Consider the following 57,671-nt stretch of genomic DNA (forward strand, 5'->3'; position numbering starts at 1 on the left):
CTGGCGGTTATAACTGGCAGCTTGGCGCGACTGTTGTTGGGGTTGAGACGCAGCTTTCCTTCGCAGGTTTGTCCGAAAGCTATGACAATTCCTATGGCACCTTAGAGACCGGCATTGAGCAGACGGCGAGCATTCGCGCCCGTGCAGGTATGGCCGTCGGTGATACCATGCTTTATGTTCTGGGTGGGGTTACCGCTGCAGATGTTGAAAACCTCAATTATGCGGATACAAGCGGCACGTACACTGGGCTTACCGTTGGTGCTGGGGTTGAACAGTTCGTTACAGATCGTATTTCGTGGACCGCTGAGGGGACTTATACGCTCTTTGATGGGCAAGATGACAGCGATTCAACCGATGATGGGCTCTATGGTACTGCTGATTTGACCACGGTTTCTGCAGGGGTGAACTATTACTTTGGCGAAGGCGGGCGCAATACGGGGGCTGGTGCTATGGCACCGTCACATGATTGGTCAGGTGGCTACTATGGGGCTGATCTGATTGCGTTGGCAAATGAAGGCAGCGTGCAAGATCCGGATTACTATGAAAGTGGCGGGTCGTTTGATGTTGTGTCGCTTGGCGCCGGGGTTGGCGGTCACGTCGGCTATAACTGGCAAAATGGGGCATTTGTCTATGGTGCAGTGGCGGATATTGCAGCTTATTCAAACGATGAAGCGCAAACCGCTACCGGATACCGTGAAGTTTCATCAGCGATCACAGCGATGGCGACCCTGCGTGGCCGTGCGGGTATCGCATCTGGCAATACGCTATTTTACACAACGGCAGGCTTGGGCTTCGTTCAATCTGAATTGGAACACGCCTACCTTCCATCACCAAACACTAGCAGCTTCGACCTGAGCGATACACGCGTGGGTGCGGTTGTTGGGCTTGGGGTAGAGCACGCGCTGTCAGATACCATGAGCGTGAAACTCGAAACGCTCTACTTTACTTCTGCTGAGGGTGATTATGCGCAAGATCCTGTTCAGGGTTGTGGCGGTCCATCGGGCTTTGATGGCGGAGATTGCGAAATGGTCGGAACCGATTCCAATCTGGCGATTAAGGCTGGGCTGTCGTTCGCATTCTAATTTCGTCACATAAGACATAATTGCCTGCGCGGGTATTCTCGCGCGGGCTTTTTTATGCGCTTTGCGTCACCATTAATCGCTCTAGCCCGTGAAAATGAAACACGTCGCCGTATTGTGGGACTGTGGCCAGTTGCAGATCTGGGCAACGTTCAAACAGCACCTCAAGCGCGATCTTTAATTCAAGCCGCGCCAGCGGTGCGCCGACACAAAAATGAATGCCGCCCCCAAAGCTGGTATTTTGCGGGCCCTTACGGTTCGGATCAAAGGTGTTGGGATTGTCGTAAGCTTCTGGGTCACGGTTTCCGGCACCTAAAAGACATGCAATCTGATCGCCACGTTTGAACGTTTGATCGCCAATTGTGACATCGTCATAAACCCAGCGGGTAAACATGTGCAGCGGTGGGTCAAAACGGATGATTTCCTCGACGCAAGGCTCTGATATATTACGGATTTTACGCTCAAGTAGCGTTTTTACGCCATTGCCGAGCGTGTGGACCGTCGCCTCATGGCCCGCATTGAGCAAGAGAATGCAAGTGGTAATCAATTCGTCTTCGGACAGTTTTTCACCGTCTTCCTCTGCCGCGATAAGGGTAGAGATCAGGTCATCTCTCGGGCTTTGGCGTCTGAGTGCGATATAGCTGCGCATAAACGCAGTGAAATCATTGGTGGCGGCGATGGCCGCGGCTTCGATCTCGGGGGTGCGGCGGGCCTGGTACATAGAAACCATCGCGTTCGACCAGCGTAGCAAATCATCTGCGCGGTTTTCAGGAACACCCAGCAAGCGTGAAATCACAACGACCGGCACGGGCTGCGCATAGGCGGTCAGGAGGTCGAACGGCCCGTTTGGGAATTGATCGATTAAGTCATGGCATAATTGCCGGATATCAGGACCAAGTGCGGCTATTGTGCGACTGGTGAAAGCCCGCAAAACCAACGCGCGCAAGCGCTTATGCTTTTCGCCTTCCAACTCGAGCATGGAGTGTGCTTCGACGTCGTAAAACGGCTGCAAAGCGGCGGGGATATCGGGCGCAAGTTCTGCCGGGCATTCGCGCCCCATTTTGCGATTGCGCAACACCGCATGCACTGCGCTATGTGACACCGCGCAAGCCATGTCATAGTCTTCCCACCAAAAAAAGTCGCCACCCGCGCGGGTTTGATCATAAAACGGGTAGGGGTCTTGGACAAAAGCGGGGTCTGTCGGGGATTGAGAAAAGCGTTGCATAGCGAAGGTTTGACCCGCCTGTCTGGCCTTTGCAAGAGGGTCTGGATAAGTTGCCAGTCATGAAATTCGCTCGCCGCCCCCATATTGTCGTTGTTGCTGCCTATTTGGCGGCGGTGTTTGGCTTTGCGGGCGGGGTTTGGTGGTACGGTTATGGCGCGGCCCTTGGGTCGCTTGAACAGCGCGCAAGGGCCGATTTGGCGCTGGCTTCTGACAGTTTGACCGGGGAATTGCGCCGTTTTCGCGAACTGGCAGTGCTGACCTCTGATCATCCGCAGGTCCGCGCGGCTTTGACGGGCGATACCCATGCCGACGATGTTCAGCAGGTGTTGCAAGAAATCGCGGATAAGACCGGGGCACTTGATATCATGCTGATTGGTCCAACCGGTGAAAACCTGCTGGCGACACAAGGGGCCCCGGCTGGCGGGCATCGTGCCACGGATTACTTTGAGCGGGCGATGGATGGCGCGATCGGATTCAGTTTTTCCTATAGCCAAAGCTATGCCCGCCGGACGTTCATTTTTGCGACCCCAGTCTTTTCGGATGCCGGGCCGGTGGTGGGGGTGCTTTTGGTCTATGCGGATGCCAATGCTGTCGAATCTGTCTGGCGCGGTGCGCGTCCAGCTTTGTTCTTTACCGATGACCAAGGCGTGGTCTTCTTATCAAACCGATCAGAGCTGATTTTTCGGGTGCAAGGCGCGCTGCCCAATCTACGCGAACGCTATCCACAACTCTCTGAATTTGTGGGGTACCAGTCGCAAATGATCGGCGGAGTCGAGGTTTGGCAGGTCGATGGTGGGCGCTATCTGCCGCAAAACGCCCTACATTTGACTTTGGACTTACCGATCATCGGGATGACGGGCGAAGTGTTGGTTGATGTCGCCCCGGCGCGCCAGCTCGCGGCGCTTCAGGCGGCGGTGGTGGCGGTGGTGTGTTTGGCCTTTGGATTGCTGCTATTTTTTGCGACCTTACGGCGGAGGACCTTGGCAGCGCTGAACGTGCGGTTGGAGCGGCGGGTGCGCGACCGCACAGCAGAGTTACGCGCCGTGAACGCGAATTTGCGCAATGAAATTATTGAACGCACCGCGACCGAAACCCGGTTAAAAAAAGCGCAAGATGATCTGGTGCAGGCCGGCAAGCTTGCCGCGTTGGGGCAAATGTCTGCAGGGATCAGCCATGAGTTGAACCAACCGCTGACAGCGATCCGGTCGTTTGCAGAGAATGCGCAAGGGTTTCTTGACCGTGGGAAAACCGATGTCGCAGAGCAAAATTTGGGGCGTATTTCCGAACTTGCACGCCGGATGGGCCGGATTATCAGCAATCTGCGCGCTTTTGCCCGCCAAGAGGTCGAACCGCCCAAAGATGTTGATATCGTAGCGGTGGTTGATGCGGTGCTTGAAATCGTCACGCCGCGTGCAAGCCAAGACCAGATTGCGGTGAATTGGACGCGTCCGGGCAATCGTATGATTGTGCGCGGCGGGGAAGTCCGCTTGCAACAGGTGATCTTGAATCTTGTTTCAAATGGAATGGACGCGATGGAAGACAGCCCGCAAAAGGCAATCACCATTGCGATTGAGGCGACAGATAACCGGACCAAAGTATCGGTGCGCGATACCGGACCGGGGATTACAGAGCCTGAAAGGATTTTCGATCCGTTTTATACCACCAAGGCCGTTGGCGCCGCAGAAGGTATGGGGTTGGGCTTGTCGATTTCATACGGGCTTGTCCAAAGCTTTGGGGGCATGATCCGGGGCCGCAACCACCCGCAGGGCGGTGCCGTGTTTACCGTTGAACTTGATAGTGTCCCGCAAAAGGAGACCCGATGACTAAACGTGTGCTACTTGTCGATGATGACCGCGATATCCGCGAAGCATTGGGCCAGACGCTTGAGCTTGCGGATTTGGATCCGACGCTTGCTGGGTCATTCGTCGAAGCCAAAGACAAACTGACACGCAGCTTTGCTGGGGTGATTGTGTCCGATATCCGGATGCCGGGACGCGATGGGTTTCACCTGTTGGACTATGTGCGTGAAATCGATCCTGAACTGCCCGTGATTTTGCTGACTGGAGAGGCCGATATCCCGATGGCCGTGCGCGCAATGTCGGCGGGCGCTTATGATTTCTTAGAAAAACCCTGTGCTCCACAAGATTTTGTCGCGGTGGTTGCGCGGGCGCAAATGGCGCGCGCGCTGGTGTTGGAAAACCGTAGGCTCAAGTCAGAGCTAGAAGCAGGCGACGCTGCTTCGCGCATGTTGGTTGGGCGCTCGCAGCTATCAGATGACTTGCGCAACCAAGCGCGCGCAGCGGCCCGTGCGGGCACAGAGGTTTTGATAATCGGAGAGCCCGGTTCAGGGACGCCAAAGATGGCCGAGGTCATTCACCTTTTGTCGAAAGCGGCGGCGCGGCCCTTTATCAAACGGGCGGCCGCTTCGCTTGATGCTGTCGGGCTGGACGCGGCGATCGCCGAGGCCGGGCAGGGGACGCTTTACCTTGATGAAATCATGAGCCTGAGCCCGGCGCTGCAACTGGCCTTGTTGGACCGATTAGAAGAGGGCGGTATCGCGCGGATCGTTGCAGGCACAACGCGCAGCCTGTCCGACGCAATGGCAGCAGGGCAGTTTAACCCAGAACTGTTCTATCGGTTGGATTTGATGCGGGTGCGGGTCCCGTCCTTGCGCGAACGCCCCGAGGATATCCCCGTGTTGTTTCAGCACTATGTGTCACTGGCTTGCGAGCAGGCCAATCTTGAACCGCGTGAAATCACTGCCGAGACAACCGCGCGCCTCGTGGCACAAGACTGGCCGGGGAATGCGCGCGCATTGATGAACGCAGCCATGCGATTTGCGCTTGGTCTTGACGATGAGGAGGACGAGATCACTGGTGGGCTATCTGCGCAAATGGCGCAGGTCGAACGCTCGCTGTTGATCGCAGCGCTGCAACGGCATCATGGGCGCGTCACAGATGTGGTCAAAGAGCTGAAATTGCCGCGTAAAACGTTTTACGATAAGCTCACCAAACATAAGCTGCGCGCCGAAGATTATCGCGGTTCTTAGAATCTCTACCCAGCGGCATGAATGTGTGTGGTTTTTCGCACTTAGTTGCGAAATTTTTGTGTGAAAAACCGCTCGCGGAAACGTGAGTTGTTTTAATGTTGCATAAAAATTGTTCAATTTCAAATTACTACGCTTCATATTTAATTTATTTAAAACATGCTTGTGGGGCGGGGAATGACGGGGTCTGTTACCTTAATCGCTTTGAATCTGCTAAGCGACGGATATTCTCTAGGGAGGAGAAACAATGACATTTTTGAAATCCGCAGCCGTTATGGCTGCGATGTCTGTTATCGCGACATCTGCATCTGCTGACCCAATGGGCTGTGATGATGGCGAAATCGTTGTGAAATTCAGCCACGTGACCAATACCGACCGCCACCCCAAAGGCATCGCTGCGACGCTTTTGGCTGAGCGTGTGAATGCTGAGATGGACGGCACGATGTGTATGGAAGTGTTCCCGAACTCGACCTTGTACAACGATGACCAAGTTCTTGAAGCAATGCTTCAGGGCGATGTTCAGCTTGCTGCACCGTCACTGTCCAAGTTCGAAACGTTCACTAAGCAATTCCGCATTTTTGATCTGCCATTCATGTTTGTGAACATGGAAGCGGTTGACGCGTTCCAATCATCTGAAACTGGTGTTGCAATGCTGGATTCAATGCAGCGTCGCGGTCTGCAAGGGCTTGGTTTCTGGCACAACGGCCTGAAGCAGTTCTCAGCGAACGTTCCATTGCTTGACCCATCCGACGCGGAAGGCCTGAAATTCCGCGTACAGACATCTGACGTGTTGGTTGCACAGGTCGAAGCTCTGGGTGCGTCACCACAGCCGATGGCATTCTCTGAAGTTTACGGTGCGCTGCAAACTGGCGTTGTCGATGGTCAAGAAAACACTTGGTCTAACGTCTACGGCCAGAAGTTTTTTGAAGTTCAAGACGGCGTGACTGAAACCAATCACGGTTTGTTGGACTATATGGTTGTGGCCTCCGTTGATTGGCTTGATAGCCTCGACGCAGATACACGTGATCAGTTCATGACGATTTTCACCGAAGTAACTGCGACGCGTAACGCAGCCATCGGCGAAGTTGACGCTGACAACCGTCAAGCTGTTTTGGATGCAGGCGGCGTGATCCGCGAACTGACACCAGAGCAGCGCGCAGCATGGGTCGCCGTGATGGAGCCAGTATGGGCGCAGTTCTTGGATGACGTTGGCCAAGAAAATATTGATGCAGCTCAGGCGATTAACGCAGAGTTCTCACAATAAACGATGTTGCGTTTCGGGATCGTATTGATCCTTTGAAACCAGACGGCGGGCGTCACTGCGCCCGCCGTATTCATACCTAGCAACGAAATAGGGGGACCAGATGTCTGCCAAGTACACGCCTTCGGGGCCAATCTCGCGCGCTATCCACGAACTTGAAGAAACTGTTATTGCGCTGCTTTTGGGGCTTATGACGCTGGTGACCTTCGCCAATGTTGTGTTGCGCTATGCATTTAGTTCGCAGCTGATCTGGGGGCTCGAATTGACGCTCATTCTATTTGCATGGCTTGTGATCTTTGGGATTTCCTACGGATTCAAGGTCACGATGCATTTGGGCGTTGACGCCGTGCTCGCACTGGTAAGCAAACCAGCCCAACTTGCGATGGCATTGATCGGCGCGGCGGTGACATTGGTCTATCTGCTCTTGCTGCTCAAAGGTGCTTGGGATTATTGGGCGCCATTCGCCGGGTTCAACGCCACGTCAGGTCATTGGTTCCCGACAGGGTTCGCCGATAGCCGCGACCAAGGCTGGTATGAAACCGAACAAATCCCCATTCCATTCCTGCAAGGGTGGCTCGAAGCGACATTTAACATGGGTGAGGCCTATGAAAAAATGCCACGGTTTGTGCCGTATTTTATTCTGCCTTTTGGGGTGCTGTTGATGGTCATTCGCGTGATCGAAGCCACCTTGCGGATATACCGCGCGGGCGAGGGATCATTGATCGTCAGTCACGAAGCCGAAGACGCCGTTGAACAAGTGGCCGCTATGAATAAGGAAGACTAAGTCATGGAAGTCGCACTTCTTTTTATTATGATCATCGGCTTGCTGATGCTGGGTGTGCCGATTGCTGTCGCACTTGGTTTCTCGTCGATCATGTTCCAATTGCTGTTCTCTGATACCTCGCTCGCGCAGGTCGCGCAGACGATGTATCAGGCGATGGCCGGGCACTACACGCTGCTAGCGATCCCGTTTTTTATTCTGGCTTCGTCGTTTATGTCGACGGGCGGGGTGGCCAAACGGATCATCCGTTTTGCAATTGCCTGTGTCGGCCATTTACAGGGCGGTTTGGCGATTGCGGGCGTTCTGGCTTGTATGATGTTTGCCGCGCTGTCGGGGTCGTCGCCTGCGACTGTTGTGGCCATTGGGTCCATCGTGATCGCCGCGATGCGTCAGGTTGGCTACACCAAAGAATTCGCGGCTGGTGTGATCTGTAACGCGGGTACCTTGGGTATTCTGATCCCCCCTTCCATCGTGATGGTTGTCTATGCATCCGCCACTGATGTGTCCGTCGGCCGCATGTTCTTGGCCGGCGTTATTCCAGGCATCATGGCTGGTGTCATGTTGATGATCACCATCTACATCATGGCGCGCATCAAAAATATGCCAAAGGGCGAATGGCGTGGCTGGGGCGAAATTTGGGTCAGCTTCCGTGACGCCGCTTGGGGCTTGTTGCTGATCTTGATCATCATGGGCGGCATTTATGGTCACCCTTGGATCCAGTTCGCAGAAGGTGAAAGCCTGTTTTATTGGCAAGGTGGCGCATTCACCCCGACAGAGGCCGCTGCGGTGGCTGCAGTCTATGCCTTTATCGTCGCATCGTTCATCTACCGCGATATGGGGCCGCTGGCGGCGCATGAGCCTGACGGAACATTGCCCGTTGGGGAACCGTCTGATCAGGCCAGCGCGCGTAGCAGCCTGTTCAAAAAGCCTTGGACCCTGATCACGGCGTTCTTCCATAAGGACACTCGCGATACGGTGTTTGAAGGCGGTAAACTGACCATCACCTTGATGTTCATCATCGCCAACGCGTTGTTGCTGAAACACGTGCTAACAGATGAACAAATTCCGCAGCATATCGCAGATGCGATGCTGAGCGCGGGCATGGGGCCGATTACCTTCTTGATCATGGTCAACGTGATCCTGCTGATCGGCGGGCAGTTCATGGAACCATCAGGGCTTATCGTGATTGTGGCACCACTGGTGTTCCCGATCGCCATTCAGCTTGGCATTGATCCGATCCATCTGGGCATCATCATGGTGGTCAACATGGAGATCGGGATGATCACGCCGCCAGTCGGGTTGAACCTGTTCGTGACGTCCGGCGTCGCTGGCATGCCTGTCATGGCCGTTGTGCGCGCGGCACTGCCATTCCTGGCCGTTTTGTTCGTGTTCTTGATCATGGTGACCTACATCCCGGCGATATCCACCTATCTGCCGACCCTGTTTATGGGGCCAGAGATCATCGTGAACTAGCCATGCAAGGTATGAAAAACAAGAAAGCCGCCGGAGGAGATATCCTTCGGCGGTTTTTTGTATACTTCATTAAGAGGTATACGCAAAATACGTGAAGAGCTTCGTTTCGAAGCCGAACCACGGACTTGTTTTGGAGGAAGTGTGCGTAGATTCTTTTGGTGGCTGACAAAAGCTACGCGACTTCAGCGAGATAAAGACAGCGGTGCTCGGCCAGTTAATGCTGGTGAAAGCGCATTTAAAGTTCTGCTTGTTCCTGACGACTATCACCTTCAAGACGTCGGATACACGGCTCAGGGCAATGGGTTTTGGATTACACAGCACCTTGTGTCAGAGATTGGTGGCACCCGCGATTTTGTCGGCGCATACATCTTTGATAGCGAAGGGGAACTACTTTCTAGCGAAGTCGTTGATCAAGGTCTTCGGAGTGAGCCCGACTATATTGCGCCGGCTGACGTAGTTACTCGGTTGCGTCGAAAAATTGATGCATCGTGTTCTGAGCAAATTTGGGTCAAACCGTTTTCGGTACAGTTTTATGGCCATGATTTTGGGCTCGTCGTACGTGACGAGGACGTAGATGACCAAGGCCCTGATGACATTGTCGTCGACCTGTTGCCAGGTTGTACGCTGATGTTCTACGGGCCTTGGGATAGTTGCAATTACGACACTTAGGGGCGTGGTGGTCGCGCTGATGCGTCGCAGGTCTGATCGGCGTTTTCAGAGGCGCAACCTGCTTCGGCCTTCAGGCATCCGACGATCGCGTTCGATCCGGGTGCGCCTGCGTGGTAGTGATACCCATCCGGGCCGATGTGACCGTTGCAGCTATCAAGATCTTCGGGCGCTGAACTATCAAGCAGCAAGTGGCTATAGATGCCGTAGCCATCCATCGCGATACCAATTTGTACAGCGTCTGATCCTTCGGCTTGCGTGCCTTCAATACAATCGGTTGCGACGTGGTAGTGGTAACCGACATGCGTGTTCACGTGGCCGCCGCAATCATCGAATGGGGCAATGGTGTGGGCCGCAAGAATGGCATCAACCGGGGCTGGTCCATCTAGCCGCACGCCGTTCGCCGCAATCCCAGATCCCGCAAAATTGGTCGGGTTGTTACGTGTGCTGACATGGGGTGTCAGCGGGATCACATAGGTCATGGATGCTTCTTCATCCATATATTCAGGCAGACATTGCACACAATAATTCTGATACTCTTCCGCTACATCGGGGCGGGCGGCGGCTTCGCACGCATCTTGGGTGTCGGTCACGCGCACGGCACCTGTTGCCTCATCATAAAGCTGCCAGGTGTCGTCACCATATAGCGTCGATAGATCGGTGATGAATGCACCGTCAACATCATGCACAGTGCCGTCCTTTAGCCAAATACCGCCGGCCTCGGCAGTATCGTTAATGGATGTTGGGCACCAAGGGCCGGGGGTAGAGTCTTGCGGATCAGGCTTGACGGTGATTGAAAAACAGCTTGTCTCGGTCCCGCCTGATAACGTGCAATCGACGATAGTTGGGCCGCTGATGACGGTGGCGTTTTCAAAGAATTGCGCGATCTCTGCGAGCCTTTCAGCATCTGTTTCAGCAAAGGCAGGGCTGCAAAGCAGCAATGTCGCGCGCAGGGCGGTATGAAGACGCATTTTGGTTCCGATCTTTTGAATGAATCAGCAAATGGCTAATTGCGATATTAAACGCAATCAGCCCGTATTTCCGTCGCTTGCCATGAAAATCATTTGCTGTTTTCAAGTGCTGTGATGATTTCGCTGAAATCGTCTGCCTTGAGGCTCGCACCCCCAACCAAGGCCCCATCGACATGCGGTACGCCAAAGATATCGGGCGCATTGCTGCCTTTGACAGACCCACCGTACAAGATCCGCATCTTTGCGCCTTCGCTAAAGCGCGCGACCAGACGGGAACGGATATGTGCGTGGACTTCTGCGATTTGATCAAGCGTCGGCACCTTTCCGGTACCAATGGCCCAGACGGGTTCATAAGCGATAACCGTGTTGTGCGCAGCCGCTGTGTCGGGAACAGATCCTGCCAATTGCGTGTCGATGACAGACAGGGTGGTGCCAGCTTCGCGTTCTTCCAGTGTTTCGCCCAAACAGATCACGGCGGTCAGCCCCGTGGCATAGGCGGCTTCGGATTTCGCCGCGACGATTGCATCGGTTTCACCGTGATCCGCGCGGCGTTCAGAATGGCCGATGATCACATAGGTTGCCCCAACATCGGCAAGCATTTGCGCACTGATATCACCCGTATGCGCCCCAGATACGGCGGCATGGCAATCTTGGCCGCCTATCTCAAGCAAGGTCCCTTGGCAGGAAGCGATCAAAGGGGCGGGCGGGCAGATCAGGATATCGACCTGCGAATCCGCGTGCCGTTCGGCCAGGGTTTCGATCTCTGTCAGATTGGCACGAAGCCCGTTCATCTTCCAGTTTCCAGCGGCAAGTTTACGCGGCATATACACATCCTTTTGTCTGCGGTTGGTTCTTGCTATCAAGCGGCGGCGTAGATCGGAAGGGGTCCCATGTCTGATATCGAAATTCCACGGATTGACGCGGCTGCACTTTTGGCCGGAGATCCGGCAGCATGTGACGCTGTGCGCGATGCCGCAACTGGGGTTGGCTTTATGACGGTGTATAACACGCCTATCAGTTCTGAAAAAATGCAGGCAGTTCTTGCCGACTATCAAGATTTTTTTGAATTACCGATGGCCGCTAAGACCCCGTTTGATATGGCGAAAACAGGATCAAACCGGGGGTGGGGGGCGCCGGGCTCTGAACAGGTCGATCCTGATGCGAACCCTGATTACAAACAGGTGTTTGATTGCGGGCTTGAATTGCCTGCAGGCGATCCGCTGACACAGTTGTCATGTTATGCGCCAAATCTTTGGCCAAAGATGCCTGCGGGCTTTGCGCAAACCTTACGTGACTACTATAGCCGAGCGACAGATTTCGCGTTGGATTTGCTTTGCGCTATTGCAGATGCTTCGGGCGAAGACGGTACGTATTTTCGTCCGCTGTTTGACAGGCCAATGGCGCTTTTGCGGGGGAACTATTACCCAGAGCGCCCCGATTGGGCGGGAGAGAATGATTTTGGCATCGCCACGCATACAGATTACGGCTGTCTGACCTTGCTTGCCACGGATGGGTCACCCGGGCTGGAAGTTCGGCGCAGGGGCGGTGGCTGGATTCCTGTCAGCGCTGCACCGGGCGAATTCGTGATTAACTTTGGTGAGATGCTTGAGATGTGGACAAATGGTCGGATCAAAGCCACCCCGCACCGCGTGATTGGGCCAGATCATGCGCGTATTTCTGTGCCGCTGTTCTTTAACCCGAACCACGATGCCAATGTGGCACCTATTGGATCAGGTGAGGTGACGCGCGCGCGCGAACATCTCGATAAACGGTATAGTGAAACCTATGTTCACCTGAACAAAGCTTAGGTCTTAGCAGAAAGCGCGTCGTCAAATTTGATCGATTCACCGCAGCCGCAGGCATCCACCACATTGGGATTGCGGAACTTGAACCCAGATTCAAGCAGCGAGGTTTCATAGTCGATCTCGGTGCCGAAAAGGAACATTTGTGCCATCGGCGCGATCATCACGCGCGCGCCGTCAAGTTCAACCACCTCATCAAGCGGGTCGACTTCGGTGACATAATCCATCGTATATTCCATACCCGCGCAACCGCCTTTTTTGACGCCAATCCGCAGCCCTTGATGGCCATCTTTTTCCATCAGAGCCGCAATTTTCGCCGCAGCCTTTGGGGTCACGTTGACCGCTTGTTTGCCTGGAATGTTGAACATGTCTGTTCTCCTTTGCGGCTAACTTAATTGCTGTTGGGCATGATCTCAAGAAGCGGCGCGCCGTTTAACCCATTGTTGATCGCAAGTGTCAGGATTGAAATCGCAATCGCCCAGCTAAATGACGCCAGTGTGCCGATGATGACATATTCGGCCTTGGCGTTTTTTGACACCGCATCAAATCGCAAAATCGACTTGGCCGCGATCAAAAAACCGATCCCAGCGGGAAGCCCCGCGATGAACATTAAATAGATCAACCCGCGTTCCAACTGCCCAATCATCATGCCGCCAGCCGGCAGGCTTTCTGCAGGGGCACCAGCCGCGAAAGGGCCCATTAGCTTTCCCACGGCGAAACCGCCCGCGCGGGTGGTATAGATTGCCCCGGCGATCAGCAGCATGGCCTGTGGGCCCCAACCTGTTGTTTTTGCAGCCCAGATCCCGTTTTCCCAAAGGTCCGGGGCGCTGGCGGCAATCACCCCAATCGTGATCAGATGCGCGCATTGGTCAATAAGATGCGGCTTTACCCCGTCATCGTGATTTTTGACCCATAGTGTTTTGCCGATATCGATCAGCAAATGAATGGCTGCCAAAACGGCAATCCACCAGTCAAGCGACCCAAGCGCGAGACCCGCAGTGACATAGACGGCGGCTGTATGCGTCAAGAGCGTGAACGGGCGGTCTTTGGTCATAACCATGCGTTCGGTTTGCAGCACGTAATCCGCAAGGATATGTGCAAAAAACAAAGCAGCAAGTGTTTCAAACATTAAGCAAAATCGCTTTCTAATGTAGTCAAAGCATGGGCGAGCACATGATAGCCCGCAGCGTCGAGTGATTTTGTCACGACCTGGCGTGACTTCCCTAAATTCTGGGCAATTTGCGTATATGAAATAGATGTATTCGGTGTAATCTTTTGCAGTATGGCGGCTGCTTGCGCCTGCGTCCAGTCTTGTGACAAATGATCGGCAAGAATTGCCACTGCACCGATCGCGCCTGCTTCCGCATGGCCAATCGCGCTTTTGGATTTGGGCTTTTTCAATTGGTCCAGCAATTGCCCTGATGCGATGAAGGCTGCGCTGCTTTCTGTGTTTAAATCGTTTGATAGATTGGCGGGGGTCGTCCCGGTTGCAATGGCAATGTAGCTATCGAATTGGGGGGCACATGCCCGTAAGGCTGCGCGAAATGTGAGCGCTGAGCGCAATGCGTATTTGGGATTATTTAGGGCAACTTGCCATCCGTCTCCGCGATGACGTGTAAACCTGAGCGGCCCGCCAACCCAAACGGCCTGCGCGTCGGCGCAGGATTCGAGCGTTGCAAAGATAGTGTCGAGCTGCGCCGCACCCAGCGCAGTAGAGCTGATTATATCGCCCGTGAGGACTGCAATCTGGTTTTGGGCAGTAATCATGCACCTATTATAGGGTGCGATTTCCATTATGCAACAAATATAGGGTGCGCTTGTTGCTTTGCATCCTTAATTGGGTGCGATATTGTGGTGATTACATAAAACCTAGCTCAAGCCGGGCTTCATCAGACATCATTTCCATGCCCCACTGCGGTTCAAACGTCATTTCAACGTCAACATGTTTGATGCCGGGCAGCGGCTCAATTGCATCGGCGACCCAGCCGGGCATTTCACCCGCAACCGGACAGCCCGGCGCGGTCAGCGTCATAGTCACAAGAACAGCGTTATCTTCTTTGATATCAATCGTGTAGATCAGCCCAAGATCATAAATATTCACTGGAATTTCAGGGTCATATACGGACCGGCACGCTTGCACGATATCTTCATACAGTGGATGATCTGTTGTCGATGGCGCGATCATTGGCGCACCTTCAAGCGGGGCAGTGGTGTCAGTCATGACGTCGTTTCCTTGCAAACCTGAGCAAACATATAGGGATTGGTGCGAATAAGGTAAAGACCGTGGTCGGCTTCAAAAGCGCTTGTGCGCAGAGGCATAACGCCGCGATGAATTGAGCAAGCCCCCTTGGCAATCGCCGCAAGATCGGTGAAAGACAGGGCATGACAAAACCATTTTCATTTTCGCTCAATGCCACGGATGGCAAGGCTCGCACCGGGGTGATTTCGACCCCGCGTGGCGAAATTCGCACGCCTGCCTTTATGCCCGTTGGAACCGCCGCCACCGTCAAAGCCATGATGCCAGAAAGCGTCGCGGCGACGGGTGCTGATATCTTGCTGGGCAACACCTATCACCTCATGTTGCGCCCCACCGCAGAACGCATCGCCAATCTTGGCGGGCTGCACAAGTTCATGAATTGGGACAAGCCGATCCTTACCGATAGCGGCGGGTTTCAGGTGATGTCTCTGTCCGATCTGCGTAAAATGTCCGAAAAAGGGGTCACCTTTCGGTCCCATATTGATGGGTCCAAACACGAACTGACTCCAGAGCGGTCAATGGAAATTCAAAAGCTGCTCGGTTCTGATATTGTGATGTGCTTCGATGAATGCCCCGCGCTACCGGCGGATCGCAAGCGGATCAATGAAAGCATGCAAATGTCGATGCGGTGGGCGCAGCGGTCGCGCGATGCCTTTGGGGATCGCCCCGGATATGCGCTGTTTGGTATTCAGCAAGGCGGGCTTGAAGAAGACCTGCGTGCTGAAAGCGCCGCGGCCCTGCGCGACATTGAATTTGATGGTTACGCGGTTGGCGGGCTTGCCGTTGGTGAAGGCCAAGAGGCTATGTTCAATGTGTTGAATTTCGCGCCAGATCAATTGCCCACAGATAAACCGCGCTATCTGATGGGTGTTGGCAAGCCAGATGATATTGTTGGCGCGGTGAAACGGGGCATCGATATGATGGATTGCGTGCTACCCAGCCGGTCTGGCCGTACCGGTCAAATCTTTACCCGACGTGGGGTGTTGAACATCAAAAACGCGCGCCACGCAGATGACCCGCGACCTTTGGATGAAAACTGCACGTGCCCCGCATGCCGGAATTACTCGCGTGCTTATCTGCACCACGTGTTCCGCGCCCAAGAAATGATCAGCGGCATGCTGCTGACATGGCACAACCTGCATTACTTCCAAGACATCATGCAGGGTATGCGCGATGCCATTGCCGCTGGTACGTTTGCCGCATGGGAGGCCGATTTTCACGCAGGACGGGCGCAAGGCGATATTGAACCGCTATAGTATTGGGGCAAGCTTACGTTGGGACTTTCAGGTTTCGCCGAAGATCGGATCAGCCTCTATTTGGGTGGTGTTGCCGAAAAGATCGCAGCTGACGCGGTTCCCGCAGACGAAAGCATCAACATCGGTGCGTTAGAACGCGAAATTGATGTGTGCGAAAGGGCGAAACATGTTTATCCAGACGGGATAGGGCAGAGGTACGGTTGCTATTATCGCCAAGCCCAACTTTATTTTGCGATGTCAGCACCGTTCGCGCAATGCCGTATACTTGCGAAAGACAATGATCAGCGGATACAGGTTCCAACAATCATAAAATCGCGGGCTGTTTGCGATCGTGGCGATCATGGTGTGGTCTTGCCGCTCAACTGGATGCGCCATTGGTCAAGCGTTGGGAACTTGGCCGCCAACGACCGTCCGTTTGAACAAAAAGACGACCGTTTGCTGTGGCGCGGTGTCACCACAGGTTGCTTTGATGCGACCGACCAAAACAATCCACTTTCACCGCGCTATTATTTGGCCCATTTGCCAGAACTGGCCGATGGGATTGATGCAAAGTTTACAAAACTCACCCAACACACAGACGCAAACAGATCATTCCCTTTGGCCGCCGTGCAGGCGCGTATGGGCGCACGGCTCACGATGGCCGAACAGCTTGAATCCAAGTTTCTGTTATGTCTTGAGGGCAATGACGTGGCGACCGGGCTCAAGTGGATGTTGGGGTCACAATCGACGATCATCATGCCTAAACCTCGCTGCGAAACTTGGCTTTTGGAAGGTGAATTGAAAGCGTGGGAGCACTACGTTCCTGTAAACACAGACCTGTCAGATTTGAACGATATTTACGATTGGTGTCGCAGCAACCCTCAAAAATGCAAAGAAATTGCGCAAAACGGGCGGGCCTATGTCGCCCGGTTCTTGGACATCAAGACCGAATTCGCAATTATACGCGCAGTGGTGCGTGGGTATCTTAATCATGCGGACGCCCCGCTTACGTTCAGCGCTAGGCAGAGAATCACGCAATTGCCGCAAGTGCACGCATTATGGGCGGATTACGGGCGATTCAAATGGCGCATACGCGCCAACAAGCGTGGGTTTGGGACCGGGTAAGAGGACATAATACTAGAAATCCGTGAAAAGACGTGTTGGAATGACCTTATTTATATAAAGGATTTTACGATGCTCTCTTTACGTTCTTTCTTGGCTCTTACTGTCGCCGTCGCCTGGGGTGGTCAGCTTTATGCCGAGGATATTGATCTCACCGATTATCCCGAAATCGATGCGATGACCGAAGAAGAATGGGGTGCTACGGAAGACTCGCTGCTCGACAAAATGGATGCTGTTGAAGAGAGCGGTGGTGGCTACAGCGATCTCATAGATGTGCTGACAAAAAATGAATATGATATGATGGTGTTATTGCATGACCCTCTTCCCGAGGGGGAAGAAGACTTGGAATCGGCCTGCAAGATCGGTGCCGATGGGCGGCAATTGCTTTTAGGTGATCAATTGGCTGGGGACGACTGGTCGTTGACGTTCACCGGTAATTATACTGTCGTCAATGGAAAGTTGGTGCCGCATACGGATCCGTTACCGCCGATTTTACCGGCGCGACTCGTCTCTGTAAGCGGCGGGTACGACGTTTATGTAGCGTCACGTCAGGTTCCGGAACAAACGCGCTGGCAAATTCCTGTCCGGGGTGAATTGGACTTTACGCTTGCTGATGTGATGACGGCAGCGCCGGAATTTGAAACGCAGGTCGAAGAGGTGTTCGGCTGCCCATTTGAAGAATACGCGCGGATTGTTTCCTACCGCGAACAAGATGGTGGTTACGATCAAATGGTGATGATTCCAATTGACCATGATTTTATCGTGGGCCTCATGCAATCGGCGCGCGGCCCGGCAACAAGTTCGTATATGTTGATGCTCGAACGGTAGACGTTGGGGGTATTGTAACTGTTTTACTCTATTATTGTGGCTATCGCGCTATTGTGACCTTGCAGCGTCGTGCGAGGGCAGGCAATCTGCGCGAAACAAATGTGTGGCTGGTTGAAAACGCCGGATATCACCCCACATATTTATACCAATAGGAGACACCCATTGCTGCCGTGTAACGGGGCCGGGCGTCTTGCCAATAAAGGAAGTGACTATGCAAGAACCGTTGAGTTCATCCTACCCCGTGCTGCCGCTGCGCGATATCGTGGTGTTCCCACATATGATTGTGCCGCTGTTCGTCGGGCGCGAAAAATCTGTCCGCGCGCTTGAAGAGGTGATGCAGGACGATAAGCAAATCCTATTGTCGAGCCAGATTGACGCCGGTGAAGATGATCCTGCACAGGATGGCATCTACAAATCAGGCGTGTTGGCCAATGTGCTGCAACTGCTGAAACTTCCCGATGGCACCGTGAAAGTGCTTGTCGAGGGGCGCAGCCGTGTGCGCATCACTGGCTTTATCGACAACCCAGAATTTTTTGAGGCATCCGCCGAATATCTTGATGAAACCACGGGCGATCCGGCTGAAGAAGAAGCGCTCGTGCGGAATGTCGCAGCTGAATTTGAACGCTATGCCAAAATCAAGAAAAACATCCCCGAAGAGGCCATGGCCGCCGTCGGCGAAGCAACTGAGCCTGCGAAACTCGCGGATCTGGTTGCCGGGCACCTTGGGATTGAGATTGATCAAAAGCAGGGGCTGCTGGAAACCCTGTCTGTGACCGAACGGCTTGAAAAAGTCTTTGGGCTGATGCAGGGCGAAATGTCGGTGTTGCAGGTCGAGAAAAAGATCAAGACGCGCGTCAAAACCCAAATGGAACGCACCCAGCGCGAATATTATTTGAATGAGCAAATGAAAGCCATTCAGAAGGAACTTGGCGATGGCGAAGAAGGCCAGAACGAAGTCGCTGAGCTTGAAGCGAAAATCGCGGAAACCAAACTGTCCAAAGAAGCCCGCGAAAAGGTGGACGCAGAGCTGAAGAAGCTCAAGAATATGTCACCCATGTCCGCCGAGGCCACAGTCGTGCGCAACTATCTTGATTGGATCTTGGCTGTTCCATGGGGCAATAAATCACGTACCAAAAAGGACCTTGGGCACGCGCAAAAGGTGCTCGACAACGATCACCACGGACTTGAGAAAGTCAAAGAACGTATCGTTGAATATCTCGCAGTGCAGCAACGTTCGCGCAAGCTCAAAGGCCCGATTATGTGTTTGGTTGGCCCGCCCGGCGTCGGGAAAACCAGCTTGGGTAAATCTGTGGCCAAGGCAACCGGGCGCGAATTCATTCGTATCTCATTGGGTGGGGTGCGTGACGAATCTGAAATCCGCGGCCACCGTCGGACTTACATCGGCTCAATGCCGGGTAAGATCATTCAGGCGTTGAAAAAGGCGAAAACAACCAATCCGCTGATCTTGCTCGATGAAATCGATAAGATGGGACAGGATTTCCGGGGTGATCCGGCGTCAGCGATGCTAGAGGTTCTGGACCCAGAGCAAAACGGCTCTTTCGTGGATCACTACTTGGAGGTCGAATATGACCTGTCGAACGTAATGTTCCTAACCACAGCCAACAGCTATAACATGCCAGGGCCACTGCTTGACCGGATGGAAATTATTTCGCTTTCGGGCTATACCGAAGACGAAAAAGTCGAAATCTCAAAGCAGCACTTGTTGCCTAAAGTGATGAAAAATCACGGGCTGAAACCGGCCGAATTCAGCGTGTCTGATGATGCGCTGCTATCGATGGTGCGTGTCTATACCCGCGAGGCGGGCGTGCGGAACCTAGAGCGTGAACTTGCCAAAGTGGCGCGTAAAGCTGTGACCAAGATCGTCAAAAAAGAAGCGACTAATATCACCGTCACCGCTGAAAACCTGAATGATTTCTTGGGTGTTGAACGGCACCGCTATGGGCTGGCCGAAGAAAACGATCAAGTTGGCGTCGTAACTGGGCTTGCCTGGACCAGTGTTGGCGGCGAACTGTTGAACATCGAAGCTTTGCGCCTGCCGGGTAAAGGTCGGATGAAAACGACCGGGAAACTGGGTGATGTAATGAAGGAATCGATTGATGCGGCGTCCAGCTATGTGCGTTCGATCGCGCCTGAAATTGGGGTGAAGCCGCCGCAATTTGACAAAATCGACATCCACGTACACGTGCCAGACGGCGCGACACCCAAGGATGGCCCGTCAGCAGGTCTGGCGATGGTGACATCAATTGTGTCGGTGCTAACCAAGATTCCCGTGCGCAAAGACGTTGCCATGACCGGCGAGGTTTCTTTGCGTGGGAACGCGATGCCGATTGGTGGGCTGAAAGAAAAACTATTGGCCGCATTACGCGGCGGCATCAAAACCGTGTTGATCCCGCAAGAAAACGCCAAAGACCTGCCGGACATCCCTGATAACGTCAAAGAGGGGCTGACAATCATCCCGGTGCGCCACGTGTCAGAGGTGCTGGAACATGCGCTGGTCAGCGCCCCGGATCCGATCATTTGGGATGAAGCCGCCGAAGAGGCCGCTGCCGCGGCGCTCAAGGCAGGCGAAGCCGCACAAGGTGCGCGGGCGCATTAATCGCGGTTAAAGGAAAATGAAAGGCGCGCCCTTTGTGGCGCGCTTTTTTATATGCATAGGCGCTGGCTAGGCGCGCGTTTTGCCACTTGGCACACGTATTCCGAGGGTTCTTAGTGCGCTCTTGCCTTGCAAGTGGTGACGTCTTTGCTAAAAAGGCAGTAACATAAGCGTGAACATGGCCAGTGCCAATTTCTACGGAAATCTGCCTAATCGCCAATAGTCTTAGTTTATATATTTGAGGAAATTTCTATGCGTCATATTTCAAAATCGGCTTTCCTGGCCATCTTACTTACCGCAGGGTGCATGACTGGCGTTGTTGTCGAAGGATTGGGCGATAACTCATCCGAGTACGCGAACGACAACGAATGTGACGATCCGAGATTTAAGGGCGAGGGTATGGCGTCGGTGCTGAGCCAAGAAAACACTGGTCGCGATGCGAGTGACTGTGGTCGCATGCTCACAGCGGGTCTTATATCGCAGGTGCGCTCTAAAGAGCAAAGCAGCCCTTCAGAATGTTCTGAAATTGACTTCGGTTTGAACCGAAATGACTGGGCGCGAAATGGGGTTTGTGACGATCCACGTTTTACCGGTCCCGGCGTGGATGATATCTTAAGGCAAGAGGAACTTTTGCGTGACGCTTCAGATTGTCGGAGGCTTTGTAGTGCCGGCAGAGTTTGGCTTAAGTAGGTAATAGTGCTGCAGCCGACTAGCTTAAAGTACCTTTGCGCACGATATATCAACGTACGCTTTTTCATTTGCCTGCTGGGTGTGTCGCGCGAAGCAGATAGGATGGGTGGGCTTATAACGCAAAGATGATGGGTCAGGTGTTCGGCCGCAGCTAGACAATTGTCAGCTAGACCGCGCTGGTAAGTGCCGCACCACCTGTTAATGTGGCGCAAAGCAAAAGGAAAACACCATGACCACGCCCGAAACCCCACAGACAGACGAGGCGCTTGAGGCGCCGACCGTTTTGAAAAAGCCACAACTTTTCAATGAGGTTGTTGCGCGGACCGGCCTGAAAAAACGGGATGTGAAGCCAGCCGTTGAGGCTGCACTTGCGGTGATCGGCGAAGCGCTGGCGCGCGGGGAAGAGCTGGTTTTACCACCCATGGGCAAGACCAGGATCATCAAATCCAAAGAACTGAACAACGGCGCATCGTTGCTGACGATGAAATTTCGCACGGCAAAAGTTGATAGTGTCGCGCGACCTGCGGATGACGATGCCTAAGCGATACAAATGGCATACCCGGAAATCTATATTTTGCGCCATGGTCAAACGACATGGAACCTCGAAGGGCGTATGCAAGGCGAGCTGAACTCGCCTCTGACCGCGCAGGGCCGCGACGAGGCCGCACGCCAAGGGGAGATTCTTGCTGAACGTGACCTCCGCGAATTCGCATTTATCAGCAGCCCACAGGGCAGGGCGGTGCAAACGGCGGGAATCGCCTGCGCGCCACTGGCGGAATTGGTGCGTACAGATGATCGATTGCGTGAAATTGGGGTCGGTGACTGGTCCGGTGCGCTGCGTGACACGCTACCGCTCCCGGACGCCTCTGATCCCTATATGGCGCAATATGAGGTTGCCCCAAATGGCGAAGGTCTGGCGGCTGTAAAAGCCCGCTGCAACGCATTTTTGCAAGATTTAAAGGGGCCTGCGGTGCTGGTGACGCACGGGGTGACAGGGCGCACATTGCGCGAAATTCTTGCGGGGCCTGAAGCAATTGAGGGCACCACGATCCATGGCGGACAGGGCTGCGTCTATCATTTGAAAAATGGTTCACAAAACTTGCTCACTTAGGCTTGCGCCCGCCCGCAACATGCCCTAAATCAGCCCTCATCGGGTGATTAGCTCAGTTGGTAGAGCGCTTCCTTTACACGGAAGATGTCGGGAGTTCGAGCCTCTCATCACCCACCATCCCCTCTATTGTTCATTTGTATCGTGTCGATGAATTGAGATTTGGTGCTGGGTCGTTGTGCTTTGCTGATAGCCGTTTTGTCATGTCGCATAAAAAACGCTCCGCGAATAGATTCGCGGAGCGCAGTCATGGAAATCGTTCGCAGCGGGGTTGCACCCAACCGTCAGGCTTAGTTGTGTAGTTCTGCGAACATATTCGTTTCGCTGATCAACGAGGGCGCGCCGATATGGCCTGCTGCACGGGCTGACCCTGCGTTCCCAAAGGTGTACCGCACGCCAAGTGCAATTTCGGTCGAGCGCATTGAATCATCGTCGCTACCAGCAATAGGCGTGGATCCGAAAAACGCGACGTCATAAGTCACTGCAAATTGTGACCCGCGTAGCACCGTTTCACCACCAAGCGACAGGTTGTGGAATTCATAATCTTCTCCATCATCTTCATAGTCGCTTGCGGTTGCCCACTGTACATCAGCATAGAGCGTGGTGTTTTGAAGTCCCCCATATGTGCCGCCTAGACGTACAAGCGTCGCGTCTTGGGTGCCATTTGGGCTGCTTGCATCGCGTGATGCTTCAAACTGGGCGATTTGGCCGTAGGCGGTGAAGTTTGCGTTGATCAGATAGTGGGCTTCGATCCCGTAGCCTGACAACGCGAACTGGGGATCTTCGTCGCCCGTATCGGCCCAGCCGGCCGCGGCAAACAGGCCGAGATCAATTGTTTCGCGAACTCCATAAAGGGCGTGGAGCGCGTAAAGCGAACTTGATGGGTCCCCGTCAAGGGTCTCAACCTCGTTGGTGTCGAATTCGATCAAGCGTGCACGGCCGTCCGCAATAAACCGGAAATCGCCGTATTCTTTGCCAATCGATCCTTCGATTTGTGCTGTGCTACCGTTGTATTCATCGTCATTGTCAATGTTCGAACCGCTCAACCCGCCGATGCTCACGCCGACAAAACCGTCTTGGGCTGATGCGCTGGTGCATGCCAATGTCGTTAGAAAGGTTGTTAATGCTAATTTGTGTACATTTTTCATAATTGTTCCAATTGTTAAAATACTTCTGTGTTTGCACAATAGACGATTTTCAGGTTTAAGGCGATGTCTTTTAAGTTTGAAACAAATTGCGCCGAAACACTGACGCTATGATGCAACAAAAACTGCGGCTCGATCGGTTGTACATTTGGCCCCACTCCGGCCCCAAATCTCGGGTGCTTTTGGGACACAATTCGAAAACCTGTCCTAGAAGCCATTTTTTGCGAAACCACCGCTTGACGAGGGGCGGGCGCAGACATAGAAGCACCCCACGTTCGGTCACAGACCGGAAAGAAAATGCGCGGTTGTAGCTCAGCTGGTTAGAGTGCCGGCCTGTCACGCCGGAGGTCGCGGGTTCGAGCCCCGTCAACCGCGCCACTTTCTTTCTTTCGTGATCTAGCGCTGCGCGGTTGTAGCTCAGCTGGTTAGAGTGCCGGCCTGTCACGCCGGAGGTCGCGGGTTCGAGCCCCGTCAACCGCGCCACTTATCCCCCACATATCATAGTGCCTTGCGGCGACAGCAGGGTGGATCGAGATCCACCCTACGCCATATCATTTGGTCATTTCGTGCAGGATGCGCGCCCACGACCGGATGCCTTTATGGAAAGACGACAGGTCATATTTTTCATTGGGCGAATGGATCGCGTCGTCGTCTTTGCCAAAGCCGATCAACATTGCGTCCATGTTCAGGATGTCCTTGAAATGCCCGGCAATGGGGATCGACCCGCCGCAGCCCACATAGGCCGCCGCATTGGGCCATTCGTCGGAGAGCGCTTTGCGCGCTTGGTCAAAGGCCGGGTGCGTCGTTGTCATTTGGCCCGCAGCACTAGCCCCGTGGTCGCTAAACGTCACTGTGCAATCGGCGGGCAGCATGTCTTGCACCATTTTGCGAAAATTTTCGCGAATTTTCAGCGGATCTTGCGTTCCGACCAGCCGGAAGCTGATCTTGGCGTGGGCTTCGGATGGCAGCACGGTTTTGAACCCGTCGCCAGTGTACCCGGACCAGATGCCGTTGACCTCGCAAGTCGGACGTGACCAGATCATCTCGAGTGGGCGGCGCCCGCGTTCTCCGGCTGGTTCAGATAGGCCGACTTCGCCTAGAAACGCCTTCTCGTCGAACTTCAGATCATCCCAAGCTGCGGCCAATTCATTCGATAGCTCGGGCACCCCATCATAGAAGCCCGGCACGGTGATCCGCCCGTCGTCATCATGCAAGGCCGCGATGATGCGTGCGAGAACGCGCGCAGGGTTCATCGCAAGGCCACCATACATGCCGGAATGCAGGTCTTTGTCAGGGCCGGTGATGGTCAACTCTTCGCCTAACAGCCCACGCAGCTGGGTGATGATCGCAGGCGTGCTGTCACCATAAAGCCCGGTATCGCAGATCAGCGCCACATCGGCGGTCAGTTCTTCGGCGTTCTCGCGCATGAAAGGTGTCAGCGATGGCGACCCGGATTCTTCTTCACCTTCAAAGAACAAGGTGATGTTGCCGGGCAGGGTGCCGTGGACCTTTTTCCACGCACGGCAGGCCTCAACGAATGTCATCAACTGGCCTTTATCATCTGACGATCCGCGCCCGCGGATGACCGGGCCTTTGGCCGTGTCTTCGATCTGCGGGTCAAACGGGTCGCGGTCCCAAAGGTCAAGCGGGTCAACAGGTTGCACGTCGTAATGCCCGTAAAACAGCACATGTGGTCCCGTGCCCCCCGAATGCGCGACAACCATCGGATGCCCCGGTGTTGTGCGCTTTGAAGCCGTGAAGCCAATGCTTTGCAAATCGGCGACGAGCCAATCAGCGGCGGTGTCACAATCGCCTTTATAGGCGGGGTCAGTTGAAATAGACGGAATGCGCAGCAGTTCAAGTAGCCGGTCAGTTGCCGCGTTCAGGTCGTTGTCGATACGCGCTAAGACGGGATCAAGGGTCATGGTGGGGTCCTGTGTTATGGTCGCCGCAAGGGTGGCACGATTGGCGCTGAGGTCAATCGATTTTGAGGCAAAAGTGTTGCCTTAATGCGAGCCTAATTAAAATAATGCAGCTAGAAATTGAGTGCCTCTATTGCAGTTGGTAGCGTCTGTTAACCTTTCGCTCCTACGTAATAGCCTTCGCATTTATGCTATTCTGGATTGATTGGTGGCAAATGTCTGGTAGGCACTTACCGGATCACATTATTATGTCGCATATGCGAATACTTAAGGAAAAGACGATGTTCAAACGCCTCCCATTTATCGTTGTCGGTTTGGCGCTCACTGCTGCATGTGCAGAGCCGGGTGCTCCAATCGAAACTGCTCCGGTCACGCCGCGCTATACTGCGGCATCATCGCAGTTGACGGCAAATGCCATTCAGCCGATTCCGGTGCGCGCTTACCAAGCCAAAACTGATACAACTGCGCGGCAAGAATTGGTTGGCGTTTCTTGCGAAGTGAACACGGCTTTTTACAGTGCAGACGTTGTGACACCGGCTATCGTACAATTGCCAAGTTTCGCTCGTCAAACGCCGGCGGTATCGCTTGTATGTACCCATGATGGGCAAACTCGTACCGAGATTATTGAGCCGTTTAACAAAACTGTTTCTGAGCGTACGGCGTCTGCGGGTGGTGGTTTGCTGGCGTATGCTTTGGTTGCTGCAGCAACAAACGCTGACAACAGCGTGTATTCTTACCGCACCTTGTCAGTAGATTTTTGATCCAAGCGCAAGTTTCCTTTTCAGGCCGCAATCCTGTTGCGGCCTGAATGTTAGCTATACGATCGCTAATACGATTGATCTGTGAGCTGAAAAGTTTTGGGTAAAATTTACGTGGACGCAGCAATCTGGACCAGCAAATGTTTACATATTTTCAAGACCTCGTCACAACGGCCTTTGATTTTGAAGCCACAGATCGGAACGCCCGCAAATTTGCGTTTGCGCAGCTCATGATTGCTGGGGTGATCGTGATTGGCGTCCCGTTCAAAGTCTTGATGATGATCGGTGATGTGGTGCGAAACCGGCGTGCAAAAGCGTCGATTTATGCCGACGTGAAAAAGGATCTTCCAGAGGGCGCATCGCGAGAATTGGTCCGCGAAGCGGCGATACGCGCAGAGCTGGAACGCCGCCAAGCCTATGCCGCGCCGCTTGCGCCGCCAATTGATCTTGCGGCCGAACCTGTTGATGGATCTTATTTTGTGTCTTTGCGCGCATTCGCTGAGGAAAAACAGAAATCCGGCGCTGCGATGAATGCGTATGAACGCGAGGCGGCTGGGCCTCTGGCGTTTTTATATGATTCATTTGGGCCCAAAGGGTTTGGGCATTTTGATGCGCTATATAGCACCCCGCCATATCGCAGTCATGAATTGCGCGCGTTGTTAGAGACCTTGAATTTACCTGATCTCACAAGCGCGGTCGAATCCGCGATGGGGCTGCACTTGCAACGCTACCAACTGTATCGGGACTTTGCAGCAACCGGGATGCCCGCAGAACAGGCCAGGGCCCATCCGGATATGCCATCCTATGACGCGTTGAATAATACCGTGAATGTTGCAGGTGGGCAGGCCCGATTTTTGCGTGCTGCGGATCAATATCTTCAGGCGGCTTACCCTTGGGTGCCCGACAGCGGGTTCTAACGCAACCCCTACACGATATAGCGCTTATCTGGCCGCATCTGCCCCAAGCGTAGCGCTGTGGGGAGTATTTGATCTAGGTCAACGTGCGGAAAGTGTTTGGCTGGCAATAGGGATAGGGGCGACAGTTTGTAGCGTATTGCTTGGACGCGTTTGCCCATATATGACGTTTAGAACGATTCAAGTTTTGGTTCGCCAAAACCTGTGCCGCAAGACAAAGGATACCACCCGTGGATTACACTGCCCAACTGGATGCCGCGATTAGCCGTTTGCATGACGAAGGCCGTTACCGGACTTTTATTGATATTGAACGCAAGCGCGGCCAGTTTCCACACGCCACATGGCGCAAGGATGATGGCACCGACACTCCGGTGACCGTTTGGTGTGGGAATGACTATCTGGGGATGGGGCAACATCCTGCTGTCTTGGCCGCGATGCACGAGGCCGTGGACGCGACAGGCGCTGGATCCGGCGGGACACGTAATATTTCTGGCACGACAGTCTATCACAAGCGGCTTGAGGCCGAATTGGCCAGCCTGCACCAAAAAGAGGCGGCGCTTCTTTTTACCTCTGCTTATATCGCCAATGACGCGACGCTGAGCACTTTGCCAAAGCTGTTTCCGGGTCTGATTATATATTCGGATGCGTTGAACCATGCCTCTATGATCGAAGGCGTGCGCCGCAATGGTGGCGCAAAACGCATCTTCCGCCACAATGATCTTGATCATCTGCGGGCTTTGCTTGCAGCCGATGACCCGGCAGCCCCAAAGCTGATTGCGTTTGAATCGATCTATTCAATGGATGGCGACTTTGCCCCTATCGAGGCGATTTGTGATCTCGCGGACGAATTTGGTGCGCTGACCTATATCGATGAAGTTCACGCCGTTGGCATGTACGGTCCGCAAGGGGCGGGCGTTGCTGCGCGCGATGGGTTGATGGGCCGGATTGATATTATCAATGGTACCTTGGCCAAAGCTTACGGTGTGATGGGCGGCTATATCGCTGCCTCTGAAAAAATGTGTGATGCGACCCGGTCCTATGCGCCAGGGTTCATCTTTACCACCAGCTTACCGCCTGCGGTCGCTGCGGGGGCTGCGGCCAGTGTTGCACTTTTGAAAACCGACGATGGGCTGCGTTTGCAGCACCAAACCCAAGCGAAAATCCTCAAGCTGCGGCTAAAGGGGATGGGATTGCCGATCATTGATCACGGCAGTCACATTGTACCGCTGATCGTGGGCGATCCGGTCCATACTAAAAAGCTGTCGGATATGCTTTTGTCTGAGTTCGGAATCTATGTGCAGCCGATCAATTTCCCGACCGTTCCGCGCGGCACAGAGCGGTTGCGGTTTACGCCGTCACCGGTTCACGGACCGCGCGAAATGGATGCACTTGTCAGCGCTTTGGACAATCTTTGGTCGCATTGCGCGCTGAATCGCGCCGAGTTGGCTGGTTAACTCTTTTTCAACGTATGCATGGCAACCGCTAATATGTTAGCGTGTTTGTAGGTACTCTTGTGAACGCGATTCGCGTTCCTTGGGCACTTAGGGGCATTAAGCGACGGGACAGTCGATGATTGGCAAGACCTTCAAGCGGTCAGACGCAGCGCAGGACGCTCAAACCAAGGGGTTTGACGACTTCGAGTTACGCTTGGGTGATTTGATGCGCGGTGAACGTGCGACAATGGGCAAAAGCCTATTGGATGTTCAGCGTGAGCTGAAAATCAAAGCCGCCTATATTGCCGCGATCGAAAACGCAGACCCCTCCGCATTTGATACCCCCGGATTTATTGCAGGCTATGTGCGCTCATATGCGCGGTATCTGCGGATGGACCCGGATTACGCATTTGACACATTTTGCACCGAAAGCGGTTTTGCGACTGCCCACGGCATGTCCGCAGAGGCATCATCGTTGCAAGGCAAGATCGGTGAACCTGTCGTGGCACCGCTTGGCAAAGATATCTTCTCAGCCTCTGCGACGCCATTTGTGCCTGCGGCTGACCGGGTTATGGCCGGGTTTGAACCGCGCGCTATCGGGTCAGTACTTGTACTGATCGCAATGATTGGCGGGCTTGGTTTTGGTGGTTGGACGGTGTTGCAAGAAGTACAAAAAGTACAATTCGCCCCGGTTGAGCAAGCGCCGGTTGTCGTCGCTGATCTTGATCCACTTTCGGGCGTAACAAATAGCCTGGATCAAACACAAGATTTGGCTGGTTTCGTTGCGCCGTCATCTGATGCTTTGGATCGGTTGTATCGCCCACAGGCGCTTGATGTGCCCGTGCTGACCGCACGCGATGCGCCAATCTCAACCCTGAATCCGGGCTCTTTTGGTTCGGTTCTACCCGCTCAGATCAACCCAGATGTTGTTGTAGCCGACGCCGATGTAGCCTCGCCGCATCCACCGGCCATCCAAGTTGTCGGCCCAGATGTGCCAGAATTGCAATTGGTTGCCGTTCGCCCCGCATGGGTGCGCGTGCGGGCGGCCAACGGTACTGTCATTTTCGAGGGTGTGATGTCACCCGGCGAGAATTTCGAAGTTCCCGCAACCGAAGAACCCGCGACGTTGCGCGTAGGTGAAAGCGGCGCGGTCTATTTCGCGGTGAATGGCGTGCACTATGGGCCTGCTGGCCAAACGGGCGTTGTGACGTCCAATGTCGCGCTAAATGCCGACAGCCTGCTTGATAGCTATAGCGTCGCAGATTTGACCGCTGATGATGACCTCGCCGAGGTCGTGCGCGTGGCCGAAAATAGCGCAGGCGAATAACCCGCCAAGCGGTTGCTGCACGCGGGTTTGATGCTTAGATTGCCGGTAACCGCGATTGCCTGAAAGCAGCCCTATGTCCCTCAATTCAATCCGCCCATGGCGCCACATCGAACGCCGCAAATCCCGTCAAATTATGGTGGGCAATGTGCCTGTTGGGGGCGATGCTCCGATTTCCGTGCAGACGATGACCAATACGCTGACGACGGACGTCAAAGGCACCATTGCCCAAATCCAAGCTGCCGCTGATGCAGGCGCGGATATCGTGCGGGTTTCTGTCCCGGATGAGGCTTCGAGTAAGGCGCTCAAGCAGATCGTGCCCGAAGTATCTGTGCCGATCGTCGCGGATATCCATTTCCACTATAAACGCGGGATCGAAGCCGCCGAAGCAGGGGCCGCCTGTTTGCGGATCAACCCCGGTAATATTGGCGATGAAAAACGCGTGCGCGAGGTGATTAAAGCCGCACGCGACCACAATTGCTCAATTCGGATCGGCGTGAACGCAGGATCGTTGGAAAAGCACCTGTTGGACAAATATGGTGAACCATGCCCCGATGCGATGGTCGAAAGCGGGATGGATCATATCAAAATCCTGCAAGACAATGATTTCCACGAATTTAAGATCAGTTGTAAGGCGTCCGATGTCTTTATGGCGGCGGCTGCTTATCAACAGTTGGCCGATGTAACGGATGCGCCGATCCACCTTGGGATCACCGAAGCCGGCGGGATGATCAGCGGCACAGTTAAATCGGCGATTGGTATGGGTAATCTGCTGTGGGCGGGGATTGGCGACACGATCCGTGTATCGTTGTCTGCGGACCCGGTCGAAGAGGTGAAAATGGGGTTCGAAATCCTCAAATCACTCGGCCTGCGCCACCGTGGGGTAAATATCATTTCATGCCCATCCTGTGCGCGGCAAGGGTTTGACGTGATCAAAACCGTTGAAGCGTTGGAACAGCGGCTCGAGCATATCAAAACCCCGATGAGCCTCAGCATCATCGGCTGTGTCGTTAACGGCCCCGGAGAGGCGCTGATGACAGACGTCGGCTTTACTGGTGGCGGAGCAGGGTCAGGGATGGTCTACTTGGCGGGCAAGCAAAGCCACAAACAATCCAACGCAGATATGATCGCACATATCGTGGAGCAGGTTGAAAAAAAGGCTGAAGAACTGGAAGCAGCACGCGCGGCTGAGTAGGTGCGAAGCTAGCATACGATGCGCGCGATTTTTGTGCGGGCATGCAGATGGCGCTTAACGCGAAACTGTCGCGATCAGCGGTTTCTTATTTTTACAATGCCGACGGACAAGTTGTTTTTGCTGAGCGTTTGGCGGAATCGTCGGCGCTGGAATCGGGGTGAATGCCAGATCCGCGACCGCCGGGAATAGCGTGGTGATTTCTTCCCAAGCCTCTGTGGGGACAGTTTTGCGGGTTTCCGGCCCCAAAAAGAAACTCTCGGATGGGGTGCCTTCGGCATAGATCACTTCGTGGTTGTCAAACAAAAGATGGAAATAGTCGACCTGCGTTACGGCGTGATCGACCTCAATTCGCGGCATTTCTGTCAGCTTGATCGCCGCAACCAGTACCGTTGCTGCACCAAACATCCGTTCGCCAATCCGCGATTTGACGGCCATGCGGTGTTGGCGTGACACGCGCAAATCGCGTTTGGGTAGCCCCGCACCCATGCTGCCCGCCGCGATGCGAACCGGCAAGAGCTTTGGATTTGCGCGCAATGCATCAAGGCCAATAGTGCGACACAGTGAGAGTTGCAGGGGCTGATAGCCGCGATCAAGCGTCAGCACCCGGTCACCGGGTACAAGCGTTTCAACGGGGACATCCCCACGCTCTGTCGTGATCAAAGTGCCTTTTGTAAAACAGGTGACGCCGGTTTGTTCTTCGATTTCAGAGGCGGTTTTACCGATGAAGCCCGTCAGCCCGGGAATGGAACCATCAATCGCGGTGTTATCTGAATAGTCGCTGCCGTCTGATTGGTTCAGAACGCCGTCATCGGCAAGATCGGCCAGCATCTCTGTCGTGTTTGTATAGAACGATGTGAGGTCGATGTAGTCGTTATTGCCGGCGTCGCCATCATTGGTATCGGTCGACCCGGCGCCAAAATCGGTGATCGTATCATCGCCGTCGCCTGCGTTATAGACAAATGTGTCATTGCCTGCGCCACCGGTAATAACGTCGTTGCCTTCGCCTGCGGTGATCGTGTCATGGCCGCCCGCGCCATCAATAACGTCATCGTTGCGGTCAACGCCGGTCCCATCATTATTATCGACCCAATCGTTTTCCGGGTCTTCATCATAGGTAACATCGATAATGTCATCGCCCGTGGTCCCATCGACGACGCCGTCGATGTCAAAATGGTGCCCGAACTGTCGAGATCCATTTCCTAGGTCCCATCCGGGTCACCGTTGCCAAAATCAGTTGTGTCAAAATCGATCAGGGCGGCGTCATCATCAGTGCCGGGAAGCTCAACGAAGGTTGGCGGCGCGCCACCGTCCGTAATTCGACCGATGCCGACCCAAAACCACCGTTAGTCCATTCGATATCGCCGTAAATGAACTCGACCGATAGATCGTCACCACCCGTGTCGCTTAGAATGACCTGAAACGAGTTCCTATCGGTACCATTGTTACCGTAGGAAGCGACGTCCAACCATGTGATTGTGACTTTCCCGGTTGTGGCGTCAACATCCCAATAGATATCGCCATCGGTCGTGCCGCGAATGTCAACATCGCTCCAGAAAGGGGCGATTGCGGGCACCGTTATGCTGTCGATGCCCGTTGGGGTATATGAGGTAACGGGCGCGCCAAATGTAATGAGCCCGTTGGTATTAATGTAAATTTCAGTATAAGTCTGGCCAAAGTAAGTAATCGGCCCGCCGCCGAATGCGGCGGTAATATCAATGGCAATACTACCGTCATCCATGTTGCTGGCGTCTAGATCGCTAACGCCGGTTCCCTTGAACGAGTCTGCGCCTTATCCGCCACTAACTGTTTCCAATGTCGCCATTGCTTCGTTCCAAACCAATCACACAATAACGCGCATAACATACGGCCCCGCGCGTTAAGGGCCATCGGAACACTGTATGTTTTGCTTTAGGTTTCGCTGGCAACGATTTCGCGGACCTCAACTGTTGGCTGGGGGGAATATGCATTGGACATGGTTGCAAAGCTGCCTGCGCCTATTCTTCGCGCAATTCAGCAATTATGGCGACCATCGCGTCTGCTGGTACATAGCCCCGTAGCATTTGGTCTTCGATTACAAATGTTGGGGTGCCCGAGATTTCCATTTGATCGCCCAATGCGCGGTTCGCTGCGATGATATTGGTGACTTCGCTTGAATCCATCTGCGCAATGATCGCTTCGGCGTCCAATTCAAGAATTTCAGCCAGCCGTGTCATGCTCGCTTGGGTGATGTCGCCCCGAAATTCCATCAATGTGTCATGCACAGCTTTATAGGCGTCGTCGCCAGCGACAAGCTGGGTCGCGACGGCAAAGCGCGAGGCAAGCACCGATTGTTCGCCCAAGATGGGGTATTCTTTGACGATAAAGCGAATATTGGCATCTGCGGCCAATAGGGCTTCGACCTCTGTGTAGGCGCGTTTACAATAACCGCACCGGTAATCCATGAACTCAACGATGGTGATGTCACCCGCCGGATTGCCGCCAACATAGGAATGGCGATCGTTAAACAACTCATCCGCATAGGTTACTGCAAGCAACTGATCGTTGGCGATTTCGGCCAGACGCTCACGTTCTAGCAAAACGCCGATCGCCTCTTGCAAGACCTCAGGATCTTCGAGCAGATAGGCCCGTACCTCTGCGCGAAATGCAGCGCGCTCCGCATCGGTCATCGCCTCAAGTTCAAGGGCGGCCACCGGGCTGGTCAGGGCGAAAAGAAAGGGCAGGGCATAGCGCAGGGACATCTGGATCATCTCGTTAACATATATTCGCTTGTGACAGACCATATTTACCGGGGAATGCCAAGGTCCATTGACCTCACATAGCGGTGACAGGCACATAGGGCGCAAAGAAGAAGGGCAGCGAAATGCGACATTCAAACCGGGGCGACGTCGACCCATTCATCGTCATGGACGTTATGGAAGCCGCCCGCCAAGCCGAGGCAGCCGGGCGGCATATTATTCACATGGAGGTAGGCCAACCCAGCACGGGCGCGCCGACGCAAGCCCGCGAAAAACTGATCACCGATCTTGCGGATCCGTTGGGCTATACGGTTGGGCTTGGCCTGCCAGAGTTGCGCGCGCGCATCGCGCGCCATTACGGCGATTGGTATGATGTTGATCTGGACCCTGCGCGCGTCGTCGTAACAAGCGGCGCGTCTGGCGCGTTTTTACTCGCGTTTTCGGCGCTGTTTGATAATGGCGAACGGGTGGGGCTGGGGACGCCATGCTACCCGTCCTACCGCCAAATCCTAAAGGCGGTGGGGCTGACCCCGGTTGATATCCCAACGACGCTTGATCAACGGTTTCAGCCGCAGCCCGCGCATGTATCGGAATATGATTTGGCCGGGCTGATCGTGGCGTCCCCTGCGAACCCGACAGGCACAATGCTGGACGCGGGCGCGCTTGCAGCTTTGTCCGAGGCCTGCAACGCAGCGGATGCGGCGTTTATTTCGGACGAAATATATCACGGCATTGACTATGATATTGCACCTGTTTCAGCGCTCCAGGTCACGGATGACGCCTATGTGGTGAATTCGTTTTCAAAATATTTTTCGATGACGGGCTGGCGGGTCGGTTGGATGGTTGTCCCCGAAGATCATGTGCGCCGCGTTGAACGATTGGCGCAAAACATGTTCATCTGCGCGCCCCATGCGGCGCAACGATTGGCATTGCACGCAATGGATTGCCCGGACGAGCTGGACCAGAACAAGGCCGTGTACGCCGCTAACCGCGCCCTGATGATCGACGGGTTGCGCGCGGCCGGGTTGACCCATTTTGCGCCGCCTGATGGGGCGTTTTATATATATGTGGATGTCTCTGAATACACCGATGACGCTCGCGCATTTGCGGCGCAAATTTTGGCGCAGGCCGGGGTGGCCATGACGCCGGGGCTCGATTTTGATGCGGGTCGTGGGCATCACTGGCTGCGGTTCTCTTATGCGCGCAATACGCAAGATATCCGCGAAGGCTTAGATCGGATCGCGAAATTCATGCAGGCTTACCGCAGGTGATACGGCTGATTTGTTTCTTTTGCTGTCTTTGCACAGCGATGTCGGCGCAAGTGACCGTTGATCCCAACCGTACAGCGGTGGGTGACGGTTGGTGGCGGCTTGAAATTAACGTAGGGCTTTCAGAAGTGACGCCTTACCGATTGTTTACATTGGATAATCCGCGCAGACTTGTCGTGGACTTTCAAGATACGGTTTGGCCGGATGTTTCGCCCGATCTCTTGCTATCGGGTGATCGTGCTACGGCGCTACGTTATGGTGCGCTTGGCCCGGATTGGTCGCGTATGGTTGTGGATTTAGCGGGGCCGCTTGAGGTCACGCAAGCGGCAATGCAAACCACCGATGCGGGCGCTGATCTGTCAATAATCTTGAAACGCACGGACGCGCGCAGTTTTTCGGCCAATACAGGTGCGCCAAGTGATTTGAATCTTGGGCAACCCGTTTCCCTGCCGCCAGCGACATCTGGCGGGTTTCACGTCGTTATCGATCCCGGCCATGGGGGCATCGATCCCGGCGCATTGCGTGACGGTGTGAGTGAAGCGGATCTCATGCTGCAATTAGGGCAAGAGGTGGCAACGGCGGTGGACGCAATTGACGGTGTGCAGGCGAGCCTCACGCGTGATGCAGATGTCTTTGTGCCGCTGTATACGCGCGTCAGTTCCGCGAGGGCGGCGGGGGCGGATTTGTTCATCTCGTTGCATGCTGACGCACTTGAAGAAGATGCTGCAAGTGGCGCATCTGTATACACTTTATCGCGTGATGGTGGGGCGCTTGCAGCGCGCCGCATGATCGCTCGGCATGAAAGCGGTGATCTTTTGGCTGGCGTTGATTTAGACGCGCAAGGGGATCAAATCGCGACACTTTTGATGGATTTGGCGCGTGATCAGACCGGGCCACAGGGGGGTGAATTTGCGGATATGCTGATTACGCAGATGGAAAATGCCGGGGTGCGGGTCAATACCAATCCACGCCGTTTTGGCCAGCTTGCCGTGCTATCTGCTGCAGATTTTCCAAGTGTTCTGGTCGAGGTCGGCTTTCTATCGAATGCGCAAGACCGCGCAGCGCTAGAAGACCCCGAAAGTCGCGCAACCATCGTGGCAGCTATTGCTGCCGCCGTTAACCAATTTGCACGCTAAATCGTGATCATATACCAGCGCGTTGCGCATATGGCCTTTTGACCATCAGGTGACAGGGGCGTATAAGAATGTTTGAAACCATAGGACTTTGATCACCCGTGCTGCGCTTTATTTTCTCTTTCTTTGGTGGAATTTTGACCATGCTGACCATGGGTTTGATCATGGGGGCGCTGACGCTTGGCGGTGTGCTATACATGTATGGCCGGGATTTGCCGACATATGAGACACTTGCGCGTTATCAGCCAAAGACGATTAGCCGGATTTATTCAGGCGAAGGTGAAATTATTGATGAATTTGCCGTTGAGCGGCGGTTGTTTACACCGGCATCCGAGATTCCTGATCTTGTGAAACAAGCCTTTATCTCTGCTGAGGATAAGAATTTCTACACCCACACCGGCTATGATCCGCGTGGTATTTTGGCAGCAATTGTCGAAGCCGTGACATCGCGCGGTGAAAACCTGCGTGGGGCGTCGACGATTACCCAGCAGGTGATGAAGAACTTCCTTTTGGATGGTTCAACCACATTGGAACGTAAGATCAAGGAAATCATCCTAGCCACGCGAATCGAAGGCGCGATGAGTAAAGAACAGATCCTTGAACTATACCTGACCGAGATTGACCTCGGGGTGCGTTCGTTTGGTGTGACGGCGGCGGCACGGTCCTATTTCAACAAACCCCTGTCTGAATTATCGCCAGCAGAGGCGGCGTTTTTGGCGGTCCACCCCAAAGCGCCCTATAGCTACCACCCCGTGCATAACCGCGAGGCGGCCATTGCGCGCCGTAATTTCATTCTGCGCGAGATGTTTGAAAACGGCTATCTGACCCAAGAAGAATTGACCGTCGCGCTGAACGATCCACTGCGCACGGTGCAAAATGGCGATTTCCCAAGCTATCAAGAAAGCCTGCCGCCGCGCGATTACTTTACCGATGAAATCCGCCGTCAGCTTTCGCAAAACTTCGGCGAAGATGAATTTTTCTCAGGCGGGTTGTCCATTCGGGCGACGGTTGATCCTGATCTGCAAGTGACGGCTGCGCATTCGCTACAACGTGCGCTTGAAGAATATGACCGTGGTTTGGGCGAATGGCGGGGCACTGGGCTGACAATTCCGGAAGACCAACTTGGCTCAGAAGAGCTGTGGCGCGCTGCTTTGGCTGATCTTACCGTGCCACGCGACATTACTTATGTGGCACCTTGGTATCCGGCCGTGGTGCTCGCGGTGGAAGAAAATCAACTGCGCATAGGCGTGGAAGGGATTGTTGAAACCGAGGCGGAACCTTTTGTTGTGCCGCGTCGCGACATTGAATGGATGCGCGGCAACTTCTTTGACAATTACACCGTTGGCGATGTGGTGCATGTGCGCCGTATGACGGCCGATAGTGACGGGGCGTTTATCCGATGGTCGCTGCGCCAAATCCCCGAAGCCCAAGGCGGCTTTATGGCGATGGACGTGAACACGGGCCGTGTCATCGCGATGCAAGGTGGCTTTAGCTACCAAGATTCGGTGTTTAACCGCGCCACCCAAGCCCAACGTCAGCCGGGCTCGTCTTTTAAACCCTTTGTTTATGCGGCCGCACTTGATAGCGGTTATTCCCCGGCGACAATTGTTGTGGATGCGCCGATCACCATCAACACGCCGCAAGGCGTCTGGCGCCCTAAAAACGCATCAAACCAGTTTTACGGCCCAACGCCGTTGCGCACGGGGATTGAACGGTCACGGAACTTGATGACCATTCGTCTCGCGCAGGAAATTGGGATGGATACGGTCGCCGCCTATGCGGAACGCTTTGGCGTGTATGACCGCATGAACCAAGGGTTGGCTGCGTCACTTGGCGCGGATGAGACCACATTGTTCAAAATGATTTCCGCCTATGCGATGTTTGCGAACGGTGGCGAACGGGTGGAACCTACCTTGGTTGACCGGGTGCAGGACCGCTACGGTAACACCGTATATCGCCACGACCAGCGCATTTGTGTTGATTGTGACGATGCGATCATCGCCGAAGGGTTCGGGCCGCGGATTGAATCGAACCGCGACCGTGTGATGAATGAAATCACCGCCTATCAGTTGACTTCGATGATGCGCGGCGTTGTGCAGCGCGGGACCGCAAGCGGCGCGATCAACTTGCCGGTTCCCATCGCGGGTAAGACCGGGACAACCAATGACGCGAAGGATGTTTGGTTCATTGGGTTTTCTTCTAACATCGTTGCTGGCTGCTATATCGGTTATGACACGCCGCGATCCTTGGGGCGCGGTGCGTCGGGCGGCGGGTTCTGTGGCCCTGTGTTCAACCGCTTTATGCGTGAAGCGATCGACGTTTACGGCGCAGGCGCATTTGACGTTCCCGAAAGCTGCCAGTTCATTAACATCGACCGCTACAGCGGCGCGCGTTTGCCGGACGGCGTGTCAGGCGAAAATGTGATCGCCGAATGCTTCCGCCCCGGCGAAGAGCCACTGTTTGGGATCATGTTCGATGGTGGGTTCGCCATGGCAGGGGATCTCCCATTGTTTGATGAGGTGCAGGCGACAGGGCGCGAGGTCACGACATCCACGGGTGAAACCGCGACCGTCGGGCCAAAGGCCACATTCGGGACGCTTTCGACAGGTGGTCTTTACTGACCACCTGCTTGTCGGCGCGCGGCCCGCGCTGTAAGACCCTTTGACAAATCATTGACCTCACATAGGTGCCTTCTCATGCGCGCAGAAATTCAAACCTCCGCCGATGCGATCGAAAAATCGCTTGAATTGCTTGCGCAGCGGATGGACCGCGAAACCGCACCGCACCGGCTCGAAGAATTCAACGCGCGTGTCGAGGATCCGACCCTTTGGGATGATCCCGAAGCCGCGCAAAAACTGATGCGGGACCGGCAGATGTTGGTGGATGCGATGGCGACATATGACAGTATCGCGCAAGAGCTGGCCGACAATGTCGAATTGATCGAAATGGGCGAAATGGAAGACGACGCTGAAATCGTCGGTGACGCCGAGGGCGCAATCACAGCGCTGCGCGAAAAGGCCGCGAAGAAAGAGCTTGAGGCGCTTCTGGACGGTGAGGCTGATGCGAACGACACCTTCCTTGAAATCAACGCGGGGGCTGGCGGTACGGAAAGCTGCGACTGGGCAAATATGCTGGCGCGGATGTATGTCCGCTGGGCCGAGAAAAAAGGCTATAAAGTCGAACTGCAATCCGAACAGTCCGGCGATGAAGCCGGGATCAAGTCAGCATCTTATAAGATTTCTGGCCACAACGCTTATGGGTGGCTAAAATCCGAAAGCGGCGTGCACCGTTTGGTGCGTATTTCGCCGTTCGATAGCGCGGCCAAGCGCCACACCTCGTTTACATCGGTTAAGGTTTACCCGGTTGTGGATGACAATATCGAGATTGAAGTGAACCCATCCGATATTCGTCTTGATACCTACCGGTCATCAGGCGCTGGTGGGCAGCACGTCAACACCACCGATTCTGCGGTGCGGATTACCCACTTCCCAACGGGGATCGTTGTGACCAGTTCGGAAAAATCCCAACACCAAAACCGCGACATCGCGATGAAAGCATTGAAGTCGCGGCTGTATCAGATGGAATTGGATAAGCGATCGACGCTTGTGAACGAGGCCCATGAAAACGCGGGCGACGCGGGCTGGGGCAACCAAATCCGGTCCTATGTGTTGCAGCCCTACCAGATGGTCAAAGACCTGCGCACCAGTTTCGAAACCTCAGACACCAAAGGCGTGTTGGATGGCGATCTTGACGGGTTCATGGGGGCCACCTTGGCGATGGATGTCTCTGGCAAAAGCCGGGCAGAGGCGAACGCAGAATAATCTTTCGTAGACGCGCAGGGATTTGCTTTCTATCCTTTGAAAACGGCCATTTGGCCGCGAGGGGGAATTCTCATGACGCAGGCGACACGGCCCATAGTACAACCATTAGCACCGGCAGATTTGCGCGCGATACTGCGTGCAGGCGTTGCCGATTTTCGCAAAGCGCCACAATTTGGGCTGTTCTTTAGTGCGGTCTATGTGCTGGGCGGGTTCCTGATGATTTGGTTGGGGGCAGGGCATGTCAGTTGGATTCTGGCAACTTCGCTTGGTTTTCCACTGGTCGCCCCGTTTGCCGCCGCGGGCTTATATGAGGTCAGCCGCCGGATGGAGCAAGATAAACCGCTCAAATGGCCAGAGATCCTGAGCATTGTCTGGCACGAACGCACCCGTCAAATGCCGTGGCTGGGCGCGATTATTGTGATCTACTTTTTGTTCTGGACGTTTCTCGCCCATATGATTTTTGCGCTGTTCATGGGGCTGTCGACGATGACGAATGTCTCCGATAGCTTTGAAGTCTTTTTGACCACCAATGGGTTGATGATGATCGCAGTCGAATTGGGTGTCGGGGCGATCTTGGCATTTTTACTGTTTTCACTGACGGTTGTCAGCCTGCCGCTTGTGCTGGATCGCGAGGTGGATTTTGTCACAGCGATGCTATTGAGCCTGCAGGTCGTCAAACGCAATCCGGTGGTGATGATCGCTTGGGCCGTGACGATTGCGGTCATGTCACTCGCAGCGCTAGTCCCATGGTTTTTGGGGTTGATGGTGGTGCTGCCGGTCTTGGGGCATGCGACATGGCATTTATATCGGCGTGCAATTAAGTGATCCGAATAGGCAAAAAAGGGGCGCCACTGACACCCCTTTTGGTCGCGTTTACTACGCGTGTTATTGCGTTTGGGCGCGGTGCGCCGACAGGTGTCGGTTTACGATTTCAAACCACTGACCGTCCGATTTAATCGCAGCAATCCCGCTATTCATCATCGCCAGTAACTCTTCACGATGCGGGTTCGATTTCGCGATGACGGGGCTGAGGTTAAGCACTTTGGTGAGCTGTTCGTTCAGCATGATATCATCCTGCGCACCCAGTTCCAGTACGGCCCCTTGGCCCGGATCAACAGCAATCACAACGACATCATATGTGCCGTCAAGCAACCCGGCCATACAGCCGGTGATCAGCCCTTCTTGGCCAAACGAAATCGCAGGTTCCACAAGCCCATCTTCTTCGAGAACAAATGTTTCGTACCCATCTGGTCGGCAGATGCTTTTGCCGACCAGCTCTGCGTGGGTTGCTGGTAGCGGCTCACCGGTGCGACCAAAGTACCCTAGCAGAATTTCGAACATGGGATCGGACCATTCGAAGTTGTTACACCGGAATTTGGCATCATCGCCAAGCTGGTCGATCAATTCGCATGGTGGCTCGTACCATGCCGTCGCAAAGTCGTAAGCGTGATCGGTCAAAAGCGGTTGCAGATGAGACCCCCAATCATTGATAAAGTCGATCTTATATGCGGGGCTCCCTGTAGCTGACGCCAGTGCGACGTTTGTCAGCTCCGTCACCATGCCGCCTTGCGCTTGGCTTTCATCAAAATACGGCGCCCAATCGGTGGCCGTAACGACGCGCACAGCAACATCGGTGGGGCCGTCAAGTTGCTCGGTGGTTGTGATTTTGCGAATGAGGGTGTCGTTGGCTTGTGACGTGGTACTGCCATCGCGGCAGGGGATATAGATCACTTGCCCACGCGAAATGAGGCCGGGGTTCGGGCCGATGGTATCGACGTTGGCACTGTAAATTAACTGAAAGGCCGAGGCCGATCCATATACATCGGCGGCAATACCCGACAGAGAGTCGCCCGCAGCGATTGTATAGTTTTCACCGCAGCTGATGCTTTGGGCCGTGGCAGATTGCGCGGATAGTGAGAGGCCCGCAGATGCGATACCAAAGCACAGGCAGCGTAGGGAAGGCGCGAATAAGGTCAAAAGGTTGCTCCATGTTGCGTTATTTTATTTTGATTGACTGGTGAATCAATAAAATATCATGCTCTGGAATAAGTGTCCGAATTCCGTCAAAATTATGGCATTTACTTGGTAGGCAGGATGGGCAAGCGCGCAGAACGTTTTGACGCACAACGAAAAAGGGCACCCCATCGGGTGCCCTTTGCAAAATTCAATTGTGCCGAGGAATTAGGACTTTGGCGTGTCCGCAGCGGCGGCTGTTGGCATCTTTTTGGTGCCGAGTGCCAGCGGGTCGTCTTGACGCTGAACAGAACCCTCAAAGTGGGCGCCGCTCTCTATTGCGATTGTCTTGTGGATGATATCACCCTCAACACGTGCAGAAGAAGAAAGACGGACCTTGAGGCCACGCACACGGCCAACAACACGGCCGTTGACAACCACATCATCAGCGACAACTTCGCCTTTGATTGTGGCGCCTTCGCCAACTGTTAGCAGGTGCGCACGAATATCGCCATCAACCTGACCTTCGACTTGGATGTCGCCGGCGGTTTTAATGTTGCCTGTGATCAGCAGATCAGAAGACAAAACTGACGGTGCGGGCTTGGGGCCAGATGCTTTGTAATCTGAACCAGCACCTTTTTTCGCGTCTGCGCCTTTTTTTGTTTCGGTATCGGACGGTTTGGGTCCGGGTTCATTGATTTTCGATTTAGAAAACATCTTGTCCAGCTCTTATATAGATCATCGGGTTAACGGGCTCGCCTCCGACGCGAACCTCGTAGTGAAGGTGTGGTCCTGTTGAGCGACCTGAATTGCCCATATCACCAATTCGTTCACCACGCGAGACTCTTTGCCCAACAGAGACGTGCATTGCGTTCAAGTGTGCGTATCTTGTCTCAATTCCGAAGTCGTGCTGGATTTTTATCAAACGGCCATAACCCGACGACCACCCAGCATTTGTGACCACTCCGTCAGCAGTTGCGTAGATTGGCGTGCCGACAGGGCCTGCAAAATCCGTGCCCGCATGCAAGCGGCCCCAACGCTGGCCGAAACCAGATGTGAACCGAAAATTTGCCTTAACCGGGATGTCGAATGGGGCCTTTTCAGCGGCGATTCGATAGAGGTTGATTCGGTCCATTGACGCCAGAATTGCATTGGCGCGGAGCGCATCTGGATCAGGTTCGCCGCCTCGTGTTGAAAACTGTACGGGTGTCAGGGGGCCGCCCTGGCCAGAATACCCGCGTCTGACTTGCGCCAACATGCTGTCAGGGCTCATGCCCGCAGCACGGAACATATCGTCAAGCGGTTCGACCGACACCAACATGGCCTCTTCAAGCTGACGGAAAATCTGATCGTTGCGTTCTTGCAAAAGCCGCAGTTCCAGTTCCAATTCTTGGGCGTGGCCAATTGCGAACTCTGCGTCGGCTGAAATCATGTCGCGTTCGGTCGCGGTCTGGGCCAATGCGTTTGACAAAAGATCGACCGTGCTGACGGTATCTTGGGTCATGGCCGCAGCGTCGCCGCTTTCCGTTTCGTCAGAAAGCGCGGCAACTTGGTCGCGGGCGTCTTCACGGTCTCGCATCGTATCGCGCAACGTGGCCTGCACCACGTCCAGCCCGGTTTCCAATTCGCGACGCTTTTCTTCGGTCGCGAGCAATTCGGATTGCATGATTGAAATCTGGCGCAAGGCGGTGCTGAACCGGTCTTGTGCGGCGGCGGCTTCTTGTGCGCGCAGGTCACGTTCGGACGAAAGCGCGTTCAGCCGTTGTTCATATGTCATCTGGTCGCGTTGGGCCTGCGCGCGAAAGTTCCCGGCGCCAATGCTATCCATCAGCAAAATCGCGGTGGCAACAATTGTCCACGCGACAACAACCGTGCAGCCAACCCACGCCACAAGCTGCGCTTCAGAGCTGAGCCGGATAAACCGGGTCTCCGTGTCGGATCTTAAAAACAGTCTGCGTTCAGGGAACCAGCGTTCCAACACATTGTGAATTGTCTTTGTCAGTCGTGATCGCACGATAATTCCCTGTGTCGTCCCGGTCAGTCACTGGTCCCGCACCAGCGTTGCCTGACTGTGTAAGCAGCCCGCAGCCCTGCTGCAAGAATTTTACGCCTAGGGCGCGGATTCGCGCCGTCTTTGGGATTAGGCTTTTTGCTTTGCCGCAAGTGGCCAATAAAAATCCGGAGGGATGCCGGCCTCGGCGCGTTTTTCTTCGTTAAACGGGGGCTTTAGATCCGAATGGAAATATTTGCGCACGCGTTCATGGAAAACGCCTGTTGGGTCGAGATCATGACGACCGCACAAAAAGTTGAACCACTTTGAGCCATAGGACACATGGTGGACCTCTTCGGCGTAGATAGTTTCGAGCGCCGCGACGGCTGATTTGTTCTTCGCTTGTTTAAAGATGTTGATCATCCCCGGTGTCACATCTAGCCCGCGGGCCTCAAGCACCATTGGGACCACGGCGAGCCGCCCCATCAGATCATCAACCGTATCTTCGGCTGCACGCCACATGCCAGCATGCGCGGGCAAGGCCCCATAGAAACTGCCCAATTCCTCAAGGCAATCGCACATCAGCTGGAAATGTTTAGATTCTTCATCCGCAGATTTCACCCAATCATCGTAATACCCAAGCGGCAGTTTGATATGGGCAAAGCGCGGGATGATATCCCAGTGCAAATCAATCGCGTTCAGCTCAATATGGGCGACCGCGTGTAGTAGCGCGATCCGCCCTTCGGGGGTGCCGGGCTTGCGCAAAGGGACGTCGCGCGGGTTCAAAAGCGCGGGTTTTGGGGGCCGGGCCGGAAATGATGGTGGCGTTGCTTGACCAACTTTAATGGCAGGGCCATCTGCGCGTGACGCACGCCAATCGGCCGCGAATTTGCGCGAAAGCGCTGCTTTTTCGCGTCCATCAGCCGTAGTCAGCACAGCGACCGCCATCTCTGACAGGGTCATCATCCGCGCAACGTCTCAAGCACGGCATCAACATGGCCGGGGACGCGGACCTTGCGCCAAGCTTGTTTAATCACGCCGTCAGGGCCGATCAAAAACGTCGCGCGTTCAATGCCCATATAGGTTTTGCCGTACATATTCTTTTCGACCCAAACGCCGTAACGTTCACAGACATCACCGTCTTCATCAGACAATAGCGCGATTTTCAGATCGTGTTTGGCGACGAACTTGTCGTGTTTTTTGATGGGGTCTTTGGACACGCCCAAAACAATGGTGTTCAGCGCGTCAAAGTCAGCGACGCTTTCGGTAAACCCAATGGCTTCTTTGGTGCAGCCCGGCGTGTCATCGCGCGGGTAGAAATACAGGACGACATTTTTTCCGGCAAAATCGGCCATGTTCACAATTTCGCCGCCGTCGCGGGGCAGGGTCACGGTTGGGGCAATGTCGCCTACAGCAAGAAGGGTCATGATACGTCCTTTTGTACGTTGCGCTTTTGTTTTAACCCGGCACAAGCAAAGATAAAGGTCCAAACCGAAAAGTGGCGGAGACAAATTGACCGAAACGGAAATTCAGCAAGACCCTGAACCGGTCAAAAAACCACGCAGCCATCTGCGCGGCTGGTTGTTCTGGTTGCGTGCTGTTTTGGTGGTTTGCCTGACGCCAGTGATTTTCGTAGCCGTTGCGGGCGTGATGATGATCAATCGCGAAATCACAGCGCCCACATGGATGATCGAGCAGATTGAAGCCCGCACAGCGCAGGCGCTGAATGGGGCGCAATTGGAATTTGGAACCATTACAGCGCGTATTGGTCGTGATTTGCACCCACACGTGCGATTGGTTGATACTAAGCTGTTTGACCGTGACGGCGTTATGCTGACCCGCGTGCGCGTCGCCGAAGGCCAGATGTCACCGCGCGGATTGCTGTTTGATCACGACGTGCTGATGCAAAATGTCCGGCTTGTTGGTGCCCAAGTGAACCTGCGCCGCGCGCGTGACGGGACCGTTGCGGTTGCTTTGGCGTCAGGTGCTGCCGAGGTGGGGCAAGCTCGGTCGGTACCGCAACTCTTGGATCAATTGGACCAGGTATTTGAACACCCGCAGCTTGCGGCGCTTGAAACGGTGACCGCTGAAGGTGTGATCGTGAACTTTGACGATGCGCGTGCGCAGCGTAGTTGGGTCGTGGACGGTGGCGCATTTGCGCTGGACTTGCGGGGCGGGGAAACGGCGTTGCGCGGAAACCTAAGCCTATTGTCCGGCCGAGCAGGTGTTACAACGGTGAACCTGTCCTACAGCAGCCCACGTGGGTCTAAGGCGGCGCAACTGGCGGTGAATATCGATGATGCCATCGCCAGTGATATCGCCGCACAATCGCCTGCGCTGACGTGGTTGCGTGACGTTGAAGCCCCGATTTCAGCCGCGTTACGCACGCAGCTGGATGAAGAAGGGGCGCTTGGCCCACTCAGCGCAACATTGGAAATTGGCCAAGGGGCTTTGCAACCCAATGAAGCGACCGCCCCGGTACAATTTAACACGGCCAAAGCCTATCTGACCTATGACCCCGTGCGTGACAGCATCGCCTTTTCCGAGGTCGTACTGGATACCGATTGGGGGAGGTTGCGCGCCGATGGCACGGCCTATTTGCGTGAAATCAGCGATGGGTTGCCGGGGGCTTTGCTGGGGCAGTTTCAGTTCCGCGATGTAGCGCTCAACCCGATGGGGTTTTATGAAACCGCGCCGACAATTGAAGATGCTGCGGTTGATTTTCGGCTGCGGTTTGACCCGTTTCAGGTCGAATTGGGGCAAATGGTCGTCTCAGACGGGGATTTGCGCGTGTTGTCACAAGGGAGGCTGATCGCACAAGCCGATGGTTGGCACGGGGCTTTCGACGCAAACGTAAACGAAATTGACCCGGCGCAACTGCTGACGTTCTGGCCACCCGAGGTGAAGCCCAAGACCCGCAACTGGATCGCTGAAAACATATCCCAAGGGCGGCTCATCAATGGTAATGTCGGGCTGCGCGTATCCCCTGATCAGCCGCGTGACTTTGCGTTGGGGTTTGAGTTCGCAGAGGCAGAGATCCGTTTCATGCGTCAAATGCCGCTGATCACGGATGGGGCGGGTGTCGCATCTATCATTGACCGCAAATTTGTAGTGACGCTGGACCAAGGGCAAATCGTGCCGCCCGAAGGTGGCGTTCTTGATGTGACAGGTACGAGCTTTACGGTCCTTGATACGCGCCAAAAACCTGCTGACGGGCAGGTGGATTTGATGGCGGATGGGGCGATCACGTCGGTCCTATCGTTGCTCAACCAGCCGCCTTTGTCATTTATGGACAAGGCGAACCGTCCTGTAACATTGGCTGATGGGCAGGCGCATGTGTCTGGGCAAATCGCGCTGCCGCTGGTGCGCGGGGTGCAATTGGATGCGATTGATTTGGACCTCGTGGCTAAATTGCGCGCTGTGCAGTCGGATCAATTGGTACCGGGGCGTAGCCTGCGCGCCGGGCGGCTTGATGTGGTGGCCAATAGTGCCGGGCTCACGATTGAAGGGCCGGTGCAGCTGGGTGCTGCGCGCGCGGTTGGGCAATGGCAGCAGCAGTTTGGTGCCGCGCATCGGGGGCAAAGCCAGGTCACCGCTAATGTCGCGCTAACGCAAAGCTTCTTGGACGAATTCAATATTGCCTTGCCCACAGGCATGGTGACGGGTGGTGGGCGCGCGGATATCACAATTGATCTGACCGCGGGGGCTGCGCCTGCCTTTACGTTAACGTCAGACTTGCGCGGATTGCAATTGGCACTGCCCGCAATCGGGTGGTCGAAATCGGGCTCTCAGGATGGGGCATTGCTGGTGAGGGGCAGTTTGGGGCCGGTCTCACAGATAGACCAATTGCAGATCAGTGGCGGCGGGTTGCAGGCGCAGGGGCGCATTGACCTCTCCCAAAGCGGCAGATTTGAGGCCGCAACATTTAGCCAAGTTGCAATCGGGAATTGGTTTAACGCGCCCGTGACGCTGAGCGGACGCGGGGCCGGGCAGCCCGTGCGGGTCACGATCAACGGTGGCAGTCTTGACTTGCGCCGTGCCCGCTTTGGCGGGGGCAGCGGTGAGGGGGGACCAATGCAAATCGCACTGGACCGTTTGCAGATCACCGAAGGGATCGCCCTGACAGGGTTTCGGGGCGATTTTAATGGTGCGGGTGGGTTTTCAGGCCAGTTCAGTGGGCAGTTGAACGGGGCTGCTGCGGTTGCGGGAATCGTGGCGCCGCGCGATGGGCGCACGGCTGTGCGTGTCACCAGCGATGATGCGGGCGCCGTGTTGCGCGCGTCCGGTTTTCTTGAAAACGCCGTCGGGGGCAGTCTGAACCTGACATTGTTACCTGCAGGTGGCGAAGGCACCTTTGACGGGGCCTTAATTGTGAATGACATCCGTGTGCGCGACGCACCTGCGATTGCCGCACTTTTGGATGCGATCAGCGTGGTTGGGCTTTTGCAGCAGCTTGACGGGCAAGGGTTGAGTTTTGAAGATGTGGATGCGCGGTTCCGACTGACCCCGGACCAAGTGATCGTCACGCAGGCCAGCGCCGTTGGGCCCGGGCTTGGCATTTCCATTGATGGCATTTACACGCTGGCGACAAAGCAGCTTGACCTGCAAGGTGTTGTCTCACCGCTGTATTTTTTGAACGGGATTGGTTCTGTTTTGACTCGCCGGGGCGAGGGGCTGATTGGGTTCAACTTTAATATTCGTGGCGCGACGTCTGCACCGCAGGTCAGCGTAAACCCACTATCGGCGCTCACCCCCGGCATGTTCCGGGAATTGTTCCGCCGTCCGCCACCGGAAGTAACTGAATGAAACTGAGCGATTTTGATTTTGACCTGCCAGAGCAGTTGATTGCGACTCGGCCTGCGCGCCCGCGTACATCGGCAAAGCTCTTGCTTGCAAATGACGCAGGGCTTGCCGATCACCATGTGTCGGACTTGGTAACGCTGTTGCAACCGGGAGATCGTTTAATATTGAACGATACCAAAGTTATTCCCGCGCGTCTGACCGGGCTGCGTCACCGTGACGGTGAGGCCGGGCCGACCAGCGCCAAGATTGAGATCACATTACTAGAGCCGCGCGCCACAGGCGACTGGGCGGCCTTGGTGAAACCATTGCGCAAAATCCGTGACGGTGAAGTGATCGTATTTTCAGATGATCTGTCAGCGACATTGACAGCGCGGGCGGATGGTCAGGCCTATCTGCAATTTAACCTGACAGGTGATGATTTTGACGCAGCCTTGGCCGCTGTTGGGGCGATGCCCTTGCCGCCATATATCGCGGCCAAACGCCCGGCGGATGAAGCCGACAAAGATGACTATCAAACCTATTGGGCGCGCCACGCCGGGGCCGTCGCGGCACCGACGGCATCGCTGCATTTTGATGGGGAACTGCTTGAGGCATTGCGCGCGCACGGCGTCGCATTCACCCATGTGACATTGCATGTCGGGGCGGGCACGTTTTTGCCTGTGAAAGTTGATGATGTGCGCGACCACAAAATGCATGCGGAATGGGGTGAGGTTACGCAGAATGCGGTTGATGAAATTATGGCGACCAAAGCGGCAGGCGGGCGCGTGATCCCCGTCGGCACGACGGCGCTACGTCTGATCGAAACCGCCGCCAAAGATGGCGCGTTAAAACCTTGGGTTGGCCCCACGGATATTTTCATCACACCGGGGTTCACGTTCCAAGTGACCGACGGATTGATGACAAATTTCCACCTGCCCAAGTCCACGTTGATGATGTTGGTGTCGGCCTTGATGGGGGTTGAACGGATCAAAGATATCTATTCTCATGCAATCACAACGGGTTACCGTTTCTTTAGTTACGGCGATTCCTCGCTCTTGTTGCCGCCGCGAACAAAGGCGACGTGAACAGACAAGACAGCGTCGCTTTTATGTAGTGAAGTTGAACAAGAATCATCCATAGGGGCAACTCTGTCGGAGTGGAGGAACGCACGATGCTACAGGTTTTCACGGGCTCTTGGGCCTTGTTCATAGGCATGTTCATGTTGATGGTTGGTAACGGCCTTCAGGGGACGTTGTTGGGTCTGCGCGGTGATCAAGAAGGGTTCAGTACTTTGGCCCTTTCTGTCGTGATGTCGGCCTATTTTATTGGATTTTTGTTTTCCTCTCGTTATACGCCAGAGCTTATCCGCCGTGTTGGCCATGTGCGGGTCTTTGCGGCCTTAGGGTCACTGATTTCTGCGGTATTGATCTGCTATCCGGTTTTGCTTGAACCCTGGGCATGGACGATCGGCCGGGTGGTGATCGGGTTTTGCTTTTGTGGCGTGTATATCACGGCCGAAAGCTGGCTGAACGACGCGTCATCCAATGAAACGCGCGGCAAGGCGCTTTCGGTCTATATGATCGTGCAAATGGCTGGGATCGTGTTTGCGCAATGGATCGTCAGTCAGGGTGATGTCACCGGGTATACGCCATTCATTATTTCGTCCGTATTGGTGTCGCTCGCGTTCGCGCCGGTCTTACTGTCTGCGCGGCCTATGCCCGCATTTGAAACATCCAAACGTATGAAAATCAAAGACTTGATCGACGCATCGCCGCTTGCGTGTTTTGGTATGTTTATGTTGGGTGGCGTCTTTGCCACGCAGTTCGGAATGTCGGCGGTTTATGGAAGCCGGATCGGGCTTACGGTTGGTGAAATTTCCTTCTTCGTCTCGGGGATCTACGTTGGCGCGCTAGTTTTACAATACCCAATCGGCTGGCTGTCCGACCGGGTTGACCGCCGTTTCTTGATTGTTGGCGTGGCTTTAGCCGGTGGGCTTGGGTCGCTGGCCGCATTTTTTGTTCCCGACAACTTTGCCATTATCGTCTTTTCGGGTGCGATTGTCGGCGGCGCGTCAAACCCGCTTTACGCTTTGCTTTTAGCTTATGCGAATGACTATCTCGAAAAAGACGACATGGCATCGGCATCGGGCGGTTTTCTGTTCGTGAACGGTATGGGGGCGATCGCAGGTCCGGTCATCGTGGGGCAGATGATGGATGTCATCGGCACCAGTGGTTATTGGTTGTTTACAGCCGTGCTGATGCTAGCGATTGGCGTCTACGGCTTGTACCGGATGACACAGCGCAGCCGGAGCGATCTGGATACCGAGGCAGTGCCATATGTTCCTGTCACCGCGGCATCAACTGCGGTCGCAACCGAGGTCGCGCTGGAGGTCTATATCGAGGCTGGCGACGAGGAGGGGAATGCGGAATAATGTCACGCTGAATAGATGCATTAATATGCTTTGCGTCAAAATCATCTTGTCAGGATAGGTTTTGTCTGTTTGGCTTGCCCTAACGACAGGCAGGTTAAGGAGTAGAGCCATGGTTACCCCCGAAGAGGTACTGGCGTTTTGGTTGGACGATTGTGCGCCCGCGGATTGGTATAAGGCAGATCCTGCGTTGGATGCGCAAATCCGCGATAAGTTTTTAGAGACATGGCAAGAAGCGAGCGAAGGCGCGCTTGGGCTATGGCTCACCTATGCGACAGGGACTTTGGCCTATATTATCCTGACCGATCAGTTTCCGCGCAATATGTTCCGGGATCAAGGCGATGCATTTTCAACCGACACCGTGGCCCGCGCGGCGGCAAAAATGGCGATTGATCGGAATTGGGATTTGAAGATTGACGAACCCGCGCGGCAGTTTTTCTATCTTCCTTTGATGCATTCAGAGTGTTTGACGGATCAAGATCGCGCTGTGCGCTTGATCCACGACCGGATGCCTCTGCATGGGTCCAATAACATCGATCACGCTTGCGCGCACCGTACGGTGATCCGTGATTTTGGACGGTTTCCCTATAGAAACAATGCATTAGGGCGCGAAACGACCCCGTCAGAGCAGCGGTTTCTAGATGCTGGTGGATATGGTGCGGCCTATCAAACGCAGATCAGCTCGAACGCTTAAACCACCATGCATGCATCAAATGCCCGATATGCCCCAAGGTCACTAGAGGTCCTTGAGGAAATAGTTTAGTGTTGAACTAATTTCGGAATTGGAGGACCTGGCATGGCCGCGAAGAACTTTGACATGATCGTAATTGGCGCGGGGCCGGGTGGCTATGTTGCCGCTATCCGCGGTGCGCAGCTTGGGCTGAACGTCGCTGTGATTGAGCGTGAAAATCTTGGTGGGATTTGTCTGAACTGGGGATGTATTCCGACCAAGGCGCTATTGCGGTCGTCCGAAGTGTTCCATCTGATGCACCGCGCCAAAGAATTTGGTCTGTCCGCCGAAGGTATCGGTTATGATCTTGATGCGGTCGTGAAACGCTCGCGCGGGGTGTCCAAGCAGATGGAAGGCGGCGTAAAGCACCTTCTGAAGAAAAACAAAGTCACCGTCATCATGGGCGAGGCAACAATCCCGGCCAAAGGCAAGGTCACGGTAAAAACCGACAAAGGCACCGAAGAGCTGACCGGCAAAAACATCGTGCTGGCCACAGGCGCACGCGCGCGCAATCTGCCGGGGCTAGAGGCCGATGGCGACCGCGTTTGGTCCTACCGCCACGCGCTTGTCCCGCCGCATCAGCCAAAGAAACTGTTGGTTATTGGGTCTGGTGCCATCGGCATTGAATTCGCAAGTTTCTATAATACGCTTGGCGCTGACACGACCGTTGTTGAGGTTATGGACCGCGTGCTGCCTGTTGAAGACGCCGATATCAGCGCCTTTGCGAAAAAGCAGTTTGTGAAGCAAGGCATGAAAATCCTTGAAAAATCTGTGGTCAAACAGCTTGATCGTAGCAAAGCCAAGGTTGTCGCCCATATCGAAACCGGTGGCAAAGTCGAGAAGCAAGAGTTTGATACGGTGATTTCCGCCGTTGGGATTGTCGGCAATGTCGAAGGTTTGGGCCTAGAGGCATTGGGGGTGAAAATTGACAGGACCCATGTTGTTACCGATGAATTCTGCCGCACGGGGATCGATGGGCTTTATGCGATTGGCGACATCGCGGGCGCACCTTGGTTGGCACATAAAGCGAGCCACGAAGGTGTCATGGTCGCTGATCTGATCGGTGGCAAACATGCGCATCCGGTTAAGCCAGAAAGCATCGCAGGCTGCACCTACTGCCACCCGCAGGTCGCGAGTGTCGGATACACCGAAGCGAAGGCAAAGGAATTGGGATATACCGTAAAGGTCGGCAAATTCCCCTTCATCGGCAACGGTAAAGCCGTCGCACTTGGTGAACCGGAAGGCATGATTAAGACCGTGTTTGATGCCAAGACAGGTGAATTGCTTGGTGCACATATGGTTGGTGCCGAAGTGACCGAGCTGATCCAAGGTTATGTGATCGGCCGCCAGCTTGAAACCACCGAGGAAGATTTGATGAACACCGTCTTCCCGCATCCGACCCTGTCAGAAATGATGCATGAAAGCGTGCTGGATGCTTATGACCGCGTTATTCACATGTGATTTGTGACCTGATCTATTTGATTTGGTCGTAAAAAAGCCCCCCGCAATGATGATTGCGGGGGGCTTTTATTTTGGGTTTATTCCACCGTCAGCGGGATGGCGGCAATTGGCACGCGGTCTTGCTGGATGAAATATTTGATCAGGTAATCACCGGGCTCTTCGGGCACGCGTACGGTGACTGGGTTGCCATCTTGGGTGTATGCATATGTTTCCCATTGATCACCGCCTGTGGCGCCTGCGCGCCCAATTGCGATGTAGTCATTCTCATAGTCAGGTCCATCCCAGCCGACGGTAATCTCGGTACCCGCCGTTGCGGTGGCATCTGCCACCAATTGGGCTTTCACGTCAGTAACCGTAATCATGGTGGATGCCAGCATGGTCCGATCTTGCTGTGCAAAATAGCGGATCATATAGTCACCCGGTTCCGCAGGAATGAGCAAAGATGCGGGGCTGCCATCTTGGGTGTATGCATAGTTCTGCCATTGATTGCCGCCAGTTTCCCCGAGCTTGCCAATCCCGATATAGTCGTCATCGTAATCGGGGCCCGTCCAATCGACGGCAATGGTTGACCCCATCGGGGCTGTTTCAGGGGCGGTTACACCGGCCTCAACCTTGGTCAAGGTAATTGTCGTGCTGGCGACAACCACCCGGTCTTGTTGCAAGAAATAGCTGATGACATATTCGCCCGGCTCGATGGGCATTTGCAGCGTGCCTTCGCTATCGGCTTGGACATAGATGTAGTTTTCCCATGCCTCGCCTCCCGACGCCCCCACTTTTCCGATACCGATATAGTCGTTGTCATAGCCTGGGCCATTCCACGACACTTGAATATCTGCGCCCGCAATCGCTTCTGCTGGGGCGGTCACTGACGCTTCGGCTTCTGTCAACGTAATCGTTGTTGTTGCCAGTGGCACCCGGTCTTGAGAGACAAAATATGTGATGACATATTCCCCGGGTTCAGCGGGGACTGTAAGCGTCGCTGGGCTGCCTTCGCGTGTGTACGTGTAGCTTTCCCAAGCATTGCCGCCCGTAGCGCCCACTTTGCCAATGCCGATATAATCATCGTCATAATCAGGTCCTGACCATGTGACTTCGATACCAGAACCGACAATCGCCTCTGCAGGGGCTGAAACCTCTGCCAAAACATCCGTAACCGTGATCGGAACCGTCGCCATTTTTGTGCGATCTTGGCTAAGGAAATAGCTGATTTCGTAGTCGCCGGGTAGCGGTGGTACACGCAGCGTCAGCGGGTCACCGTCACGAGTATAGCTGTAGTTTTCCCACGCGTTGCCGCCTTCTGCCCCAACAAGCCCAATGCCAAGGTAGTCGTCACTATAGTCCGGCCCAACCCAAGCGATAGTGGTATCTTCACCAGCAATTGCTTCCGTAGGGGCTGTGATTGTGACATCAACAGGGGTCAATGTGATCGGAGAAGCCCCCAGCATTTCGCGCGTTTCACCATCAAAGTAGCCGATCAGGTAATCACCAGATTCGGGCGGCATAAGCAGCGATATCGGATTACCATCGCGCGTGTAGGCATAGTTGTCCCAAGCGTCGCCGCCTTCTGCGCCGACTTTTCCGATGCCAATATAGTCGTCATCGTTATCGGGGCCATCCCAGCCCACTTGGATTGTTGCGCCAAGCGGGGCCTCTTCTGGTCCGATAATCGTTACGGGCACTGGCGTGACCTCAATTTGTTTGGTGGCAAGGATCGTGTTGCCCTGCTGCATCCGGTAGCGGATTTCATACATGCCGGGCGTGATCGGCAGTGTCAGTGTCGCGGGATTGCCGCGACTGGTTGGGACGGGGCTAATGGTGCTGGACCCGCCGTCTTGCGCCATCAAAATCATGTCGCCTTGGTAATCGGGACCAGTCCATTCCACAGCGATTTCGCTGCCAATCGCGCCTGTATCTGGTGCATTCAGCGTCGCAGTCGCAGGTGTCACAAGGATTGTAGTGCTTGCCAAGAATTCGTTTGAACCGTCGCGCAGAAGATAGTGAATGTCATAAGTGCCTTCGACCGGGGGCATCCGCAAATTCGCAGGTGTGCCAGTGTCGGTTTGCGCGAAGGTCAATGTCCGCGTTTCCCCCGGCGCTGTGATGATGATTTGATCATTCTCGTTGTCCGGCCCGGTCCAATCAACCGGGATGGTTGATCCTGCCACGGCAGTTTCTGGCGCGCTGACTGTCGCGGTTGGCGCGATTTCAGGGAAAATAACGGTGACAGCCACATCATTGGCACCGGTCACATCGACCGTTGCCGAGGCTTCGAGCTCGTCAATGATCCGGTAGGCAGCGGCCGTTGTTGCCCCTGCAAACAGATCAACAGTGAATGGGTTGCCTTGTGCGCCTTCGACAATCACCCCGTCTTCGTTGCGGATGTCCCAAATGATCGGATCTGGAACCAAGAGCCCGGCATTATCGCCAATCCGGGCCTCAAAAACGCCAGTGATTGCGACCGGGGCGGGCTCCATCACCATAGATGCCATCGCGAGGTCCAGCTCATCTGCGGTATCAGCAGTTAGAAACTGCCCACCGGTCTCTTCGGCGATACATTGCATCTGCGCGAGCGCTTCGGGATCTGAGACATCAAAGCCAACCACATGCGCGGTGAAATCAATGCCGGCCTCTTCTAGAAGGCGGGCAGCGGCGCATGGGTCTGGGTTACAGGTCTCAACACCATCCGAAACCAAAATCACGGTTGCACTGTCTTCAGTATAGCGCAGTGCCTCGGCAGCGGCGATCACCGCATCGGTCATAGGAGTCTTGCCCAATGGCTTAATGCCGTTGACCGCCGCAACAATTTCATCTGCGGTACCGGGAGCGGGGGCAACGATGGTCTCGATATCTGTGCAATTGCCACGTTCGCGGTGGCCATAGACTGTCAGGCCAAGCCCTTCATCCGCAGGAAAATCGGACAATAATTCGGAAACAACCTCTTGGGCGATGGTAATTTTTGCAACGTCATCAATCTGGCCCCACATCGACCCAGACCCGTCGAGCACCAAAATTGTATTGGGTGAATCTTGTGCAACCGAGGCCGTTGCAAGCGTTGCTGTGACGAAACATGTAATAAAACTGCGCATAATATTCCCTTAAATGACGGTGGGGCAAGTCAATCATAACTCGCATGCGGTTCAAAGGAAAATACGCAAAAAGCCGGAGAAACAGAAAACGCCTAAGAAAGCGGCAATTTGATTGCCCCGTCTAATCACGGGCTAGTTGTTTCTAAGTTTGTGATAATTTGACATATTGTTGACGAATTCGCTGCGCAAAGTAAATTCACCAGACGCTATTATCAGTAACGCTATTTCTATTTCGTGGTGCGTTTGAAGTTATTATTATTAGACCTACAAGGACGAAGACCCATGAAACCAGTTAACCATCTACGTGGCCTTTTGATGAGTACCGGGGTGGTGCTTGGCGCAGCGATGCCAGCCGCCGCGCAAGAGGCTTGCTCTTCTTACACAGTGCAGCGCGGAGATTCTCTCAGCGGTATCGCGCGTGAAGCTTACGGATCGATCAGCTTTCAGGCAATTTGGGATGCAAACCGCACGGCCATTGGGCCGAACCCGAACGATATTTCCGTAGGTATGCGCCTCAACTTGCCGTGTGAAGACGGAACTTTGGCATCGACGACACAGGTATCAACCGCACCAGCAGCACCGGTTTCAACCGGTCTTAGTTCCTTGCACCTGATTACCGGCTCTGACTACCCGCCCTATACCGACGAAGATCTTGAGGGTGGCGGCGTATTCACACAGTTGATGGACGCTGCAATGGCAACCGTTGACACCGAATATCAGATTACATTTGTGAACGATTGGGGCGCGCATTTGCCTGTGTTGCTTCCAAGTGGCGCGTTCGACGGCACCTTCCCATGGTTGCGGATCGACTGCGAAGATCCAACATTGGCCGATGCAATGCAAAGCCGCTGCGACGAATTCCTGTTTGCCGATCCGGTCTATGAAATCGTGACAGGTCTTTTTGCGCGCACAGGCGACAGCTTGGCGACATCTACTGATGCAGCGGCATTGATGGGTAAAACTATCTGTGTGCCTGATGGTTACGCGACAGTTATCGCGAATGCTGCTGGCCTAACCAATGAACAGGTTAACTACGTCACTGCGGAAACACCGGAAGGTTGTTTTGATGATCTGGTCGCAAGCAGCATCGATGCTGTTGAAATGGAACTGACGCAGGCCGATGATTTGATCGGAACTGCCGGTATCGTTGACCAAGTCGCGCTTAACCCTGAAATTAATTCGGTTCTTGCGCTGACTGTTTACGTGCACAAAGGCAACCCGGATGCAGAGCTAATTGTTGAAACAATCAACAAAGGGATTGCGAATATCCGTGCTGACGGCACTTGGTTTACGACTGTGCGCACAGGTATCGCCGCCTATTACGAGCAATAATTTAGACACAAATACAGTGTTGTTTCAGGGGCGGCTATCATAGCCGCCCCTTATCTGTTTATCGGTCGGGTGACAAACGTCGACTATCACAGTATGTTCGTTT

The 57,671-nt window shown here is 54.5% G+C and carries 49 protein-coding genes, 3 tRNA genes and 1 pseudogene (1 of these 53 running past the window's edge); 34 read left to right on the plus strand and 19 right to left on the minus strand.

All coding sequences use genetic code 11. From position 1 onward, the window contains the following. Positions 1–1,082, plus strand: partial view of an outer membrane protein gene (locus tag Yoon_RS06915; protein WP_238111379.1) — the 3' portion only. 766 nt of this gene lie to the left of the window's left edge; only the last 1,082 of its 1,848 coding nucleotides appear in the window; its start codon lies off the left edge, out of view; its stop codon occupies positions 1,080–1,082. Positions 1,083–1,134: 52 nt separating this feature from the next. Here the strand turns inward: Yoon_RS06915 and Yoon_RS06920 are convergent, their stop codons facing one another. Beyond that, positions 1,135–2,304, minus strand: a complete 1,170-nt coding sequence (locus tag Yoon_RS06920) for a cytochrome P450 (RefSeq protein WP_238111380.1) — start codon at positions 2,302–2,304, stop codon at positions 1,135–1,137. A gap of 59 nt (positions 2,305–2,363) precedes the next feature. On the opposite strand from Yoon_RS06920, the gene Yoon_RS06925 reads away from it, so the two are divergent. The 6 genes from Yoon_RS06925 to Yoon_RS06950 all read left to right on the plus strand — a co-directional run bounded on the left by Yoon_RS06925 (position 2,364) and on the right by Yoon_RS06950 (position 9,534). Further along, the gene (locus tag Yoon_RS06925) at positions 2,364–4,127 is read left to right on the plus strand and encodes an ATP-binding protein (RefSeq protein WP_238111381.1); all 1,764 of its coding nucleotides are present in this window, start codon (positions 2,364–2,366) and stop codon (positions 4,125–4,127) included. Continuing rightward, complete coding sequence (locus Yoon_RS06930; protein ID WP_238111382.1) at positions 4,124–5,353, plus strand: sigma-54 dependent transcriptional regulator; 1,230 nt, start codon at positions 4,124–4,126, stop codon at positions 5,351–5,353. The genes Yoon_RS06925 and Yoon_RS06930 overlap by 4 nt, the downstream gene beginning before the upstream one ends. A 244-nt stretch (positions 5,354–5,597) precedes the next feature. Beyond that, complete coding sequence (locus Yoon_RS06935) at positions 5,598–6,614, plus strand: DctP family TRAP transporter solute-binding subunit (protein WP_238111384.1); 1,017 nt, start codon at positions 5,598–5,600, stop codon at positions 6,612–6,614. A 100-nt stretch (positions 6,615–6,714) separates the two neighbouring features. Beyond that, positions 6,715–7,395, plus strand: coding sequence for a TRAP transporter small permease (locus Yoon_RS06940; RefSeq protein WP_238111386.1), 681 nt, complete (start codon positions 6,715–6,717; stop codon positions 7,393–7,395). Between the two features lie 3 nt (positions 7,396–7,398). Continuing rightward, complete coding sequence (locus Yoon_RS06945; RefSeq protein WP_238111387.1) at positions 7,399–8,865, plus strand: TRAP transporter large permease; 1,467 nt, start codon at positions 7,399–7,401, stop codon at positions 8,863–8,865. A 141-nt stretch (positions 8,866–9,006) separates the two neighbouring features. Then, entirely contained in the window at positions 9,007–9,534 is a 528-nt protein-coding gene (locus tag Yoon_RS06950; RefSeq protein ID WP_238111388.1) for a hypothetical protein, read from the plus strand. Here Yoon_RS06950 and Yoon_RS06955 read toward each other — a convergent pair. Both Yoon_RS06955 and tpiA read right to left on the minus strand, forming a co-directional pair. Beyond that, on the minus strand, positions 9,531–10,502 hold the full coding sequence (locus tag Yoon_RS06955) for a YHYH protein (protein ID WP_238111389.1): 972 nt from the start codon (positions 10,500–10,502) through the stop codon (positions 9,531–9,533). The two genes, Yoon_RS06950 and Yoon_RS06955, sit on opposite strands and share 4 nt — an antisense overlap. A gap of 89 nt (positions 10,503–10,591) precedes the next feature. Beyond that, positions 10,592–11,326: a triose-phosphate isomerase gene (gene tpiA / locus Yoon_RS06960; protein WP_238111390.1), complete on the minus strand. Its 735-nt coding sequence runs from the start codon at positions 11,324–11,326 to the stop codon at positions 10,592–10,594. A gap of 66 nt (positions 11,327–11,392) precedes the next feature. Between tpiA and Yoon_RS06965 the strand changes: the two genes are divergently transcribed. Next, positions 11,393–12,310 carry an isopenicillin N synthase family oxygenase gene (locus Yoon_RS06965; protein ID WP_238111391.1) on the plus strand — a complete coding sequence of 306 codons (918 nt, stop codon included), beginning with the start codon at positions 11,393–11,395 and terminating at the stop codon, positions 12,308–12,310. Here the strand turns inward: Yoon_RS06965 and Yoon_RS06970 are convergent. From Yoon_RS06970 to Yoon_RS06985, 4 genes are all read right to left on the minus strand, one after another. Then, a complete protein-coding gene (locus Yoon_RS06970) occupies positions 12,307–12,672 on the minus strand; it encodes an iron-sulfur cluster assembly accessory protein (RefSeq protein WP_238111392.1) in 366 nt (121 codons plus the stop codon). The two genes, Yoon_RS06965 and Yoon_RS06970, sit on opposite strands and share 4 nt — an antisense overlap. 23 nt (positions 12,673–12,695) lie before the next feature. Next, the gene (locus tag Yoon_RS06975; protein WP_238111393.1) at positions 12,696–13,433 is read right to left on the minus strand and encodes a DUF3307 domain-containing protein; all 738 of its coding nucleotides are present in this window, start codon (positions 13,431–13,433) and stop codon (positions 12,696–12,698) included. Further along, the gene (locus tag Yoon_RS06980; RefSeq protein WP_238111395.1) at positions 13,433–14,071 is read right to left on the minus strand and encodes a MarR family transcriptional regulator; all 639 of its coding nucleotides are present in this window, start codon (positions 14,069–14,071) and stop codon (positions 13,433–13,435) included. Before Yoon_RS06980 ends, Yoon_RS06975 begins: the two co-directional genes overlap by 1 nt. A gap of 91 nt (positions 14,072–14,162) precedes the next feature. After that, entirely contained in the window at positions 14,163–14,525 is a 363-nt protein-coding gene (locus Yoon_RS06985) for an SUF system Fe-S cluster assembly protein (protein WP_238111397.1), read from the minus strand. A 161-nt stretch (positions 14,526–14,686) separates the two neighbouring features. Here Yoon_RS06985 and tgt point away from each other — a divergent pair, with 161 nt between their 5' ends. The 8 genes from tgt to Yoon_RS07025 all read left to right on the plus strand — a co-directional run bounded on the left by tgt (position 14,687) and on the right by Yoon_RS07025 (position 22,278). Next, entirely contained in the window at positions 14,687–15,817 is a 1,131-nt protein-coding gene (gene tgt, locus Yoon_RS06990) for a tRNA guanosine(34) transglycosylase Tgt (protein WP_238111398.1), read from the plus strand. Between the two features lie 18 nt (positions 15,818–15,835). Beyond that, positions 15,836–16,921, plus strand: a complete 1,086-nt coding sequence (locus Yoon_RS06995) for a glycosyl transferase family 90 (RefSeq protein WP_238111399.1) — start codon at positions 15,836–15,838, stop codon at positions 16,919–16,921. Positions 16,922–16,990: 69 nt separating this feature from the next. Beyond that, positions 16,991–17,746 carry a hypothetical protein gene (locus Yoon_RS07000; RefSeq protein ID WP_238111400.1) on the plus strand — a complete coding sequence of 252 codons (756 nt, stop codon included), beginning with the start codon at positions 16,991–16,993 and terminating at the stop codon, positions 17,744–17,746. 211 nt (positions 17,747–17,957) lie between these two features. Further along, positions 17,958–20,363 (plus strand): endopeptidase La, encoded by a 2,406-nt coding sequence (lon, locus tag Yoon_RS07005; protein WP_238111401.1) that lies wholly within the window; start codon positions 17,958–17,960, stop codon positions 20,361–20,363. Positions 20,364–20,612: 249 nt separating this feature from the next. Further along, entirely contained in the window at positions 20,613–21,050 is a 438-nt protein-coding gene (locus Yoon_RS07010; RefSeq protein WP_238111402.1) for a hypothetical protein, read from the plus strand. Between the two features lie 229 nt (positions 21,051–21,279). After that, complete coding sequence (locus Yoon_RS07015; protein WP_238111403.1) at positions 21,280–21,591, plus strand: HU family DNA-binding protein; 312 nt, start codon at positions 21,280–21,282, stop codon at positions 21,589–21,591. A 9-nt stretch (positions 21,592–21,600) separates the two neighbouring features. Next, a complete protein-coding gene (locus Yoon_RS07020; RefSeq protein WP_238111404.1) occupies positions 21,601–22,161 on the plus strand; it encodes a histidine phosphatase family protein in 561 nt (186 codons plus the stop codon). A gap of 41 nt (positions 22,162–22,202) precedes the next feature. Continuing rightward, positions 22,203–22,278, plus strand: a tRNA-Val gene (locus Yoon_RS07025). Between the two features lie 170 nt (positions 22,279–22,448). On the opposite strand, the gene Yoon_RS07030 is transcribed toward Yoon_RS07025, so the two are convergent. Continuing rightward, positions 22,449–23,306, minus strand: a complete 858-nt coding sequence (locus Yoon_RS07030; protein ID WP_238111406.1) for a hypothetical protein — start codon at positions 23,304–23,306, stop codon at positions 22,449–22,451. A gap of 298 nt (positions 23,307–23,604) precedes the next feature. Between Yoon_RS07030 and Yoon_RS07035 the strand changes: the two genes are divergently transcribed. Together Yoon_RS07035 and Yoon_RS07040 are read left to right on the plus strand one after the other, a co-directional pair. Further along, positions 23,605–23,681, plus strand: a tRNA-Asp gene (locus Yoon_RS07035). A 28-nt stretch (positions 23,682–23,709) separates the two neighbouring features. After that, positions 23,710–23,786, plus strand: a tRNA-Asp gene (locus Yoon_RS07040). A 68-nt stretch (positions 23,787–23,854) separates the two neighbouring features. Here Yoon_RS07040 and Yoon_RS07045 read toward each other — a convergent pair. After that, positions 23,855–25,228, minus strand: coding sequence for a M20/M25/M40 family metallo-hydrolase (locus Yoon_RS07045; protein WP_238111407.1), 1,374 nt, complete (start codon positions 25,226–25,228; stop codon positions 23,855–23,857). A 278-nt stretch (positions 25,229–25,506) separates the two neighbouring features. Here Yoon_RS07045 and Yoon_RS07050 point away from each other — a divergent pair, with 278 nt between their 5' ends. From Yoon_RS07050 to ispG, 5 genes are all read left to right on the plus strand, one after another. Beyond that, positions 25,507–25,986, plus strand: coding sequence for a hypothetical protein (locus Yoon_RS07050; protein ID WP_238111408.1), 480 nt, complete (start codon positions 25,507–25,509; stop codon positions 25,984–25,986). Between the two features lie 137 nt (positions 25,987–26,123). Beyond that, positions 26,124–26,900, plus strand: coding sequence for a hypothetical protein (locus Yoon_RS07055; RefSeq protein ID WP_238111409.1), 777 nt, complete (start codon positions 26,124–26,126; stop codon positions 26,898–26,900). Between the two features lie 227 nt (positions 26,901–27,127). Next, positions 27,128–28,351, plus strand: a complete 1,224-nt coding sequence (hemA, locus tag Yoon_RS07060) for a 5-aminolevulinate synthase (RefSeq protein WP_238111410.1) — start codon at positions 27,128–27,130, stop codon at positions 28,349–28,351. A 115-nt stretch (positions 28,352–28,466) separates the two neighbouring features. Next, positions 28,467–29,657, plus strand: coding sequence for a helix-turn-helix domain-containing protein (locus Yoon_RS07065; RefSeq protein WP_238111411.1), 1,191 nt, complete (start codon positions 28,467–28,469; stop codon positions 29,655–29,657). 73 nt (positions 29,658–29,730) lie between these two features. Beyond that, positions 29,731–30,849, plus strand: coding sequence for a flavodoxin-dependent (E)-4-hydroxy-3-methylbut-2-enyl-diphosphate synthase (gene ispG / locus Yoon_RS07070; protein WP_238111412.1), 1,119 nt, complete (start codon positions 29,731–29,733; stop codon positions 30,847–30,849). A 54-nt stretch (positions 30,850–30,903) separates the two neighbouring features. On the opposite strand, the gene Yoon_RS07075 is transcribed toward ispG, so the two are convergent. From Yoon_RS07075 to Yoon_RS07090, 4 genes and pseudogenes are all read right to left on the minus strand, one after another. After that, positions 30,904–31,677, minus strand: a complete 774-nt coding sequence (locus Yoon_RS07075; RefSeq protein WP_238111413.1) for a Hint domain-containing protein — start codon at positions 31,675–31,677, stop codon at positions 30,904–30,906. 174 nt (positions 31,678–31,851) lie between these two features. Further along, positions 31,852–32,013 (minus strand): annotated as a pseudogene (locus Yoon_RS18010) (hypothetical protein); the annotation flags it as partial. An 85-nt stretch (positions 32,014–32,098) separates the two neighbouring features. Continuing rightward, positions 32,099–32,587, minus strand: a complete 489-nt coding sequence (locus Yoon_RS07085) for a nidogen-like domain-containing protein (RefSeq protein WP_238111416.1) — start codon at positions 32,585–32,587, stop codon at positions 32,099–32,101. A 256-nt stretch (positions 32,588–32,843) separates the two neighbouring features. Next, positions 32,844–33,596, minus strand: coding sequence for a DsbA family protein (locus Yoon_RS07090; RefSeq protein WP_370642138.1), 753 nt, complete (start codon positions 33,594–33,596; stop codon positions 32,844–32,846). A 113-nt stretch (positions 33,597–33,709) separates the two neighbouring features. Between Yoon_RS07090 and Yoon_RS07095 the strand changes: the two genes are divergently transcribed. The 5 genes from Yoon_RS07095 (at position 33,710) to Yoon_RS07115 (ending at position 40,631) form a co-directional block, all read left to right on the plus strand. Beyond that, complete coding sequence (locus Yoon_RS07095) at positions 33,710–34,855, plus strand: pyridoxal phosphate-dependent aminotransferase (protein WP_238111417.1); 1,146 nt, start codon at positions 33,710–33,712, stop codon at positions 34,853–34,855. Continuing rightward, positions 34,852–35,988, plus strand: coding sequence for an N-acetylmuramoyl-L-alanine amidase (locus Yoon_RS07100; protein ID WP_238111418.1), 1,137 nt, complete (start codon positions 34,852–34,854; stop codon positions 35,986–35,988). The genes Yoon_RS07095 and Yoon_RS07100 overlap by 4 nt, the downstream gene beginning before the upstream one ends. A gap of 98 nt (positions 35,989–36,086) precedes the next feature. Further along, the gene (locus Yoon_RS07105; protein WP_238111419.1) at positions 36,087–38,606 is read left to right on the plus strand and encodes a PBP1A family penicillin-binding protein; all 2,520 of its coding nucleotides are present in this window, start codon (positions 36,087–36,089) and stop codon (positions 38,604–38,606) included. A 75-nt stretch (positions 38,607–38,681) separates the two neighbouring features. Beyond that, the gene (gene prfB / locus Yoon_RS07110; protein ID WP_238111420.1) at positions 38,682–39,806 is read left to right on the plus strand and encodes a peptide chain release factor 2; all 1,125 of its coding nucleotides are present in this window, start codon (positions 38,682–38,684) and stop codon (positions 39,804–39,806) included. A 72-nt stretch (positions 39,807–39,878) separates the two neighbouring features. Continuing rightward, a complete protein-coding gene (locus Yoon_RS07115; RefSeq protein WP_238111421.1) occupies positions 39,879–40,631 on the plus strand; it encodes a DUF2189 domain-containing protein in 753 nt (250 codons plus the stop codon). Between the two features lie 60 nt (positions 40,632–40,691). Here Yoon_RS07115 and Yoon_RS07120 read toward each other — a convergent pair whose 3' ends face one another. The 5 genes from Yoon_RS07120 to bcp form a co-directional block, all read right to left on the minus strand. After that, positions 40,692–41,783, minus strand: a complete 1,092-nt coding sequence (locus Yoon_RS07120; RefSeq protein ID WP_238111422.1) for a transporter substrate-binding domain-containing protein — start codon at positions 41,781–41,783, stop codon at positions 40,692–40,694. Positions 41,784–41,987: 204 nt separating this feature from the next. Then, positions 41,988–42,476, minus strand: a complete 489-nt coding sequence (locus Yoon_RS07125) for a polymer-forming cytoskeletal protein (RefSeq protein ID WP_238111423.1) — start codon at positions 42,474–42,476, stop codon at positions 41,988–41,990. Beyond that, a complete protein-coding gene (locus Yoon_RS07130) occupies positions 42,466–43,773 on the minus strand; it encodes a M23 family metallopeptidase (protein ID WP_238111424.1) in 1,308 nt (435 codons plus the stop codon). Before Yoon_RS07130 ends, Yoon_RS07125 begins: the two co-directional genes overlap by 11 nt. A gap of 126 nt (positions 43,774–43,899) precedes the next feature. Further along, on the minus strand, positions 43,900–44,715 hold the full coding sequence (locus tag Yoon_RS07135; RefSeq protein WP_238111425.1) for a ferritin-like domain-containing protein: 816 nt from the start codon (positions 44,713–44,715) through the stop codon (positions 43,900–43,902). Further along, positions 44,712–45,176, minus strand: a complete 465-nt coding sequence (bcp, locus tag Yoon_RS07140) for a thioredoxin-dependent thiol peroxidase (protein ID WP_238111426.1) — start codon at positions 45,174–45,176, stop codon at positions 44,712–44,714. Before bcp ends, Yoon_RS07135 begins: the two co-directional genes overlap by 4 nt. Before the next feature lie 85 nt (positions 45,177–45,261). On the opposite strand from bcp, the gene Yoon_RS07145 reads away from it, so the two are divergent. The 5 genes from Yoon_RS07145 to lpdA all read left to right on the plus strand — a co-directional run bounded on the left by Yoon_RS07145 (position 45,262) and on the right by lpdA (position 53,150). Then, a complete protein-coding gene (locus tag Yoon_RS07145) occupies positions 45,262–48,555 on the plus strand; it encodes an AsmA-like C-terminal region-containing protein (protein ID WP_238111427.1) in 3,294 nt (1,097 codons plus the stop codon). Then, complete coding sequence (queA, locus tag Yoon_RS07150) at positions 48,552–49,616, plus strand: tRNA preQ1(34) S-adenosylmethionine ribosyltransferase-isomerase QueA (protein ID WP_238111428.1); 1,065 nt, start codon at positions 48,552–48,554, stop codon at positions 49,614–49,616. Before Yoon_RS07145 ends, queA begins: the two co-directional genes overlap by 4 nt. Before the next feature lie 86 nt (positions 49,617–49,702). Beyond that, positions 49,703–50,962: an MFS transporter gene (locus Yoon_RS07155; RefSeq protein WP_238111429.1), complete on the plus strand. Its 1,260-nt coding sequence runs from the start codon at positions 49,703–49,705 to the stop codon at positions 50,960–50,962. Positions 50,963–51,071: 109 nt separating this feature from the next. Then, on the plus strand, positions 51,072–51,653 hold the full coding sequence (locus Yoon_RS07160) for a DUF924 family protein (protein ID WP_238111430.1): 582 nt from the start codon (positions 51,072–51,074) through the stop codon (positions 51,651–51,653). 102 nt (positions 51,654–51,755) lie between these two features. Further along, positions 51,756–53,150 carry a dihydrolipoyl dehydrogenase gene (gene lpdA, locus Yoon_RS07165; RefSeq protein WP_238111432.1) on the plus strand — a complete coding sequence of 465 codons (1,395 nt, stop codon included), beginning with the start codon at positions 51,756–51,758 and terminating at the stop codon, positions 53,148–53,150. Positions 53,151–53,227: 77 nt separating this feature from the next. Here lpdA and Yoon_RS07170 read toward each other — a convergent pair whose 3' ends face one another. Continuing rightward, on the minus strand, positions 53,228–56,236 hold the full coding sequence (locus Yoon_RS07170; protein ID WP_238111433.1) for a VWA domain-containing protein: 3,009 nt from the start codon (positions 56,234–56,236) through the stop codon (positions 53,228–53,230). A gap of 282 nt (positions 56,237–56,518) precedes the next feature. Between Yoon_RS07170 and Yoon_RS07175 the strand changes: the two genes are divergently transcribed. Continuing rightward, positions 56,519–57,568 carry a transporter substrate-binding domain-containing protein gene (locus Yoon_RS07175; RefSeq protein ID WP_238111434.1) on the plus strand — a complete coding sequence of 350 codons (1,050 nt, stop codon included), beginning with the start codon at positions 56,519–56,521 and terminating at the stop codon, positions 57,566–57,568. The last annotated feature ends 103 nt before the right edge of the window (positions 57,569–57,671 follow it).

The sequence above is a fragment of the Yoonia sp. I 8.24 genome, from assembly GCF_022096995.1.
Lineage (GTDB): Bacteria > Pseudomonadota > Alphaproteobacteria > Rhodobacterales > Rhodobacteraceae > Yoonia.

What these genes read in the sequence shown, in the direction of transcription:
- lon (WP_238111401.1), top strand. Translation starts at nt 17,958, where the DNA reads ATGCAAGAACCGTTGAGTTCATCCTACCCCGTGCTGCCGCTGCGCGAT.
- Yoon_RS06965 (WP_238111391.1), top strand. Translation starts at nt 11,393, where the DNA reads ATGTCTGATATCGAAATTCCACGGATTGACGCGGCTGCACTTTTGGCC.
- Yoon_RS07090 (WP_370642138.1), bottom strand. Translation starts at nt 33,596, where the DNA reads ATGATCCAGATGTCCCTGCGCTATGCCCTGCCCTTTCTTTTCGCCCTG.
- Yoon_RS07175 (WP_238111434.1), top strand. Translation starts at nt 56,519, where the DNA reads ATGAAACCAGTTAACCATCTACGTGGCCTTTTGATGAGTACCGGGGTG.
- Yoon_RS06940 (WP_238111386.1), top strand. Translation starts at nt 6,715, where the DNA reads ATGTCTGCCAAGTACACGCCTTCGGGGCCAATCTCGCGCGCTATCCAC.
- Yoon_RS07085 (WP_238111416.1), bottom strand. Translation starts at nt 32,587, where the DNA reads ATGGATGACGGTAGTATTGCCATTGATATTACCGCCGCATTCGGCGGC.
- Yoon_RS07050 (WP_238111408.1), top strand. Translation starts at nt 25,507, where the DNA reads ATGTTCAAACGCCTCCCATTTATCGTTGTCGGTTTGGCGCTCACTGCT.
- Yoon_RS07010 (WP_238111402.1), top strand. Translation starts at nt 20,613, where the DNA reads ATGCGTCATATTTCAAAATCGGCTTTCCTGGCCATCTTACTTACCGCA.
- Yoon_RS07115 (WP_238111421.1), top strand. Translation starts at nt 39,879, where the DNA reads ATGACGCAGGCGACACGGCCCATAGTACAACCATTAGCACCGGCAGAT.
- tgt (WP_238111398.1), top strand. Translation starts at nt 14,687, where the DNA reads ATGACAAAACCATTTTCATTTTCGCTCAATGCCACGGATGGCAAGGCT.
- Yoon_RS07000 (WP_238111400.1), top strand. Translation starts at nt 16,991, where the DNA reads ATGCTCTCTTTACGTTCTTTCTTGGCTCTTACTGTCGCCGTCGCCTGG.
- Yoon_RS06975 (WP_238111393.1), bottom strand. Translation starts at nt 13,433, where the DNA reads ATGTTTGAAACACTTGCTGCTTTGTTTTTTGCACATATCCTTGCGGAT.
- Yoon_RS07170 (WP_238111433.1), bottom strand. Translation starts at nt 56,236, where the DNA reads ATGCGCAGTTTTATTACATGTTTCGTCACAGCAACGCTTGCAACGGCC.
- ispG (WP_238111412.1), top strand. Translation starts at nt 29,731, where the DNA reads ATGTCCCTCAATTCAATCCGCCCATGGCGCCACATCGAACGCCGCAAA.
- Yoon_RS06925 (WP_238111381.1), top strand. Translation starts at nt 2,364, where the DNA reads ATGAAATTCGCTCGCCGCCCCCATATTGTCGTTGTTGCTGCCTATTTG.
- queA (WP_238111428.1), top strand. Translation starts at nt 48,552, where the DNA reads ATGAAACTGAGCGATTTTGATTTTGACCTGCCAGAGCAGTTGATTGCG.
- tpiA (WP_238111390.1), bottom strand. Translation starts at nt 11,326, where the DNA reads ATGCCGCGTAAACTTGCCGCTGGAAACTGGAAGATGAACGGGCTTCGT.
- Yoon_RS07020 (WP_238111404.1), top strand. Translation starts at nt 21,601, where the DNA reads ATGGCATACCCGGAAATCTATATTTTGCGCCATGGTCAAACGACATGG.
- Yoon_RS07155 (WP_238111429.1), top strand. Translation starts at nt 49,703, where the DNA reads ATGCTACAGGTTTTCACGGGCTCTTGGGCCTTGTTCATAGGCATGTTC.
- Yoon_RS07065 (WP_238111411.1), top strand. Translation starts at nt 28,467, where the DNA reads ATGATTGGCAAGACCTTCAAGCGGTCAGACGCAGCGCAGGACGCTCAA.
- Yoon_RS07135 (WP_238111425.1), bottom strand. Translation starts at nt 44,715, where the DNA reads ATGATGACCCTGTCAGAGATGGCGGTCGCTGTGCTGACTACGGCTGAT.
- Yoon_RS06930 (WP_238111382.1), top strand. Translation starts at nt 4,124, where the DNA reads ATGACTAAACGTGTGCTACTTGTCGATGATGACCGCGATATCCGCGAA.
- Yoon_RS07015 (WP_238111403.1), top strand. Translation starts at nt 21,280, where the DNA reads ATGACCACGCCCGAAACCCCACAGACAGACGAGGCGCTTGAGGCGCCG.
- Yoon_RS06920 (WP_238111380.1), bottom strand. Translation starts at nt 2,304, where the DNA reads ATGCAACGCTTTTCTCAATCCCCGACAGACCCCGCTTTTGTCCAAGAC.
- Yoon_RS07030 (WP_238111406.1), bottom strand. Translation starts at nt 23,306, where the DNA reads ATGAAAAATGTACACAAATTAGCATTAACAACCTTTCTAACGACATTG.
- Yoon_RS07125 (WP_238111423.1), bottom strand. Translation starts at nt 42,476, where the DNA reads ATGTTTTCTAAATCGAAAATCAATGAACCCGGACCCAAACCGTCCGAT.
- prfB (WP_238111420.1), top strand. Translation starts at nt 38,682, where the DNA reads ATGCGCGCAGAAATTCAAACCTCCGCCGATGCGATCGAAAAATCGCTT.
- Yoon_RS07055 (WP_238111409.1), top strand. Translation starts at nt 26,124, where the DNA reads ATGTTTACATATTTTCAAGACCTCGTCACAACGGCCTTTGATTTTGAA.
- Yoon_RS07075 (WP_238111413.1), bottom strand. Translation starts at nt 31,677, where the DNA reads ATGCTGGCCGATCTTGCCGATGACGGCGTTCTGAACCAATCAGACGGC.
- Yoon_RS07045 (WP_238111407.1), bottom strand. Translation starts at nt 25,228, where the DNA reads ATGACCCTTGATCCCGTCTTAGCGCGTATCGACAACGACCTGAACGCG.
- lpdA (WP_238111432.1), top strand. Translation starts at nt 51,756, where the DNA reads ATGGCCGCGAAGAACTTTGACATGATCGTAATTGGCGCGGGGCCGGGT.
- Yoon_RS06945 (WP_238111387.1), top strand. Translation starts at nt 7,399, where the DNA reads ATGGAAGTCGCACTTCTTTTTATTATGATCATCGGCTTGCTGATGCTG.
- Yoon_RS06985 (WP_238111397.1), bottom strand. Translation starts at nt 14,525, where the DNA reads ATGACTGACACCACTGCCCCGCTTGAAGGTGCGCCAATGATCGCGCCA.
- Yoon_RS06970 (WP_238111392.1), bottom strand. Translation starts at nt 12,672, where the DNA reads ATGTTCAACATTCCAGGCAAACAAGCGGTCAACGTGACCCCAAAGGCT.
- Yoon_RS06980 (WP_238111395.1), bottom strand. Translation starts at nt 14,071, where the DNA reads ATGATTACTGCCCAAAACCAGATTGCAGTCCTCACGGGCGATATAATC.
- Yoon_RS07095 (WP_238111417.1), top strand. Translation starts at nt 33,710, where the DNA reads ATGCGACATTCAAACCGGGGCGACGTCGACCCATTCATCGTCATGGAC.
- Yoon_RS06955 (WP_238111389.1), bottom strand. Translation starts at nt 10,502, where the DNA reads ATGCGTCTTCATACCGCCCTGCGCGCGACATTGCTGCTTTGCAGCCCT.
- Yoon_RS07160 (WP_238111430.1), top strand. Translation starts at nt 51,072, where the DNA reads ATGGTTACCCCCGAAGAGGTACTGGCGTTTTGGTTGGACGATTGTGCG.
- Yoon_RS06935 (WP_238111384.1), top strand. Translation starts at nt 5,598, where the DNA reads ATGACATTTTTGAAATCCGCAGCCGTTATGGCTGCGATGTCTGTTATC.
- bcp (WP_238111426.1), bottom strand. Translation starts at nt 45,176, where the DNA reads ATGACCCTTCTTGCTGTAGGCGACATTGCCCCAACCGTGACCCTGCCC.